Source organism: Alicycliphilus denitrificans K601 (assembly GCF_000204645.1).
In the GTDB taxonomy this organism is placed as follows: Bacteria; Pseudomonadota; Gammaproteobacteria; order Burkholderiales; family Burkholderiaceae_C; genus Alicycliphilus; species Alicycliphilus denitrificans.
Genome location: NC_015422.1, coordinates 1443027 through 1500000, shown reverse-complemented (window position 1 = coordinate 1500000; position 56974 = coordinate 1443027). Strand labels below are relative to the sequence as shown.

General features: G+C 69.2%; 49 protein-coding genes and 1 pseudogene (1 of these 50 running past the window's edge). 13 read left to right on the top strand and 37 right to left on the bottom strand.

The window, feature by feature from the left end:
- From ALIDE2_RS07095 to surE, 23 genes are all read right to left on the bottom strand, one after another.
- On the bottom strand, positions 1–513 hold the 5' portion of the coding sequence (locus ALIDE2_RS07095) for a phosphoribosyltransferase (protein ID WP_013519834.1). It extends 12 nt beyond the left edge of the window; the window shows 513 of its 525 coding nt (coding positions 1–513); the start codon lies at positions 511–513; the stop codon falls past the left edge of the window.
- Between the two features lie 71 nt (positions 514–584).
- Complete coding sequence (locus ALIDE2_RS07090) at positions 585–1961, bottom strand: adenylosuccinate synthase (RefSeq protein ID WP_013519835.1); 1377 nt, start codon at positions 1959–1961, stop codon at positions 585–587.
- Positions 1962–1988: 27 nt separating this feature from the next.
- Positions 1989–3137 (bottom strand): ATP phosphoribosyltransferase regulatory subunit, encoded by a 1149-nt coding sequence (locus ALIDE2_RS07085; RefSeq protein ID WP_013519836.1) that lies wholly within the window; start codon positions 3135–3137, stop codon positions 1989–1991.
- A gap of 74 nt (positions 3138–3211) precedes the next feature.
- Complete coding sequence (locus ALIDE2_RS07080; protein ID WP_013519837.1) at positions 3212–3400, bottom strand: DUF2065 domain-containing protein; 189 nt, start codon at positions 3398–3400, stop codon at positions 3212–3214.
- A 28-nt stretch (positions 3401–3428) separates the two neighbouring features.
- Entirely contained in the window at positions 3429–4343 is a 915-nt protein-coding gene (gene hflC, locus ALIDE2_RS07075) for a protease modulator HflC (protein WP_013519838.1), read from the bottom strand.
- Positions 4344–4352: 9 nt separating this feature from the next.
- Positions 4353–5729 (bottom strand): FtsH protease activity modulator HflK, encoded by a 1377-nt coding sequence (hflK, locus tag ALIDE2_RS07070; protein ID WP_013519839.1) that lies wholly within the window; start codon positions 5727–5729, stop codon positions 4353–4355.
- A gap of 52 nt (positions 5730–5781) precedes the next feature.
- Positions 5782–6960 (bottom strand): GTPase HflX, encoded by a 1179-nt coding sequence (gene hflX, locus ALIDE2_RS07065; RefSeq protein ID WP_013519840.1) that lies wholly within the window; start codon positions 6958–6960, stop codon positions 5782–5784.
- Between the two features lie 64 nt (positions 6961–7024).
- Entirely contained in the window at positions 7025–7273 is a 249-nt protein-coding gene (gene hfq / locus ALIDE2_RS07060) for an RNA chaperone Hfq (RefSeq protein ID WP_041701308.1), read from the bottom strand.
- Between the two features lie 77 nt (positions 7274–7350).
- Positions 7351–8694, bottom strand: a complete 1344-nt coding sequence (gene der, locus ALIDE2_RS07055; protein ID WP_013519842.1) for a ribosome biogenesis GTPase Der — start codon at positions 8692–8694, stop codon at positions 7351–7353.
- Positions 8695–8712: 18 nt separating this feature from the next.
- Positions 8713–9861, bottom strand: a complete 1149-nt coding sequence (gene bamB / locus ALIDE2_RS07050) for an outer membrane protein assembly factor BamB (RefSeq protein WP_013519843.1) — start codon at positions 9859–9861, stop codon at positions 8713–8715.
- Entirely contained in the window at positions 9858–10538 is a 681-nt protein-coding gene (locus ALIDE2_RS07045; protein ID WP_013519844.1) for a YfgM family protein, read from the bottom strand. Before ALIDE2_RS07045 ends, bamB begins: the two co-directional genes overlap by 4 nt.
- Positions 10539–10553: 15 nt before the next feature.
- Entirely contained in the window at positions 10554–11843 is a 1290-nt protein-coding gene (gene hisS / locus ALIDE2_RS07040) for a histidine--tRNA ligase (protein WP_013721681.1), read from the bottom strand.
- Positions 11844–11926: 83 nt separating this feature from the next.
- Positions 11927–13201, bottom strand: coding sequence for a flavodoxin-dependent (E)-4-hydroxy-3-methylbut-2-enyl-diphosphate synthase (ispG, locus tag ALIDE2_RS07035; protein WP_013519846.1), 1275 nt, complete (start codon positions 13199–13201; stop codon positions 11927–11929).
- Positions 13202–14098, bottom strand: a complete 897-nt coding sequence (locus tag ALIDE2_RS07030; protein ID WP_013721680.1) for a helix-turn-helix domain-containing protein — start codon at positions 14096–14098, stop codon at positions 13202–13204.
- Entirely contained in the window at positions 14091–14918 is an 828-nt protein-coding gene (pilW, locus tag ALIDE2_RS07025; RefSeq protein WP_013519848.1) for a type IV pilus biogenesis/stability protein PilW, read from the bottom strand. The genes ALIDE2_RS07030 and pilW overlap by 8 nt, the downstream gene beginning before the upstream one ends.
- 21 nt (positions 14919–14939) lie before the next feature.
- Positions 14940–16064, bottom strand: a complete 1125-nt coding sequence (rlmN, locus tag ALIDE2_RS07020; RefSeq protein ID WP_013721679.1) for a dual-specificity RNA methyltransferase RlmN — start codon at positions 16062–16064, stop codon at positions 14940–14942.
- Positions 16065–16151: 87 nt separating this feature from the next.
- On the bottom strand, positions 16152–16577 hold the full coding sequence (gene ndk / locus ALIDE2_RS07015; protein WP_013519850.1) for a nucleoside-diphosphate kinase: 426 nt from the start codon (positions 16575–16577) through the stop codon (positions 16152–16154).
- A 78-nt stretch (positions 16578–16655) separates the two neighbouring features.
- A complete protein-coding gene (locus ALIDE2_RS07010) occupies positions 16656–18011 on the bottom strand; it encodes a pseudouridine synthase (protein WP_013519851.1) in 1356 nt (451 codons plus the stop codon).
- Position 18012: 1 nt separating this feature from the next.
- A complete protein-coding gene (gene scpB / locus ALIDE2_RS07005) occupies positions 18013–18681 on the bottom strand; it encodes an SMC-Scp complex subunit ScpB (RefSeq protein WP_013519852.1) in 669 nt (222 codons plus the stop codon).
- Positions 18682–18849: 168 nt separating this feature from the next.
- Entirely contained in the window at positions 18850–19833 is a 984-nt protein-coding gene (locus ALIDE2_RS07000; protein ID WP_238530138.1) for an RluA family pseudouridine synthase, read from the bottom strand.
- Between the two features lie 23 nt (positions 19834–19856).
- Positions 19857–20759, bottom strand: a complete 903-nt coding sequence (locus tag ALIDE2_RS06995) for a peptidoglycan DD-metalloendopeptidase family protein (RefSeq protein ID WP_013519854.1) — start codon at positions 20757–20759, stop codon at positions 19857–19859.
- A gap of 11 nt (positions 20760–20770) precedes the next feature.
- Positions 20771–21544 carry a protein-L-isoaspartate(D-aspartate) O-methyltransferase gene (locus tag ALIDE2_RS06990; protein ID WP_013519855.1) on the bottom strand — a complete coding sequence of 258 codons (774 nt, stop codon included), beginning with the start codon at positions 21542–21544 and terminating at the stop codon, positions 20771–20773.
- Positions 21544–22326, bottom strand: a complete 783-nt coding sequence (surE, locus tag ALIDE2_RS06985) for a 5'/3'-nucleotidase SurE (RefSeq protein WP_174764518.1) — start codon at positions 22324–22326, stop codon at positions 21544–21546. The genes ALIDE2_RS06990 and surE overlap by 1 nt, the downstream gene beginning before the upstream one ends.
- A 104-nt stretch (positions 22327–22430) precedes the next feature.
- On the opposite strand from surE, the gene ALIDE2_RS06980 reads away from it, so the two are divergent.
- Positions 22431–24011: a GGDEF domain-containing protein gene (locus tag ALIDE2_RS06980; protein ID WP_013721677.1), complete on the top strand. Its 1581-nt coding sequence runs from the start codon at positions 22431–22433 to the stop codon at positions 24009–24011.
- 26 nt (positions 24012–24037) lie between these two features.
- Positions 24038–25618 (top strand): alkaline phosphatase D family protein, encoded by a 1581-nt coding sequence (locus tag ALIDE2_RS06975; protein WP_013721676.1) that lies wholly within the window; start codon positions 24038–24040, stop codon positions 25616–25618.
- 36 nt (positions 25619–25654) lie between these two features.
- Here ALIDE2_RS06975 and ALIDE2_RS06970 read toward each other — a convergent pair whose 3' ends face one another.
- Positions 25655–26569 (bottom strand): LysR family transcriptional regulator, encoded by a 915-nt coding sequence (locus tag ALIDE2_RS06970; RefSeq protein WP_013721675.1) that lies wholly within the window; start codon positions 26567–26569, stop codon positions 25655–25657.
- Between the two features lie 112 nt (positions 26570–26681).
- On the opposite strand from ALIDE2_RS06970, the gene ALIDE2_RS06965 reads away from it, so the two are divergent.
- Both ALIDE2_RS06965 and ALIDE2_RS06960 read left to right on the top strand, forming a co-directional pair.
- Positions 26682–27878 (top strand): alpha-hydroxy acid oxidase, encoded by a 1197-nt coding sequence (locus tag ALIDE2_RS06965; protein ID WP_013721674.1) that lies wholly within the window; start codon positions 26682–26684, stop codon positions 27876–27878.
- Between the two features lie 38 nt (positions 27879–27916).
- The gene (locus tag ALIDE2_RS06960) at positions 27917–28903 is read left to right on the top strand and encodes a tripartite tricarboxylate transporter substrate binding protein BugE (protein ID WP_013519861.1); all 987 of its coding nucleotides are present in this window, start codon (positions 27917–27919) and stop codon (positions 28901–28903) included.
- Positions 28904–28938: 35 nt separating this feature from the next.
- Here the strand turns inward: ALIDE2_RS06960 and ALIDE2_RS06955 are convergent, their stop codons facing one another.
- The 5 genes and pseudogenes from ALIDE2_RS06955 to ALIDE2_RS06945 all read right to left on the bottom strand — a co-directional run bounded on the left by ALIDE2_RS06955 (position 28939) and on the right by ALIDE2_RS06945 (position 31580).
- Positions 28939–29577, bottom strand: a complete 639-nt coding sequence (locus ALIDE2_RS06955) for an FAD-dependent monooxygenase (protein ID WP_041700743.1) — start codon at positions 29575–29577, stop codon at positions 28939–28941.
- A gap of 149 nt (positions 29578–29726) precedes the next feature.
- Entirely contained in the window at positions 29727–29948 is a 222-nt protein-coding gene (locus ALIDE2_RS25425; RefSeq protein WP_238530176.1) for a VOC family protein, read from the bottom strand.
- Between the two features lie 43 nt (positions 29949–29991).
- Positions 29992–30168, bottom strand: a pseudogene (locus tag ALIDE2_RS25420) (VOC family protein); the annotation flags it as partial.
- Between the two features lie 215 nt (positions 30169–30383).
- Positions 30384–30662 carry a VOC family protein gene (locus tag ALIDE2_RS25415; RefSeq protein ID WP_238530115.1) on the bottom strand — a complete coding sequence of 93 codons (279 nt, stop codon included), beginning with the start codon at positions 30660–30662 and terminating at the stop codon, positions 30384–30386.
- Between the two features lie 81 nt (positions 30663–30743).
- Entirely contained in the window at positions 30744–31580 is an 837-nt protein-coding gene (locus ALIDE2_RS06945; RefSeq protein WP_013519862.1) for a fumarylacetoacetate hydrolase family protein, read from the bottom strand.
- Between the two features lie 117 nt (positions 31581–31697).
- Here ALIDE2_RS06945 and ALIDE2_RS06940 point away from each other — a divergent pair, with 117 nt between their 5' ends.
- Entirely contained in the window at positions 31698–32372 is a 675-nt protein-coding gene (locus ALIDE2_RS06940) for a TetR/AcrR family transcriptional regulator (RefSeq protein WP_013519863.1), read from the top strand.
- Between the two features lie 322 nt (positions 32373–32694).
- Positions 32695–35307: a DNA mismatch repair protein MutS gene (gene mutS, locus ALIDE2_RS06935; protein ID WP_013721672.1), complete on the top strand. Its 2613-nt coding sequence runs from the start codon at positions 32695–32697 to the stop codon at positions 35305–35307.
- 12 nt (positions 35308–35319) lie between these two features.
- Here the strand turns inward: mutS and ALIDE2_RS06930 are convergent, their stop codons facing one another.
- The 4 genes from ALIDE2_RS06930 to ALIDE2_RS06915 form a co-directional block, all read right to left on the bottom strand.
- Positions 35320–36732 carry an efflux transporter outer membrane subunit gene (locus tag ALIDE2_RS06930; RefSeq protein WP_013721671.1) on the bottom strand — a complete coding sequence of 471 codons (1413 nt, stop codon included), beginning with the start codon at positions 36730–36732 and terminating at the stop codon, positions 35320–35322.
- A gap of 2 nt (positions 36733–36734) precedes the next feature.
- Complete coding sequence (locus ALIDE2_RS06925) at positions 36735–39860, bottom strand: efflux RND transporter permease subunit (protein WP_013721670.1); 3126 nt, start codon at positions 39858–39860, stop codon at positions 36735–36737.
- A 120-nt stretch (positions 39861–39980) separates the two neighbouring features.
- Positions 39981–43097 (bottom strand): MdtB/MuxB family multidrug efflux RND transporter permease subunit, encoded by a 3117-nt coding sequence (locus tag ALIDE2_RS06920; protein WP_013721669.1) that lies wholly within the window; start codon positions 43095–43097, stop codon positions 39981–39983.
- A gap of 36 nt (positions 43098–43133) precedes the next feature.
- On the bottom strand, positions 43134–44495 hold the full coding sequence (locus ALIDE2_RS06915) for an efflux RND transporter periplasmic adaptor subunit (protein WP_238530114.1): 1362 nt from the start codon (positions 44493–44495) through the stop codon (positions 43134–43136).
- Positions 44496–44869: 374 nt separating this feature from the next.
- Between ALIDE2_RS06915 and ALIDE2_RS06910 the strand changes: the two genes are divergently transcribed.
- The gene (locus ALIDE2_RS06910; protein ID WP_013519869.1) at positions 44870–45682 is read left to right on the top strand and encodes an alpha/beta fold hydrolase; all 813 of its coding nucleotides are present in this window, start codon (positions 44870–44872) and stop codon (positions 45680–45682) included.
- A gap of 15 nt (positions 45683–45697) precedes the next feature.
- Here the strand turns inward: ALIDE2_RS06910 and ALIDE2_RS06905 are convergent, their stop codons facing one another.
- Complete coding sequence (locus ALIDE2_RS06905) at positions 45698–46522, bottom strand: undecaprenyl-diphosphate phosphatase (protein ID WP_013519870.1); 825 nt, start codon at positions 46520–46522, stop codon at positions 45698–45700.
- 186 nt (positions 46523–46708) lie between these two features.
- Here ALIDE2_RS06905 and ALIDE2_RS06900 point away from each other — a divergent pair, with 186 nt between their 5' ends.
- The 6 genes from ALIDE2_RS06900 (at position 46709) to ALIDE2_RS06875 (ending at position 52129) form a co-directional block, all read left to right on the top strand.
- Positions 46709–47260 carry a DUF6622 family protein gene (locus tag ALIDE2_RS06900; RefSeq protein ID WP_013519871.1) on the top strand — a complete coding sequence of 184 codons (552 nt, stop codon included), beginning with the start codon at positions 46709–46711 and terminating at the stop codon, positions 47258–47260.
- Positions 47261–47271: 11 nt separating this feature from the next.
- On the top strand, positions 47272–47643 hold the full coding sequence (locus ALIDE2_RS06895) for a 2TM domain-containing protein (protein WP_013519872.1): 372 nt from the start codon (positions 47272–47274) through the stop codon (positions 47641–47643).
- Between the two features lie 9 nt (positions 47644–47652).
- Complete coding sequence (locus ALIDE2_RS06890; RefSeq protein ID WP_013721667.1) at positions 47653–48708, top strand: sensor histidine kinase; 1056 nt, start codon at positions 47653–47655, stop codon at positions 48706–48708.
- Entirely contained in the window at positions 48677–49483 is an 807-nt protein-coding gene (locus ALIDE2_RS06885; RefSeq protein ID WP_013721666.1) for a LytR/AlgR family response regulator transcription factor, read from the top strand. The genes ALIDE2_RS06890 and ALIDE2_RS06885 overlap by 32 nt, the downstream gene beginning before the upstream one ends.
- Positions 49484–49635: 152 nt before the next feature.
- A complete protein-coding gene (locus tag ALIDE2_RS06880) occupies positions 49636–50865 on the top strand; it encodes an MFS transporter (protein WP_373279412.1) in 1230 nt (409 codons plus the stop codon).
- Between the two features lie 25 nt (positions 50866–50890).
- A complete protein-coding gene (locus ALIDE2_RS06875; protein ID WP_013721665.1) occupies positions 50891–52129 on the top strand; it encodes an MFS transporter in 1239 nt (412 codons plus the stop codon).
- 51 nt (positions 52130–52180) lie between these two features.
- Here the strand turns inward: ALIDE2_RS06875 and ALIDE2_RS06870 are convergent, their stop codons facing one another.
- The 3 genes from ALIDE2_RS06870 to ALIDE2_RS06860 all read right to left on the bottom strand — a co-directional run bounded on the left by ALIDE2_RS06870 (position 52181) and on the right by ALIDE2_RS06860 (position 56899).
- Positions 52181–53401 carry an FAD-dependent monooxygenase gene (locus ALIDE2_RS06870; protein WP_013721664.1) on the bottom strand — a complete coding sequence of 407 codons (1221 nt, stop codon included), beginning with the start codon at positions 53399–53401 and terminating at the stop codon, positions 52181–52183.
- Between the two features lie 22 nt (positions 53402–53423).
- A complete protein-coding gene (locus tag ALIDE2_RS06865) occupies positions 53424–56330 on the bottom strand; it encodes an aconitate hydratase (protein ID WP_013519878.1) in 2907 nt (968 codons plus the stop codon).
- A gap of 272 nt (positions 56331–56602) precedes the next feature.
- The gene (locus tag ALIDE2_RS06860) at positions 56603–56899 is read right to left on the bottom strand and encodes an H-NS histone family protein (protein ID WP_013519879.1); all 297 of its coding nucleotides are present in this window, start codon (positions 56897–56899) and stop codon (positions 56603–56605) included.
- Positions 56900–56974: the final 75 nt, after the last annotated feature.

Genomic DNA, 56974 nt, shown 5'->3' with positions numbered 1-56974 from the left:
TTTCTCTACTAGCTTGTCCGGAGTCAGGCTGTCGTAGCCCTCGAAAGGCTGATGGATCCATGGGTTGGTCGGCAGAAACTCCACGGAATAGTCGGGAGTGAAAGCGGACATCCCCTTGGTCCAGATCACGGCGCTGCGCAGTTCGGTGATAGGCGTGTAGTTGGTCCTGAGCATGCGGACCACGGCGTTCAACGTGTGTCCCGAGTCCGCCAAGTCATCCACCAACAGCACCCGCCCGGCGATTTCCCCCTTGGGCGTGGTGATGAAGCGCGCGAGGTCCAGATGTCCCTGCACGGTGCCCGCCTCTGCCCTATAGGAGCTGGTGGACATGATGGCCAGGGGCTTGTCGAAGATGCGGCTCAGGATGTCGCCGGGACGCAAGCCTCCACGGGCCAGGCACAGGATGGTGTCGAACTCCCAGCCGGACTGGTGCACCTTCAACGCCAGTTTTTCAATGAGGCTGTGGTACTCGTCATAGCTCACGTAGAGATGCTTACCGTCTTCTGTCAGCATTCATCGCTCCTCAGTTGATAGCTACCGGCGCTTGATCCATACGCGCTATGACCATATTTCCCTGGATTCCCTTACGCGACCGCATAGGGGTTGTGCATCAGGATGGTGTGATCACGGTCGGGACTGGTCGAGACCATGGCGATCGGCACGCCCGTCACCTGCTCGATCCGCTCCAGATAGAGGCGGGCATTGGCCGGCAGGTCGTCATAGCGCGTCACCCCGACCGTGGACTGCGTCCATCCGCCCATCTTTTCGTAGATGGGCTGGCAGCGGGCAATCTCCTCGGCGCCCATGGGCAACAGGTCCAGCCGTTCGCCATCGAGTTCATAGCCCACGCACAGCAACAGTTCCGGCAGGCCATCGAGCACATCCAGCTTGGTGATGCACAGCCCCGACAGGCCGTTGACCTGGGCACTGCGCTTGAGCAGGGCCGCATCGAACCAGCCGCAGCGCCGGCTGCGACCCGTAGTCACGCCCTTTTCGGCACCCACGGTGCTCATATGGTAGCCCGGCGTGCCCGGCGTTTCCCAGTCCAGCTCCGTGGGGAACGGGCCGCCGCCGACGCGCGTGCAATAGGCCTTGGTAATGCCCAGGATGTAGTGCAGCTGGCCAGGGCCCACACCCGAGCCCGCGGCGGCATTGCCCGCCACGCAGTTGCTCGACGTCACATAGGGATAGGTGCCGTGGTCCACATCCAGCAGCGTGCCCTGGGCGCCTTCGAACAGCAGATTGGCGCCCACCGCGTGGGCTTCGTTGAGCTCGCGCGACACGTCGGCCATCATCGGCTTGAGCATCTCGGCATGGCGCATGGCTTCGGCAAAGACCGGCTCGAACTGCACCTGCCCATCCTTGATGTAGGGCTTGAGCGCATCGCTGAACTGGAAGCTACCCGAGCCCAGGAAGGTGGTCAGCACATGGTTGTGCAGTGCCAGCAGCTCACGCAGCTTGGCCGCGAAGCGCTCCGGGTACTTGAGGTCCTGCACGCGCAGCGCGCGGCGCGCGACCTTGTCCTCATAGGCCGGGCCGATGCCGCGCCCGGTGGTGCCGATCTTCTCGGCGCCGCCATGCTCGCGCGCGGCCTCGCGGGCCACGTCGAGCGCCGCATGGAAGGGCAGGATCAGGGGGCATGCCTCGGAAATGCGCAGGCGCGAGCGCACCTCGACGCCGGCCTTTTCCAGCCCCTCGATTTCCTCGAACAGCTTGGCTGCCGACAGCACAACGCCATTGCCGATGTAGCACTTCACGCCAGGACGCATGATGCCGCTGGGGATCAGGTGCAGTGCCGTCTTGACGCCGTTGATGACCAGCGTGTGGCCCGCGTTGTGCCCACCCTGGAAGCGCACGACGCCCTGAGCGCTTTCGGTCAGCCAGTCCACCAGTTTGCCCTTGCCCTCGTCGCCCCACTGGGTGCCGACCACGACAACATTGCGACCCTTGCTTGCTTTCATGTCAAACCCGATTTAAATGCAGAAAATTCAAAGAGCCCGGACGACCCAACGCCCCCCCACCTGGACCAATTCACGGTCACAGTGGAATTCATCGACCTCGCTGCCATGACCCGGCAGCATGCACACCACGGTCTCGCCCTGCTGGCGCAAGGCGGCGATCGCGGCATTGACGTCCGGCGCCTCGCCCCAGGGTGCCCGGATGGCCGCCTTGAGCGGACGCGGCGAGACCACGCCAACCAGTTGCTTGACGTCCAGGCTGAAGCCCGCCGCCGGACGGTTGCGCCCGAAAACCGCGCCCACCTCGTCATAGCGCCCGCCGCGCACGAGGGCATCGCTCGCCCCCTGGGCATAGACCGCAAAACGCGCGCCGCTGTAGTACGCATAGCCGCGCAGGTCGGCCAGGTCGAAAGTGACCCGCGCGCTTTGCACGCGTGCCGCAATGGCCCTCAAATCCGATAGCACCTGGCGCACGCCAGATATGGATTTAAGGGCAATTTCAGCCTCATCCAGCACGGAGGCATCGCCATACAGCTGCAACAGGGCGAGCAGCCCTTCGCGCGCGTTCGCGGGAAAGTCGCGTGCGAGGAAGGTCAGCTCGCTGGCGTCCTTGGCGGCCAGCGCAGCATGCACCCTGGCCAGCGTCTGCAGGCCCACCGGCAGACCAGCGAGCAGACTGCGCACGATGCGCACGTCGGCCAAGTCCACGCTGACGTCCTGCACGTTCGCGCTGCGCAGGCACTCCAGCGACAACAGAACGGCCTCGATATCGGCCTCGATACCCGGATGGCCGTAGATTTCCGCGCCGAACTGCAGCGGCTCGCGTGTCGCGTGGGGACGATCCGGCCGCGTGTGCAGCACGGGGCCGCAGTAGCACAGCCGCGTCACGCCGCGCCGGTTGAGCAGATGCGCGTCGATGCGCGCCACCTGCTGCGTAGTGTCCGCGCGCAGGCCCAGGGAACGGCCCGAGAGCTGATCCACCAGCTTGAAGGTCTGCAGGTCCAGCGCCTCGCCGGTGCCGGTCAGCAGCGAGTCCAGATGCTCCAGCAAGGGAGGCATGACCAGCTCATACCCGTAGCTGCGGGCCGTGTCCAACAGCCCGCGGCGAAGTTCTTCAATGTGCCGCGCCTCGGAGGGCAAGACATCGGCAATGTGATCCGGCAGGACCCAGGCAGACATGGGAAGGGGGAGGCTGTTAAAAAAGCGATTCTACCGGCTCGGACGATGCGCGCCCTTGCCGGAGCACATGACGGCTACAGGAGCAGCAGCACAAGGCCGCCCGCGACGATGCTCAGCAGAGCGCAGAAGCGGATCTGCCCGTCGCGCAGCTGCAGGATCTGCATGAACATGCGCCGCCAGCCCGCAGGGGATACGAAGGGGAAAAGCCCTTCGATCACCAGAACCAAGCCCAGGGCCGCCCAAAAGCTGGCTTCCCAATCCATATGGGTGCTTCCGCCCGGCCTAGCGCAATCAGGGCTTGCGCGGCGATGCAGGCGCAGCTGTTCCGACTCCCGCGCCGCGGAAGGCCTTGAAGAACTCGGTGGACGACGGATCGAGCACCACCAGGTCACCCTTGCGATTGAAGCTCGCCTTGTAGGCCTCGAGGCTGCGGTAGAACTGCGCGAACTGCGGATCGCGGCCGAAGGCCTGGGCATACAGCCGCGAGGTTTCGGCATCGCCTTCGCCCTTGACCTTCTGCGCATCGCGGTAGGCATTGGCGATGATGATTTCGCGCTGGCGGTCGGCATCGGCGCGGATCTTCTCCCCCTCGGCGGCACCGGTGGAGCGCAATTCATTGGCCACGCGCTTGCGCTCGGCCTCCATGCGGCGGTACACCGACTCGGTGATCGCCTCCACGTAGTCCACGCGGGTGATGCGCACATCCACCACGTCCACGCCCCAGGGCTTGGCGCCGCGCACGGCCTCCAGCACCTCGCGCTTGACGTCGGACATGAGCGCATCGCGCTTGACCGACAGCAATTCCTTGACGGTGCGGCGGTTGACCTCTTCCTGGAACGCGTTGCGCACCACGCGGTTGAGCTGCAGGGCGCCGGCGTTCTCGTCCAGCCCCACGTTGCGGATGTATTCCGACGGATCGCTGATGCGCCAGCGCACATACCAGTCGATCACCACGCGCTGCTTCTCCGCCGTCAGCATGGACTCGGTATCCGAGCTGTCCAGCGTCAGCAGGCGCTTGTCGATGTAGCGCACGTTCTGGAACGGGGGCGGCAGCTTGAAATACAGGCCCGGCTCGGTGAGCACATCCTTGATCTGGCCCAGGGCATACACCACGCCGAACTGCCGCTGGTCCACCACGAACATCATGGAGCTGGCCAGCGCCAGCAGCACGAGAAAGGTCGAGGCAATGAATCCGATTCTGTTCACACGGATCTCCTATCGGGACTCGCGCTCGCGCGAGCGGCTGGCGTCGCGCGAGCGGGTGTCGCCCTGGAATTGAGAAGACGATGCCGGCGGCACGCTGCCGGAGCCGGCGGCCGGCGGCGCTTCGTGCACCGCGGCGGGCGGCGTCTGCGACACACCCTGCATGATCTTGTCGAGCGGCAGATACAGCAGGTTCGACCCCTGGCGCGACTCCACCAGGACCTTGGTGACGTTGCTGTAGATCTGCTGCATGGTTTCGATATACATGCGGTCGCGGGTCACCTGCTGCGCCTTCTGGTACTCGGTCAGGATGTCGCTGAAACGCTGCGTATCGCCTTGCGCCTGTGCCACGACGCGGGCCTTGTAAGCGGCGGCCTCTTCCGCGAGCCGCGATGCCGTACCGGCCGCGCGTGGAACCACGTCGTTCGCATAGGCTTGCGCTTCGTTCTTGGCGCGTTCGCGCTCCTGGCCGGCCTTGAGCACGTCGTCGAATGCCGCCTGGACCTGCTCGGGCGGGCGCACGCCGCCCTGCTGCAGATTGATGCCGACCACCTCCACGCCGATCTTGTAGCGGTCCAGGATGGTCTGCATCAGATTGCGCACGCGCGGGGCAATCTGGTCGCGCTCCTCGGCAAGCGCCGTGTCCATCCGCATCTTGCCCACGACCTCGCGCACCGCCGTTTCGGCCACCTGCACCACGGCATCGGCCGGGTTGCGGCTCTCGAACAGCCAAGCGCGCGCATCATTCAGGCGGTACTGCACGGCGAACTTGATCTCGACAATGTTCTCGTCCTCCGTCAGCATGGCTGACTCGCGCAGCCCCGTGCTCTTGATGATGGTGTCACGCCCCACGTCCACCGAGCGGATCTGGGTCACGAACACCAGCTCGTGGCGCTGGATGGGATAAGGCAGGCGCCAGTTGAAGCCGGCATTGACCGTGCTTTTGTACTTGCCGAACTGGGTGATCACGGCCTGCTGGCCTTCCTGCACGATGAAGAAGCCCGTGCCCAGCCAGATCAGGACGGCGATGACGGCGATCAGGCCCACGCCCACGCCGGCATTCTTCATGTCGGGCTGGAAGCCGCCGCCATTGCCACCGCCCGGCGTCGGCCCGCGGCCACCGCCATTGCGCCCGCCGAAAAGGCCGCCCAGCTTGCGGTTCAGGTCCTGCCAGAGTTCGTCGAGATCGGGCGGCTGGCCCGCGGAGTTCTGCCCACGCCCCCGGCCACCACCCTGTGGCTGGTCCGTGGAAGGGCGCTCCGGCTCCGGGCGTTGCCCCCCCTCGCCCTTGTCGTCCCCACGGCCCCAGCGCGGGTCGTTGAGGTTGAACATCCCCCGGATGCGCTCGGGCAGCAATGCCCAGCGGGAGGCGCGATTATGAAGGTTCATGCGCAAGTTCTCTTGTTCTCTGTACACCTGTAACGTCCGGCATTGTGCCCAATCAGCCCGGAGGGCCCGGTAATTCAGCAGTCTCGCCAGGGGTCATGTCGCGCGCCGCGGCCTCCTGGACCATGTGGGCCAGCAGTTCGCGCAGTGCCGGGATTCCCTCACCCTGGCGGGCGCTCACGAAGATGCGCGGCACCTGGCGCCCGTCGAGCTCATACATGTCCTGCAGCCGCGCGGGCCTGGTCTCGGCGGGCATGGCATCGAACTTGTTGAACACGAGCAGCTGCGGAATCTCCGCCGCGCCGATCTCAGCCAGCACCAGTTGCACCTGCGCGATCTGCTCGGGATAGCCGGGGTTGGCCGCATCCACCACATGCAGCAGCAGATCGGCATCGACAGCCTCCTGCAGCGTGGCCTGGAAGGCGTCCACCAGGCCATGGGGCAGATCGCGGATGAAGCCCACCGTGTCGGACAGGGACACCGATCCGACGGCCTCGCCCAGGTAGAGCTGGCGCGTCGTGGTGTCGAGCGTGGCGAACAGCTGGTCGGCGGCATACGCCCGGGCCTTCACCAGGGCGTTGAACAGCGTGGACTTGCCGGCATTGGTATAGCCGACCAGCGATATGTTGAACGTGTCGCGCCGCTCACGCTGGCGGCGCTGCGTGGCCCGCTGGCGCTTGACCTTGACGAGCCGCTCGCGCGTGCGCTTGATGGCCTCGCCGATCATGCGGCGGTCGAGCTCGATCTGCGTCTCGCCCGGGCCGCCACGCGTGCCGATACCGCCGCGCTGGCGCTCCAGGTGTGACCAGCGCCGCACCAGCCGCGTGCTCAGGTACTGCAGCCGCGCCAGCTCCACCTGCAGCTTGCCTTCGTGGCTGCGGGCGCGCTGGGCAAAGATCTCCAGGATGAGCAGCGTCCGGTCGTTGACCGGCATCTGCAGATGGCGCTCAAGATTGCGCTGCTGCGCCGGGCTCAGGGCCTGGTCGAACAGCACCTCCTTGGCGCCATGCATTTGCGCCAGGGTCTGGATCTCGCCGGCCTTGCCGCTGCCCACGAACAGGGCGGCGTCGGGCGCCTTGCGCTTGCACGTCAGGCGCGCCACCGGCTTCAGGCCCGCCGTCTGGGCCAGCAGCCCCAGCTCCTGCAATTCGGCGTCGAAATGGGGAAGACCGAAATCCACGCCGACCAGGAGGACCGGCGTGAAATCGGTGTCGGATGATGGGTTGGAACTCAAGGCTGGCAGGCCCTTGCATGCGAAGCGCTTGCGCCCCGGCGCAGCCCCTGGCTGCGGTGTGGGTTTACTGGTTGTCCCCTTCGGCGGCTTCCGCCGTCGAGAAGTTGACGGCGCGGCCCGGAACGATCGTGGAGATGGCGTGCTTGTAGACCATCTGCGTCACCGTGTTGCGCAGCAGCACCACGTATTGATCGAAGGATTCGATCTGCCCCTGCAGCTTGATGCCGTTCACCAGATAGATGGACACCGGCACATGCTCGCGACGCAGCGCGTTCAGGAAGGGATCTTGAAGAAGCTGGCCTTTATTGCTCACGATATTCTCCGTGTTCAAGAATGTTGTTGTAAACCGGCACCTTACCACAGTCATGGTGCCGTACGCGGTTCAGGGGATCAGGATTCGTGCTTGTCGGCGTACGGGTTGCTGGAGCTCTTGAGCTCGATGCGCAGCGGCGTCCCGATAAGGTCGAACTCCTTGCGGAAGCGTCCTTCGAGAAAGCGCTTGTAGGCGTCCGTGACATGCTCCAGGGAGTTTCCGTGGATCACGATCACCGGAGGATTCATACCGCCCTGGTGCGCATAGCGCAGCTTGGGGCGGAACATGCCGGAGCGCTTGGGGCTCTGGAACTGCACGGCCTCCTGCAGCAGCCGGGTCAGCACCGGCGTGGGCATCTTGCGGTTGGCGGACTTGTAGGCCTGCACGATGGAGGCCCACAGCGGCCCTATGCCCTGGCGCTTCATGGCCGAGATGAAATGCAGCGGAGCGAACTTGAGGAAGGACAGGCGCGTCTCTATGGAGCGTTCGAGCTGCTGGCGGCCATAGTCGTCCACCGCATCCCATTTGTTCACGGCGATGACCACGGCGCGGCCGCTCTCCAGGATGTAGCCCGCGATGTGCGCGTCCTGGTCCGTCACGCCCTGGGTCGCATCGAGCAGCAGCAGCACCACGTTGGCCGACTCGATGGCCTGCAGGGTCTTGACGACGGAGAACTTCTCTATCGCCTCGAACACCTTGCCCTTGCGGCGCAGGCCCGCGGTGTCGATCAGCTCGAACTTCTGGCCATTGCGCTCGAAGGGCACCGAGATGGCGTCGCGCGTGGTGCCCGGCATGTCGAAGGCCACCAGGCGTTCTTCGCCGAGCCAGGTGTTGATCAGCGTGGACTTGCCCACGTTGGGGCGCCCCGCCACGGCAAGGCGTATGACGTTGGCCTCGGCGACGACGTCGCCCTCGCCCGCCTCGGGCAGGGCCAGGGACTTGAGCGCCAGTTCCACCAGGCTGCGCACGCCCTGGCCATGCGCGGCCGAGACGGGGTGCACCTCGCCCAGGCCCAGTTCGTAGAACTCGGCCAGGTGGGCGCTGTCCTGCATGCCCTCGGCCTTGTTGCCGGCCAGCACGCAGGGCTTGCCCAGGCGGCGCAGGTACTTGGCGATGTCGTGGTCCTGCGCCGAGAGGCCACCGCGCACGTCCACAACGAAGATCACCACGTCGGCCTCGGCCACCGCCTGCTGGGTCTGCTTGGCCATCTCGCGGTAGATGCCGCTGGATGCGTCGGGCTCGAAGCCTCCCGTGTCGATGACGATGAATTCGTGCTTGCCCTGGCGGCCGTTGCCGTAGTGGCGGTCGCGCGTGAGGCCGGCGAAGTCGGCCACGATGGCGTCGCGCGACTTGGTCAGGCGGTTGAACAGGGTGGATTTGCCCACGTTGGGCCGCCCCACCAGGGCGATGACCGGTTTCATCCCAGCGTCCTATAACGATCAGTCCGGGCGGAAGCCGTAGACACCGCCCTTGCGCGTCACCACTACCAGGGTGTCGCCGGCGGCCACGGGCGACGCCGCGATGGCCGAGCCATCCGTCGTCAGCCGGTTGAGCGGCGCGGCGTCCTCGCGCGACAGCAGATGCACCAGCCCCGAGTCGTCGCCGATGACCACCGAGCGGCCGAGCAGCAGAGGCGCCGTCAGCTTGCGGAACTGCAGCCTCTCGGACGTCCATGCACGCACGCCATCGGCGCGGCGCCAGGCGGCAACCGTGCCATTGCTCTCCGTGCCGAACAGCATGCTGCCGTCCCCGTCGATGCCCTCGCTGCCGCTGGCGGGCTGGGTCCACAGGACCGTGCCGCGCCCGGCATCGATGCAACCCACGGTGGCCTGGAAGGCCCGCGCGCAAACGCTGTCGCCGACACGGCTGGTGCGGCCCACGATCTCGACCAGGCGCTCCACGTCGTTGGTGCCGCGCGGGCTCGCCAGGGGGGCCTCCCAGCGCACCACGCCGTTGTCCGGATTGAAGCCGACCAGGCGCCCCGACAGGCCGGCCACCAGGGTGTCGCCCACCGCCATCAGGACGCCGCCCTCGCGCAGGATCAGCGGCTCGCCCGGGCGCTGCTGGCGCCACAGCTGGTAGCCGGTGGCCGCATCGAAGGCGGTGATGGAGCGGTCGGCGGCCAGCACGAACACGCGATGGCCCGCCACCAGCGGCGCCGTATAGGCCTGTGCCGGCAGGGACTTGCGCCAGATCTCGCGCGCGCCGTCGAGGACCACGACCTGAGCGTTCCTGGACACCACGGCGCTCCACCGGCCGTCGCTGCCCACGCCCGATGCCAGCTGCATGTTCAGCTGAGTGCGCCAGACGTCGCCGCCCGTGCGTGCGTCGATCGCGGCGACCTCGCCATTGGCGGACGCCAGCGTGACCACGTTGCCATTCACGTGGACGTCGAGCGCCACCCCCTCCACGGCGCCGATCCGGGCCGTCCAGGCCTGGCGCACGCCGAGCACGGGGACGTTGGGGCCGAGTTCGGCTGGCTTGGGCTTCGACGAGCCGCCCCACAGCGAACAGCCGCTCACGCCGAGCAGGCCCGCCAGCGCGAGCGCGCCCCACAGGGCCCTGCAGCTCCTGCGCGCCGCGCTCACTGCGCACCTCCCGCGGGTGCGGCCGAGGCCACCGCCTCGGCCTGCGCACCCAGGGCGTTGAGCTTGGCCTCCACCAGGCGCCGGTATTCGATGCCCGCATCGAGGGCCTGGTAGGCGCGCCGGTATTCGGCGATCGCCTCCTGCTTCTTGTCCTGCAGCGCGAGCACGTCGCCCTTGCGGTCGGCGACGGTGCCGGCGAACTCGGACGGGAAGCGCGCCGATAGCTGGGCCAGCGCCTCGTCGTAGGCCTTTTCCTCGATCAGCACCCCTGCCAGGCGCAGCCTGGCCAGGGCCATGTAGCCCTCGTCGGAGGCCTTTTCCGCCACCCAGGCCAGCACGCCCTTGGCGGCATCCCATTTGCCGGCATCGGCCAGGGCCTTGGCCGCCAGCAGACCCGCCTGGCCGGCCTGTATGGTGCCGCCGTAGCCGGACTTCAGGTCGCCAAAGGCCTGCTCCACGCGCGCCAGGTCGCCCGATTGCGCGGCCAGTTCCACGGCCTCCACCAGGGCCGTGGCCTGCTGGGCCTGGCGGCTCTGCCACAGCTGGTAGCCATTCCACGCGGCGAACCCGCCCAGAACGATGATCAGCACCCAGGTGATGGGCGTGCCCCAGGTGTTCCAGAAGTGCTTGAGCTCGTCGAGCTGTTCTTGTTCTTGAAGGTCGAAGTTGTTGGCCATGTTGGGGGTTTCCGTTCAGCGCGGCGATTGTAGGCTGGCGGCCCAGTCCGCCAGGGTGGCCAGCGGGCGCTCGACCTGCTCGCCGCCGTCGCGCAGGGGCTTGATGGTGACGGCGCCGCGCGCCATCTCGTCGGCGCCGAAGACCAGGGCGAAGCGGCTGCCGCTGGCGTCGGCCTTCTTGAACTGCGACTTCATGCTGCCCATGCCCTCGCCCGCCGCCGTGGGGCTGTGCATCTGCACCGACACGCCCAGCGCGCGCAGCCGCTGCAGGGCCGCCATGACCACGGGCAGCGCGGACGCGTCGGGCACGATGGCATAGGCATCGGCCACGGGCCGGGGCGCCTGCGCCTCCTGCTCCTTGATGAGCTCCAGCACGCGCTCCACGCCCAGGGCCCAGCCCACGGCGGGCGCCGGCTTGCCGCCGATCTGCTCAATCAGGTAGTCATAGCGGCCGCCGCCGCAGATCGTGCCCTGCGAGCCGAGCTGGTCGGTGACGAACTCGAACACCGTGAGGTTGTAGTAGTCCATGCCGCGCACCAGGCGCGGGTTGAGGCTCCAGGCCACGCCATTGGCGTCCAGGATGGCCTTGACGGTCTCGAAATGCTTCAGCGACGCCTCGCCCAAGAAGTCGATGAGCCGCGGCGCAGCCTCCACGACGGCCTGCATGGCGGGGTTCTTGGTGTCCAGGATGCGCAGCGGGTTGCTGTGCAGGCGCCGGCGCGCGTCCTCGTCGAGCTCGTCCTGGTGCTGCTCCAGGTGCGCGATCAGCGCCGCGCGGTGGGCTCGGCGCTCGTCCGGCTGGCCCAGGCTGTTGAGCTCCAGGCGCACGTCCTTCAGGCCCAGCTCGGCCCACAGCGCGTGGGCGAGCAGGATGATCTCGGCATCGGCCTCGGCACCCGGGAAGCCCAGGGCCTCGGCGCCGATCTGGTGGAACTGGCGGTAGCGCCCGCGCTGGGGCCGCTCGTGGCGGAACATGGGGCCCATGTAGTACAGGCGCTTGCCGCCGTCGTACAGCATCGAATGCTCGACCACGGCGCGCACCACGCCGGCCGTGGCCTCGGGGCGCAGCGTGAGCTGCTCGCCGTTGAGGCGGTCCTCGAAGGAGTACATCTCCTTCTCGACGATGTCGGTCACCTCGCCCAGGCCGCGCACGAACAGCGGCGTGGGCTCGACGATGGGGGTACGGATGTTGCGGTAGGCGTAGCGCGCCATCAGCGTGCGCACCGTGTCCTCCAGCCATTCCCAGCGCGCTGACTCGGGCGGCAGGATGTCGTTCATGCCCTTGATGGCAACCAGCTTCTGCATCTTGTGTAGATCTTCTATTTGAATGAAATTAGCCCCCAGCGCTTATCCAGCAAGCGTTAGCAGCTATTGTTTTTATTGCACCACTACGCGTCGGCGCCCGCCCCGAAGCGCTTGGCGATGTAGTCGTTGACGATGTCCTGGAACTCCCGGGCGATGTTGTCCCCACGCAGGGTCAGCGCCTTCTCGCCGTCGATGAACACGGGCGCCGCGGGCGCCTCGCCAGTGCCCGGCAGGCTGATGCCGATGTCGGCATGCTTGCTCTCGCCCGGGCCGTTGACGATGCAGCCCATGACCGCCACCTTGAGCCGCTCCACGCCGGGGTAGCGCAGGCGCCACACGGGCATTTGCGCGCGCAGGTAGTCGTCGATCTGCTTGGCCAGTTCCTGGAAGGTGGTGCTGGTGGTGCGCCCGCAGCCGGGGCAGGCGGTCACGCTGGGCACGAAGGCGCGCAGCCCCAGCGACTGCAGGATCTCGGCGGCCACGACCACCTCCTGGGTGCGCGCCTCGCCAGGCTGGGGCGTGAGAGACACGCGGATCGTGTCGCCTATGCCCTCCTGCAGCAGGATGGACAGCGCCGTGGTCGAGGCCACGATGCCCTTGGTGCCCATGCCGGCCTCGGTCAGGCCCAGGTGCAGCGCGTAGTCGCAGCGCCGGGCCAGTTCGCGGTACACGGCGATCAGGTCTTGCACGCCGCTGACCTTGCACGAGAGGATGATCTGCTCGCCCGCGAGGCCCATGGCCTCGGCGCGGCGCGCCGATTCGATGGCCGAGGTGATCAGAGCCTCGTACATGACCTGGCGCGCGTCCCAGGGCTCGGCCCGCTGGCTGTTGGCGTCCATCAGATCGGCCAGCAGCTCCTGGTCCAGGCTGCCCCAGTTGACACCTATGCGCACGGCCTTGTCCCACCGCATCGCCGCCTCGATCATCTGGCCGAACTGCTTGTCGCGCTTGTCGCCCTTGCCCACGTTGCCGGGGTTGATGCGGTACTTGGACAGCGCCTGCGCGCAGTCCGGGAACTCGGTCAGCAGGCGGTGGCCGTTGTAGTGGAAGTCGCCTACCAGGGGCACGCTCTCGCCCATGCGGTCGAGCTGCTCGCGGATGTAGGGCACGGCCGCGGCGGCCTCCGGCGTGTTCACCGTGATGCGCACGAACTCGGAGCCGGCCTGCGCCAACTCCTTGACCTGGATGGCCGTGCCGATCGCATCCACCGTGTCGGTATTGGTCATGGACTGCACGCGCACCGGCGCGTCGCCGCCCACCGTGACGACGCGGCTGCCCCAGACGATGCGCGCCTGGCGCGAGCGGCGCGCCAGGGGCGCCACCATGGCAATGGGTGCTGCTGTGTCAGGCATGTTCATTCACTTCACCTCGAAACGCGCCACGTTTTCGCGCGCGATGGCCTTCAGGTCCATGGGCTGGCCGCGCACGATGACGTCGGTCGCATCGGCCTTGCCGACCACCACGCTCCATGGCGATGGACCCTCGGCGGAATAGTTCTCGCCGGCGGCCATGGCCTTCTGCAGCACCACGCGGCCGGCGCCATTGCGCACCTGCACCCAGGACTCGGCGCGCGCACGGATGACGAGCACCCCCTCGGGCTCCGGTGCCTGGGCGGCGGGCGCATCGTCAGCGGAGGCCGCAGCGCGCGCGGGCCCGGGCACCGCCGGCGCCTGCGCGGCCGGCACCTCCTGCGTCGCGGCCGGGCCGGGCTGCCCGGCTGCCGCGTCCCCGGGCTCCCGGGCGTCCTGTGTCGGCGCCACCTGCTGCGGCGGCTGCGCGGCGGGCTCGGCCTCGCCGCTCTTGTCGCTCGTGCCGAGGGGCAGGAATGCCATGGCCAGGGCAGCGGCGAGCAGCACCAGCGCGGCAATGCCCACCAGGCGCGACCTGGGCTGCTCCAGGGAAACGCCCTTGCCGCCCCGGCGAATCGGGTCCTTGAACGAGGCATTGATGCCCTTGTCCGGCGGAAGCTGGGCGGGGCGGCCCTGGGGCAACAGCGCCAGGACGGGGGCGGCATCGACCTTCAAGGTCCGGCACACGCTCGATGCCAGCGCGCGCATGAAAACGACATCGGGAAATGCGTCCTGGTCGTCGGCCTCCAGCGCCTGGAGCTTGGCCACGGGCACCTTCAGGGCGGCAGCCAGCGCACCGATGTGCACGCCTGCGGATTCGCGCAATCGCCGCAGCAGGACGCCGGCCGACTCGCCGGCGGCCGGCGCCGAATGGTCTGCGTCATGTGTCGCCATCGACTCACTCATGGAATGCCCCTCTGTCGAATGCCGATGTTTCCTTGGCATCGGGGAAGCGCTTGTGCAGCTGATCGCCCAATTGCCGCATGGCCACCGAGTCGCCAAGCGCGCGCTCCACCTTGATGCCCAGCCAAAGAGACTGCGCATTGGCGAACTCGCCATTGTTGACGCGGCGGATGTAGAACTGCGCCCGCTTGGCCTCTGCGCGCGCCAGCATGATGGAGGCCAAGTGGTAGCCCACGACCGGGTTGCCGGCATCGATCTCGTACGCGCGCAGCAGGGTCTGCTCGGCGTCGGCCGCGCGGCCGGCGCGCTGGTAGCACAAGCCCTGGGACATCAGGGTCTTGCTGCGCGCGGCATAAGTGGGCGTGGCCAGGGCGCGCTCGAACAGCTGGTTGGCCTGCTCGTACTGCTGACGCTGGCACTGCAGCCAGCCGTAGTTGTGCATGATGTCCGGGTCGGCCGGCTTCATGGCCTGGGCGCGCTTGAGGCTGTCCTCGGCAAGCGCCAGGTCCCCCATGCTCATGTACACCAGCCCGCGCAAGTGGTAGGCATCGGCGTAGCCGGGGTCCGTGGCAAGCGCCTGGCGCACCTCGTCCAGCGCGACCGCCGTCTGCCCCATCTGCATGTAGTTGGCTGCCAGCTCCAGCCGGATGCGTGCGCGCCGCCGCACGTCCGTCTCGCCGCCGGAGCCCGCCACCGGCTCACTGGCCCCGGGGTCCGCCGCCCGATGGGCGCAACCCGCCAGAGCGGCCAGTACGGCCGCCGCAACACAGGCGGCCAACAGCCAACGCCCTGCCCGACCTCGATCCGTGCGCCACACCGTCATGAATTGCCTCTCTTCGTTGACTCAGGTAATCGGCTTGATCTCGATGGTCCGCAGCCTGGCCATGCGCTCGCCGACCCGCGTCCGGTCCTTGACGTCACCGGCCAGTTGGCCGCAGGCCGCATCGATATCGTCGCCACGCGTCTTGCGCACCGTGGTGACGATGCCGGCATCGGAGAGCAGCTTGGCAAACGCCGACACCGCCACCGCAGGAGAGCGGCGCAGGCCCGATGCGGGAAACGGGTTGAACGGAATCAGGTTGAACTTGCAGGACACGCCGCCGTCCGCCGCCTTGCGGCTCACGAGCGCTATCAGCTCGCGCGCATGCTCGGGCTGGTCGTTCACGCCGTCGAGCATGCAGTACTCGAAGGTGATGAAGTCACGCGGCGCGTGCTCCAGATAGCGCCGGCAGGCCGCCAGCAGCTCTTGCAACGGGTACTTGCGATTGAGCGGCACCAGGTTGTCGCGCAGCTCGTCATTGGGCGCATGCAGGGACACGGCCAGCGCCACAGGGCAGTCCCGGCCCAGGCGGTCCATCATGGGCACCACGCCCGAAGTGGACACGGTCACCCTGCGGCGCGACAGGCCGTAGCCATGGTCGTCGAGCATGATGCGCAGCGCCGGCACCAGGGCCGAGTAGTTCTGCAGCGGCTCACCCATGCCCATCATCACGACGTTGGAAATCACGCGCTCGCCATCGCCGCGGCGCTGACGCAGGACGTGCTCGGCATGCCAGAGCTGGGCAACGATCTCGCCCGTGGTCAGGTTGCGGCTGAACCCCTGGTGCCCCGTGGAGCAGAAGCGGCAGCCGACGGCACAACCCGCCTGCGAGGAGATGCACAGGGTGCCGCGGTCGTCCTCGGGGATGAAGACCGTCTCCACGGCATTGCCGCCGCCCACGTCGAACAGCCACTTCACCGTGCCATCCGCCGAGGCATGCTCGCTGATGGCCTGCAGGCCCGACACATGGGCGCAGCCCTTGAGCTTCTCGCGCAGGGACTTGGCCAGATCGCTCATCTGGTCGAAGTCGCTCGCGCCACGCTGGTGGATCCAGCGGAACAGTTGCGTGGCCCGGAAACGCTTCTCTCCCAGCCGCTCGCAGAAAGCGGCCATGGCGTCCAGGTCCAGGTCCAGAAGGTTCGTGGTCATAACGTCATCGCATGTCCACGCCCACATGGTGCGCCCCGCGCGCGGCAAGGCCGGCCATGGCCTCACCCTGCGCACGGAACCACTGCATCAGCGCGCGTAGACGTTCAGGCCAGGGAAGAAGAAGGCCACTTCGACCTGGGCGGTCTCCGCGGCGTCGGAGCCATGCACTGCGTTGGCGTCGATGCTGTCGGCGAAATCGGCGCGGATTGTGCCGGCCTCGGCCTTCTTGGGGTCCGTCGCGCCCATGAGCTCGCGGTTCTTCAGGATGGCGTTCTCGCCCTCCAGCACCTGCACCATCACGGGGCCGGAGATCATGAAGTCCACCAGATCCTTGAAGAAAGGGCGCTCCTTGTGCACGGCATAGAACTGCTCGGCCTCGGCGCGCGAGAGGTGGATCATGCGGGCAGCGGCGATCTTCAGGCCGGCAGCCTCGAAACGGGCGTAGATCTGGCCGATCACGTTCTTGGCGACTGCGTCGGGCTTGATGATGGAAAGGGTGCGTTCGATAGCCATTTGGTTTTCCTAGAGAGAGTGTTGCGGTATTTTTTGCCTCGCGGGCAAAACCGTTAATTTTAGCGTGCCGTCAAACCCCTAGCGCCCGCCGCGGCGCGAGCCCCCGCCGCGTTGCTGCTGCTGGCGATGGCGCGAGAAGCTGTCGGCGCCGATGTACCCCACCGAGGTCTTCATCGGATCGGGCTGTGAGCTGCCGGACGAGCGCCCTGCGCGCCCCGCGGCCTTGCCCCGCCCCTCCCCCTGCATCTTCGCGCCCATGGGCTTGCGCTCGCCGCGGCGGCCGTTCCTGCCTGCGCGCGCACCACCGCCCGCATCGGCCGGGACTCCCGCGGCCTGCATCAGGGCACGAATGTCATGCTCGTCTAGCTCCAGCCAGGCTCCGCGCTTGAGTCCGCGCGGCAGCATCATGGCGCCATAGCGAATGCGGATCAGCCGGCTCACCGCATGCCCCACGGCTTCGAACATGCGCCGCACCTCGCGGTTGCGTCCCTCGGAGATCGTGACCCGGTACCAGCAATTGGCGCCTTCGCCGCCACCGTCCTCGATGGAGCCGAAGGCTGCCATGCCGTCCTCCAGCGACACACCATCGAGCAGGCGCTGCCGCTCCTCGTCGCTCAGGGCGCCCAGGACGCGCACGGCGTACTCGCGCTCCAGGCCAAAGCGGGGGTGCATGAGCTTGTTGGCCAGTTCGCCGGAGCTGGTGAACAGCAGCAGGCCCTCGGTATTGAGGTCCAGGCGCCCGACCGATTGCCATTTGCCCTGCTGCAGCCGCGGCAGCTTGCGGAACACCGTGGGGCGGTTCTGCGGATCGTCGTGCGTCACGACCTCGCCGACCGGCTTGTGATAGGCGATCACCCGCGTGGGCGGGGGCGCGACCCGGAACCGGATCGGCTTGCCGTTGACCTTGATCTGGTCGCCGAACTGCACGCGCTGCCCGATGTGAGCCGGCTCGTTGTTGACGGAGATGCGCCCTTCGAGAATGAGCTGTTCCATTTCGAGCCGCGACCCCATGCCCGCCTGGGCCAGCACCTTGTGCAGCTTGGGGCTTTCCGGCTGGGGCAGCAGCACCCGCTTGTGCGGCACCACCTCGGTGTCGCCCTCGTCCTGGTCGAGCTGTCCCGACACCACGTCGGCGAAGCGGTAGCCGTCGCCGCGCGGCGCCGGCTTGCCGTCACGCCTGCCGTGCTTTCGCGCGGCATCGCGGTGCTCCGGCCGCTGCGGCCTGTCCGCTGCCTCCGCAGAAGCGGACGGCGCGTCGGCCTGCGCCTGCGGTTCCTGCTGCCGCGGCGCGTCCGCCCCGTGGTCTGCGGAGGCCGCTTTCCCGGCAGGCTTACGCGTGCGCGGCCTGCGCGCCTTGGGCGCCTCGGCGGAGGCGGGCACCTGCGCCTCAGCAGGCGCCTGGGCAGCCTCGAGGGCCTTGTTCGAATCGTTCATGTCAACTTCCTGCGACGCCGTCGCCGTCCTCATCCGTCACACCCGCCACCAGGGCGGGTGCGCCTGCAATCTCTTCGCCGCTCTGCACGGCCATCTCCTCGCCCGGCTGCTGCGTATCCGCCGCAGCCCCCAACGCATCCAGCACATTCGCCTGCACGCCGGGATCCTCCAGCATTGGCAATTGATCCAGCGACTGCAGCCCCAGGTCGTCCAGGAACTGCCGCGTGGTGGCCAGCAGGGCCGGCCGCCCTACCGTATCGCGGTGCCCGACCACCTCGATCCAACCCCGGTCCTCCAGCTGCTTGATGATCAGGCTGTTGACCGTTACGCCCCGGATATCCTCGATGTCGCCACGCGTCACCGGCTGACGGTAGGCGATGATGGCCAGGGTCTCTAGTGTGGCGCGCGTGTACCTGGGCGGCTTCTCAGGGTGCAGGCGGTCGAGGTACTCACGCATCTCGGGACGGCTCTGAAATCGCCACCCCGTCGCCACCTGCACCAGTTCCACGCCGCGCAGCGCCCAATCCTGCTGCAACTCCAGCAGCAGCGCCTTCACCGTATCCGAGCCCAGCGCATCATCGAACAGGGTACGCAGTTCGCGTACCGATACGGGCTGCGGCGCGCAGATCAGCGCAGTTTCGAGAACCCGTTTGGCTTCCACCGAATTCATGGTCCAACAGTTCCAAAAAGGGCGGCCACGCGCCATGGGCGGGGCATTTACCTGGGGTTGGAGAATGTGCGACGCCAAAGTGGCGGCGAATGGCGCCGTACCTGCACCGGGCCGGCATGGCATCAACGGCATGAGGCCACTGCGCCGGCGGCAGGGCCGCTGGTCCCGCTAATTGTAGCGTAAGCCCCAGAAATCAAGGGCCTGGCGCATATCCTCGGGCAGCGGGGCGTGGAACTCCATGGGCTTGCCGGTCACGGGGTGGGTGAACGCAAGGCGGAAGGCGTGCAGGGCCTGCCGCCGCATGGGGCCGCCCACGGCACCGCCATACAGGGCGTCGGCCACCAGGGGGTGGCGGATGGACGCCATGTGCACGCGTATCTGATGTGTCCTGCCCGTGTGCAGCGTGCACCGGACGAGGCATACCTCTTCGCCGGACGCGAGCAGGTCGAAATCGGTGCACGCCTCCTTGCCGGCATGCTGGCCGAGGTCCACCACCGCCATGCGCAGGCGGTTGCGCGGGTCGCGCCCTATCGGCGCCCGGATGCGGCGCTGCTCCGAGCCCGACCACGCGCCCCAGGCCAGCGCCAAGTACTGGCGGCTCACCTCGCGCGCCGCGATCATGCGCACCAGCGCATCCATGGCCGCGCGGTTGCGCGCCACCACCATGAGACCGCTCGTGTCCTTGTCCAGCCGGTGCACGATGCCGGCGCGCGGCACCTGCATGGCCTGCGCATCGCGCCCGAGCAGGGCGTTGAGGAGAGTCCCGCTCCAGTTGCCCGGCGCCGGATGCACCACCAGGCCCGCCGGCTTGTCGATGACGAGCAGATGCTCGTCCTCATGGACCACGTCCAGCGGCAGGCTCTCGGGCTTGAAGGCCTGGCTCTGCTGCGTGGGGCGCATCCGCACCGCCACCTGGTCTCCGGCCCTGACCTTGTGGGCGGGCTTGGCGGCGGGCTGGCCGTTGAGGCGCACGTCACCCTGCGCAAGCAGCTGCTGTAGATAGCTGCGAGAAAACTCCGGCACCAGTTCCGCCAGGGCCTTGTCCAGGCGCGCCTGGTGCTGCGCGGCGGGCACCATCACCTCGCGCAGCTCGGCGTCCGACTCCTCCTCGGCAGTGCGCTGCGGGTCGGACTCCTCGTCCGGCCACGGCAGCCCGTCGCCTGCCACCTGCTTGCTCAACGCGCGGGCAGGTAACGTGCGGGATCCACCGGCTTGCCCTGGCGGCGGATCTCGAAATGGAGCTTCACGCGATCGGCATCGGTGCTGCCCATTTCCGCGATCTTCTGGCCACGGCGCACGTTCTGGTCCTCCTTCACGAGCAGCGTCTGGTTGTGCGCATAGGCCGTGAGGAAGGTGTTGTTGTGCTTCAGGATCACCAGGTTGCCGTAGCCGCGCAGGCCCGCGCCGGCATACACCACGCGGCCGTCGGCGGCGGCCAGCACCGGGTCCCCGGCCTTGCCCGCGATGTCGTAGCCCTTGTTGCGCACCTCGTCGAAACCGGCCAGCAATGTCCCCGAGGAAGGCCAGATGAAGCGCATGTCGTCGGCGCCACCGGCCATAGCGGGTGCCGGCTCGGGGGCAGGTGCGGGGGCCGGCGCGGCCGCCGCAGAGGCCGGTGCGGTTGGCGCGGAAGCGGCCGATGCGGTGGGCTTGGGCACGCTCGCGGGCGATGCGGACGCCAGGGGCGACGAGACGACCGGCCGGGTCACGACACCCGTGTCGGATGCCACCGATGCCGCGGGCGGGACCACCCGCAGCACCTGCCCCACCTCGATCAGGTTGGCGTTCTCCAGGTTGTTCCAGCGCGCGATGTCCTTCCAGCTCTGCCCGTTTTCCAGGCCGATGCGAATCAGGGTGTCTCCGGGCTTGACGGTGTAATAACCCGGCTTTCCGGCGTTTTCGGCGCCCGGCAGCGGCTTGGCCTCGGGGGCAGTGCTCGCCGGGGTCGCGCCACCATTGGCAAAGGTGCCGCGATCCACCACCGGAGCCCTGTTCACGGGGGCGCTGCAGCCGGCCAGCAAACCGCCACCCGCCAGCACGAAAACCCCCAAAGCCACAAGACCACGCGATACGAACATAAGCAATTCCTTCAAACGACCCCCGATTTTAGGGGGACGAAATGCACGGCTTCGAGCACCGTCTGCTCCAGGCCTTTCGGCGTTTTGTCAACCACGAGCAACATCTGGCGCCCGTCCACCCCCGCCATGGGGGCCACGAGGCGCCCCCCCATGGCAAGCTGCTCACACCACTGCGGCGGGAGGCTGCCGCCGCCCGCCGCGGAAATGATGCCCGCATAGGGTGCGCCGCCGGCATAGCCCAGCATGCCGTCGCCCAGGATCAGATGGACGTTTGCCAAGCGCAAGGGGCGCAGGTTCTCGCGCGCCTTTTCATGCAACGCGCGCAGGCGCTCTATGGTGTACACCTCGCGCGCCAGCCGCGCCAGCACGGCCGCCTGGTAGCCGCAGCCGGTGCCGATCTCCAGCACCCGCCCCAGGCCGCCCGCGCGCGCGCACTGCGCGCCCAGCAGCAGCTCGGTCATGCGCGCCACCACGCTGGGCTTGGAGATGGTCTGGCCCAGCCCTATGGGCAGGCTGGTGTCCTCGTAGGCCTGGTTGACCAGGGCGGTATCGACGAAGCGGTGCCGCTCCACGTTCCCCATGGCCTGCAGCACCGGCACCGCGGTGATGCCCGCCGCCGCCAGCCGCTGCACCATGCGCGCCCGTACCGCGGCCGAATCCAGGCCCACGCCCTGGGGTGTGGGCGGCGGCGCCTCGCGCCGGACACGCGCCGGCGCGAGGGAGGCAGCCGGCGCCGCATCCTTCGTCCAATCGATGCGCGCGGGGAATCCGGGGCGGCGCTGCATCAGCCACCCCCGTCCTGCACGCGCTGCGGCACCAGGCGCGCGGCAGTCTGCGCCCAATAGCCCAGGCCGTCGTGGTCGGTCAAGTCCACCTTCAGGGGCGTCATGGACACATGGCCGTGCGCCGTGGCATGGAAGTCCGTGCCCTCGCTCGCGTCCTTGGCCGGCCCCGCTCCGCCAATCCAGTACATCAGCTCGCCGCGCGGGCTTTGCTGCTCGATGACGCGCTCGGCCGCGTGGCGCCGCCCCAGGCGGCACAGGCGCAGGGGGCGCAGCGCATCGAACGGCATGTTGGGGATATTGATGTTCAGCAGCCATGGCGCCCCGCCCACCAGCTTGTGCCGCTGCATCTGCTCCACGATCTCGCGCGCCTTGCGCGCCGCGGAGTCGAGCTCCCCCCACCCCTTGTCCACCTGGGAAAAGGCCATGGACGGGATGCCGAACAGGTAGCCTTCCATGGCCGCGCCCACGGTACCCGAGTAGATGGTGTCATCTCCCATGTTGGCGCCGTTGTTGATGCCCGAGACCACGAGGTCGGGCCGGTAGCCCAGGACGCCGGTCAGCGCGATGTGCACGCAGTCGGCCGGCGTGCCGTTCACGTAGCGGAAGCCATTGGCCGCGCGATGCACGTACAGCGGCGAATGCAGCGTCAAGGCATTGGATTTGGCACTGTTGTTGTGCTCGGGGGCCACGACCTCGACATCGGCGATGGCCTTGAGTGCGTCATGCAGGGCCACGATGCCCGGCGCCTGGTAGCCATCATCGTTGGAAATGAGGATTTTCATGGTCACGGTGACTGAATGCAACCCATTGTAGGAGGCCATGCCCGCGCCCGCCGGAGCCGACCCGCAGAAGCCACGCTGCGCGGCATGGGCACGCCAGCTATTCAATGAAGCTGCGCTCTGTCACACTTCGCACTCTTTGCATCTTCCTGCCCATCCTGCAGATGGACTCCGCCAAATCTCCTTCCGAAGTCGCGCGTGAAACCCTCAAGCTCCTGGCCGCGCGCCGCCTCTCCCCCACCCCCGACAATTACCAGGCCCTGTACGAAGAGGTGTCGGGCGTCCGCGCCGCGCCGAATTTTCCCACCGCACAGCTGCGCCATATTCTGCATGTGATGCCGGGGCAGACCCCCGGGCAGAAGCGCCTGCTGGGCCAGCTGGAGAACGCCGTCGCGCAGCAAGACTGGTCCATGCTGAAAAACGTGCTGGTGGGCTACGCCAACCTGGGCCTGTCGCCAGTCGCCACGCCGCCGCCCGCCAGCGTCAGCATCACCCAGCTGCCCACCACGCTGGCGCAGAACCTGGCACGCCTGGTGAGCAACACCCTGCCGGCCCTGGGCGAAGACGACCCCCGCGTGCACGAGCTGGCCGCGCAGCTGTGCGCCTTCCTGCGCGAGCCCGAGCGCCCCATCGCCACGGCCGAACTGATGCTGAGCGACTTCAGCTATCGCCTGTCCTTCGCCGCGGAGGACCAGGCCGCCATACGGCAGGGCCTGCTCGGGCTGCTGCGCCTGGTATTCGAGAACATTGCCGCGCTGAGCATCGACGAGCCATGGCTGCACGGCCAGGCCGAGGCGCTGCTGGCCGCATCCACGCCGCCGCTCACGCTGCGTCGGCTCGACGACGTGCACAAGCGCCTCAAGGACGTGATCTTCAAGCAGTCCGAGGCCAAGGACCGCACGGTCCAGGCACAGACGCAGATGCGCGAGCTGCTGGCCACCTTCATCGAGCGCCTGGCGCAGATGGACGAATCGAGCAGCACCTACAACGAAACCATGGAGCGCTGTGCCGAACGCATCGGCCGTGCGACGCAGCTGCAGGACATCATGCCGCTGCTCGAGGAAGTCATGGCCGCCACCCGCGCCATGGCGCTGAACAGCCACGTGACGCGCTCCGAGCTGCAGGACCTGCGCGAGCGCACCGAGGCCACGCATGCCGAGATCACCCAGCTGCGCCGCGACTTGGACCACGCGAGCGCCCAGGCCCGCCACGACCCGCTGACCGGAGCCCTGAACCGCAAGGGGCTGGACGAGGCCATGGAGCGCGAGATCGCGCGCGCGTTCCGCCTGGATACCCCGCTGTGCGTGGCCCTGCTCGACGTGGACAACTTCAAGGCCATCAACGACCGCCTGGGCCATGCCGCAGGCGACGAGGCGCTGATGCACTTGGTCCGGGTCACGCGCGAGGTCATGCGGCCCCAGGACCAGTTGGCGCGCCACGGCGGCGAGGAGTTCGTGCTCATCCTGCCCAACACCCAGCTCGCCGACGGCGTGAAAGCCATGGAGCGCCTGCAGCGCGAGCTGACCAAGCGCTACTTCCTGAAGGAACAGGAGCGCCTGCTCATCACCTTCAGCGCTGGCGTGGCGCAGGTGGAGGGCAAGAACGGCAGCGCCGATGCCATCCGCCGCGCCGACGAGGGCATGTACCTGGCCAAGCGCTCGGGCAAGAACCGCGTGGTGGCTGCGTAGCGCGGCACGGCATGGACACGCCTCCCATGCCCACGCTCGCAGCCATGCACCGCCGCCGGCTTCTGCAGCAGGCGGCCTGGGCCGCCATGGCCACGCAACTGCCGCGCTGGGCCTGGGCCCGGCAGACCCTGCGGCACGACCCCTTCGGCCTGGGCGTGGCCAGCGGCGAGCCCTTGCCCGACGGCGTGGTGCTCTGGACCCGCCTGCTGCCGCCGGACCCGGCCGATGCCGCCGCGCCCTGGGCCGGCCCGCTCACCGTGCGCTGGGAAGTCGCCGACGACGCACAGTTCCGTCGCATCGTGCAGCACGGCAGCGCCACCGCCCTGCCCGACCTGGCGCACAGCGTGCACGTGGAAGTGGCCGGCCTGCAGCCGGGCCGCTGGTACTACTACCGCTTCATGCTGGGCGATGCCGTCAGCGCCGTGGGCCGCACGCGCACGGCCCCGGCGCCGCATGCGCTGGAGCGGCGGCTGCGGATGGTCTATGCCTCATGCCAGCGCTGGGAGCACGGCTACTACGCGGCCTGGCGCCACGCCTGCGCCGACCAGCCCGACCTGGTGCTATTCCTGGGCGACTACATCTACGAATACGCCAGCCCCAAGGACGCGAATGGGCTGGCGCGCACGCACGGCCTGCGCCTGCCGCGCAGCCTGGCCGACTACCGCGAGCGCTACGCGCTGCACAAGAGCGACCCGGACTTGCAGGTTGCCCACGCCTGCGCGCCCTGGGTCGTGACCTGGGACGACCACGAGGTGCAGAACGACTACGCGGGCGACCACGGCCGGGGCGACGCCGCCGAATGGCTGCCCCTGCGCACGGCGGCATGGCAGGCCTTCTATGAGCACATGCCGCTGCGCGCATCGACGCTCAACTCGTCGGCCTTCCAGGGCCTGCAGCTCTACCGGCGCCTGCACTGGGGACGCCTGGCACGGCTGCACGTGCTCGACGCACGGCAATACCGCGACCTGCAGGCCTGCCGCAAGCCGGGCGGCGGCTCGGCCGGCGCGGTGCGCCCCGAGGCCTGCCCCGAGCTCACGGACCCGCAGCGCAGCTTTCTGGGCTGGCAGCAGGAGCAATGGCTGCAGGCCGGCCTGGCGCAGGACGCACGCGAGCGGGCCACGCACTGGAGCGTGCTGGCGCAGCAGACGCTGTTCGCGCCGCGCCACTACCCCTCGGGCCTGCAGTCCACCGACAGCTGGGACGGTTACCCCGCCGCACGCGAGCGCCTGTGCCACGCGCTGGCGCAGCAGACACCGCGCAACACCGTGCTGCTGGGCGGGGACATCCACCAGAACTACGTCTGCAACGTGCCGGCGCCCCCCGGGGCCGGCGGCGCGGCGCGCATCCTGGCCAGCGAGTTCTGCGGCACGTCGATCAGCTCGCGCGCCGGCACCACGCAGGACAAGGTGGACGCCATCCGCCGCCTCAACCCCCATGTGCTGCTGGCTCGCTGCGACGAGCGCGGCTACGGCCTGTGCGACATCACGCCCACGCTCTGGACGACCCGGCTACGCGCCATCCGCGACCCGCTGGACGCGGGTAGCGACGCGTACACCCTGGCCCGCTTCGTGGTGGAGGACGGCCGCCCCGGCCCCCGGCCGGCTTGAACGCACCCGGCTTCCATGAGGCGCCTGAAAGCCCTTTCATCGTTGGCTCACCACGCCGGTGAATACGGGGGACACTGAAAAATCCACCTGCGCCTGCGCCAATGGCCGCAGCGCCGCGATCAGCGCCCGCGCATCGCCACGCCGCCACTGAAAGGCGTAGTGCAGCGGCGCCAGCGGCATGCCTGCGCCCACGGCGCGCAGGCTCAGTGCATCCACCCAGTGTGCGGGCAGGAAGCCCACTCCCACACCCTGGCGCAACATGCCCGCCACGGCCCCCCAGCTGTTGCACACGATGCGCTCATGCGCCGCGGCATGGTTGGCCAGCAGCCAGTCGTCCAGCAGCCGGGTCGTGCCCGCGCCATGCGGCAGCGTGACCAGCGGGTGGCACCGCAGCAGCGCCGCCGCGTCCAGGCGGTCCGCGCCCGGCAGGCCGGGCGCGGCGGCCCAGGCGAAGTGCGCGGCCCCCACGGGTTGCGACAGCAGCGCGCTGCGCGAGGAGCGGCCCGCGATCACGGCGAAGTCCAGCTCGCCATCGGCCAGGCGGCGCTCCAGCACGCCACCCACGTCCACGAAGGGCTCCAGCTCCAGCTGCGGGTGCGCCCGCCGCACGGCAGCCACGAAGGCGGGCAGCCAGGTCAGTGCCGAGAGATCGCCCACGCCGAAGCGGCAGCGGCCCGCGAGCGCCGCGCGCGCATCGAGTGTCTGGCCCAGCGCCGCCATGGCATTGAGCACGTCGAGCGTGGCGGGCAGCAGGCGCTCGCCCGCCTCGGTGAGTACGGCGCGGTGGCCGCTGCGGTCGAACAGCGGCTGGCCCAGCGTGGCTTCGAGCTCGGCGATGCGCTTGGACAGCGACGACACCGACAGGTGCACGCGTTCGGCCGCCGTCGCGAAATTGGCGCAGGTGGCAGCCCACCAGAAGGCTTCGAGCTGCTTGATCGAGGGCTGGGACATGGCGACCACTATTTCTCAAAAGCGAACATATCCATTCTAAATATTTCGCTTTTCTTCAAAAACATGCTTACCTACAGTGCGGCCATTCCTTAGCCGCAACCCGCATCCCGCCATGGCTTCCTATGCCGAACCCTCACCCGTGACCGTGCCCGTCGCACTGCGCAACATGCTGTCGCTGCACGACTTCGAGGCCGCCGCGCGCCGGCGCCTGCCCCGGCCGATCTTCGGCTACATCGCCGGCGCGGCCGAGGACAACACGTCGCTGCGCGACAACCGCGAGGTGTTCGGCGAATACGGCTTTGCCACCCGCGTGCTGCGCGACGTGTCGCGGCGCTCGCAGGCGGTGGAGCTGTTCGGCCAGCGCTACAGCAGCCCCTTCGGCATCGCGCCCATGGGCATCAACGCGCTGTCCACCTACCGCGGAGACCTGGTGCTGGCGCGCGCTGCGCAGCAGGCGGGCATCGTGTCGATCATGAGCGGCACCTCGCTGATCCCCATGGAAGAGGTGGCGCGCGAGAGCCCGGCCACCTGGTTCCAGGCCTACATACCGGGCGACCAGGAACGCATCGACGCGCTGGTCGACCGCGTGGCGCGCGCGGGCTTCGGCACGCTGGTGGTGACGGTGGACATTCCCGTTTCGGCCAACCGCGAGAACAACATTCGCACCGGCTTTTCCACGCCGCTGCGCCCCAGCCTGCGCCTGGCCTGGGACGGCATGGTGCGGCCGCGCTGGGTGGCGGGCACCTTCCTGCACACGCTGCTGCGCCACGGCATGCCGCATTTCGAGAATTCGTTTGCCACGCGCGGCGCGCCCATCGTGTCGTCCTCAGTACTGCGCGATTTCTCGGCGCGCGACCACCTGAACTGGGGCCACATCGAAGCCATCCGCCGCCGCTGGAAAGGACCGCTGGTGGTCAAGGGCCTGCTCAGCGTGGAGGATGCACTGCAGGCCCGGCGCGTGGGCGCCGACGCCGTCGTGCTGTCCAACCACGGCGGCCGCCAGCTCGACGGCGCGATCTCGCCCCTGCGCGTGCTCGAAGCCGTTGTGGCCGCCGTGGGGCCCGATTACCCGGTGCTCATCGACAGCGGCTTCCGGCGCGGCTCGGACGTGCTCAAGGCCCTGGCCCTGGGCGCGCGCATGGTGCTGGTGGGCCGCCCCTTCAACTACGCCGCCGCCGTGGCGGGCGAGGCCGGCGTGGCGCATGCCATCGGGCTGCTGCAGGAAGAGGTGGACCGCAACATGGCCATGCTGGGCGTGACGGGCTGCGCAGAACTCGGGCCGCAGCACATCGTGCGCCGCCGCGCCTGAATTCTGTCTTTTACCAACCACCAAAGGAGATGACTCACATGCCCAGCTTTTCCCTGCGCCCCGGCGCACACGCACTGATCGGCGGCCTGGCACTCGCGGCAGGAACTGCTGCGCTGGCCCAGGCAGCCTACCCGAGCAAGCCCATACGCCTGATCGTGCCCTTTGCCGCCGGCGGCACCACCGACATCATCGCCCGCGTGGTGGCCGACCCGCTGGGGCGCGAGCTGGGCCAGCCGGTGGTGGTAGACAACAAGAGCGGCGCCGGCGGCACCATCGGCGCGACCGAGGCCATGCGCGCCAAGCCCGATGGCTACACGCTGAGCGTGGCCACCGTCTCCACCACGGCCACCAATCCAGCCATCACGCCCAAGTTCCCATACGACCCCGAGACGGATTTCGTGCCCATCATCAACATCGCCGCGACGCCCAACGTCATTGCGGTCAACCCCAGGTTCCCGGGGCACGACTACAAGGGCTTCGTCGAGGAGTTGAAAAAGAGCCCCGGCAAATACGCGTATGCGTCCACCGGCACCGGCAGCATCACCCACATGCTGATGGAGCTCTACAAGGGCATGGCGGGCGTGCAGATGACGCACATTCCCTACCGGGGCGCTGGCCCGGCGCTGAACGACGTGGTGGCCGGCCAGGTGAACATGAATCTGGACAACCTGCCCTCATCGCTGCCCTTCATCAGGGACGGCCGCCTGATCCCCATCGTGGTGGCGGCGCCGCAGCGCCTGGCGGTCCTGCCCAACGTGCCCACCTTCAAGGAGGTGGGGCTGGAGCCGGTGAACCGCATGGCCTATTACGGCATCGTCGGCCCCAAGGGCACACCCAGGGAGGTGGTCGACAGGATCAATGCCGCGCTCAAGAAGGTGCTGGCGGAGCCGGCGGTGAAAAAGCGCATCGACGACACCGGCTCGCTGGTGATCGCCAATACGCCCGAGCAGTTCGCCGAGCAGATCAGGAACGAATTCGCTATCTACAAGGACGTAGTGCGCAAGCAAAAGCTGACGCTGGAGTGAGCCCCAGGCCTCGGCGTTCTTCAGGCCGAACTTCCTCAAATCCGCCTCGCAATCCAGGAGCAAGGTCTGAGGATTCCCCCCGGAGCCAACCGCGCCATAGAGTCGGGCCGCACCAGCATGGTCTCTATGCCGTGCTGCTCCATGAACGGCAGGAACTTGCCATCCAGGTCTTCCCAGCCTTGCTGGCCGGCGTCCGCGCCGGCGGGGACGATGACGGCCGCCCTGGCGTTCAATTGCCGCAAGGCTGCAGCCACCGCTGCGCCCATGGCCGACAGTGCCCGATGGCTGCGGCTGATGAGCACGAAACCCGTGCCACCACGTCGTCGAAACGCCCTTGCACGCCTGCGCGCCCGACCCGGCCATGGGGGCTCAGCAGGCCTGCGGCCTTGTCCTGCGCGCCGCGCAGAATGCCGTCCGTCAGATGCGGGAAGGCGGGCGGCGGGGATGTCGAGCGTCACGCCTTCGTTGGGCAGCACATCGATGACCAGCCAGTCGGCCTCGAACCCCTTGTCTTCCCGGCCGCTGCCTATGGCTTCGCGCACGATGCTGTTGGCGCCGTCAGCGCCAATCAGGTACTGGCAGCGCACCGTGCGCTGCTGCCCGTTGCCCGTGCGGCGCACCACGAGCCGTGCGTATTCGGCGGTCTGGCCAACCTCCACGGCTTCCCAGCCCAAGCGGGTAGCGTTCTTCCCAGCGCTCGAAGATGGCGACGCTGCGCCCCTGACTTGCCAGGGCCAGCGCCATGATTTCGCTCACGGGGCCGTAGCCGACGATGGCTACGTCGAAGAAGTCGTGTTGCTCTTGCTGCATGGTTGTCTCCGGTTCAGGCGTTCAGTTCGTGGTTGGGGACGAAGTCCTTGGGCACCGCCGGCCCCCAGACGTACAGGGGGTCCTCGGGCGGGTAGTCGGCCGCGGGCCATTGCGCACCCGGCGCGACGAAGTCGATGTCGTACGAATACTCGGCATAGCTTCCCCAGGGGTCGCGCACGTAGCGGAAGTAGTTGGAGGCGGCCCACGCCCCAGCCATCGGGGTAGCCGGCCTCACTCATCTGCTCCATGCCGGGCTCCACGTCGTCGATGGAGGGCACGCACCAGCTGGCGTGGTGCAGGCCCGGGCCGCCCGACCTGGCCAGGGCGGTCAGGTGGTAGTCGCTGTCGTGCGGGCTGTGGAGGAAGGCGATGACGTCGCCCGAGGTGTCGGAGACGCGCAGACCGAGCACCTCGACGTAAAAGCGCGTGGCCCGGACCACGTCCGCGCTGAACATCAGCAGGTGCGAGAGATACAGCGGCCTGACCTGCTGCACCTTGCTGCGCGTGGGCGCGCGGCCGAAGTTGGCGCCGTGCTTCGGCTGCGCCTGCGGTGACGGAGCCGGCGGAGAGGACTTGGGCGCCACCTTCAGCTGCAAAGCCAGGCCATCGGGCCCGGCGATCCAGATGCCGCCGGCATCCGCGCCGGCCGGGGGCGCGATGCGCGCCATGTTCAGGCAGGCCAGATGCCGCTCGGATCGCTGCGCGTCTTCGGCATGAAGCCCATGCTGATCCACAGCAGGCGCTTACGCCCGCCCTCCTGCCGGATGCGCCCCCAGCGGTGCGGATGGCCGTGGGTATACAACGCCAGGCAGCCGTCCTCGCCGCGCACGTCCAGGCCGAAACTGGCGCAGAAGTGCCGGGCCTGCTCCAGATCGGGAACACTGAACGCGAACTCATCCACCGAATGCACGGCAAGCAACGGGGCGGCGGTTGACGTATTCGAACCCATGCCTGTCTCCATGATTTTTGGTGCAAAGCTCCGCCCCGCTGCCTGGCAAGGCAGCAAGCGCGAAACAAGAGTTGGAAAGGTTTAGACGACCTGCTGGCGCTGCGTGCCCAGGACGCCGCCATCCAGCGTCATGACATCGCCCCGCCGCAGGAAGACAGGGGGCTTCATGCCCAGGCCCACGCCCTGGGGCGTGCCCGTGATCACGAGATCGCCGGGCAGCAGGGTCATGAACCGGCTCAGGTAGGACACGATGTAGGCGACCGGGAAAATCATGTCCGAGGTGTTGCTCTTCTGCCGGACCTGGCCATTGACGGTCAGCGTGAGTGGCACGTTCTGCGGGTCGGCCAGCTCGTCGGTCGTCACCAGCCAGGGGCCTATGGGGCCAAAGCCGTCGAAACTCTTGCCCTTGCCCCATTGGCCATTGCGCTTGGCCTGCCATTCGCGCTCGGACACGTCATTGGCCAGCACATAGCCGGCCACATGCGACAGCGCTTCGGCCTCGCCCACCTTCTGCGCCTTGCTGCCGATGATGATGCCCAGCTCCACCTCCCAGTCGCCCTCCACGGAGTCGGGTGGCAGTTCAACCGTGTCGTTGGGGCCGGCAATGCAGGTAATGGCCTTGTTGAACACCACGGGCTCCCTGGGAATTTCCATGCCCGCTTCCATGGCGTGCTGGCGATAGTTCAGGCCGATCGCCACGAACTGGCGAATGCCGGCCAGCGGCGCGCCGATGCGCGTGCCCTCGGCGACCAGGGGCAGCTTGTCCAGGTCGATGGCCTGCAAGGCCTTCAGGCGCTCGGGAGCCATCCACTCGGGCGTCCAGTCGGGGATCAGCAACGACATATCCCTCATGCGGCCGCTGCGGTCCAGAGCACCCGGTTTTTCCTGACCTACGGCACCAAAACGGAACAATCTCATTTCGCCTCCAAGTAAAATTTGACAAGTGTCCAAAACGAGAATGGATTGTTTTTTATTTTGTTCATATCATCAATATGACAAATAGTTTAGACAACTAAGTGTTTACCCTTGTCACCCATGCAAACACAGGCCCCGCCAGAAGACCACCGCACCCGTGTCGGAGCGCAGCGCCGGGAGCGCACGCGCCTGCAGCTGCTGACCAGCGCCATCGGCGTGTTCAACGACAAGGGGGCCGATGCCACGGTGATCGACGACTTGATCGCGGCTGCGGGCGTGTCGCGCGGCACCTTCTACAACCACTTCAAGACCACCGGCGAGTTGCTGACGGAACTGGCTTCACGCATGAGCGATGAGGTCCTGGCCGTGGTCGATCCCCTGGTCCTGCGGTACCACGATCCCGTGGAGCGCTTCGCCATAGGCATGCGCCTGTACATGCGTATGACCTTGCGCTACCCGCAATGGGGCCGCTTCATAACCCAGGTGGGAACCCGCGTCGCGGCGCGGGGCCAGCTCATAGACAAATACGTGACGCGCGACCTGTGCACCGCCCAGGAGCGCAAATTGCTGAACGTGCCCGACGTGGCGGTGGCGCGCGACATGGCGCTGGGCGCCATCTTCTACGGCATAGAGACCATGCTGACCGAGCCCACGCGCAGCAACCACGCCGAAAATCTGATCCGGCATGTGCTGATCGGCCTGGGGCTTGGTGCCTCCGAGGCCGCACGGATTGTCGACATGCCTCTGCAAATGCCTGCCAGGGTGCAAGGGCCGGTTTTCGACAGCCTGGAATGATTCGGGATGGATGGCTTCGCTGCCCTTGCCTCCTTCCTCCCGTCGCCTGGCCATCTGCCCGCACGCGGGCCGGCTGGATCCCGCAGATCCATCAGAATGCGCCGTCCGGTTCGATCACGGAATGGCGGGTGCCAATCCCGCCGCACCTGCACCTGCCAGAGCCTGGCGGCCCGATGCAGCCCGGTCTTCCCACATCGGCAGCGCCATGCTGGCGAAGGCCCATGGTCGCCGGGCCGTATCCGGGAGGGCATGCGAAACATGGCAAGAATCACCCCAATTTGCCCGAAGGGCCGGCAGCGAGAAACGTAAGTCATTGATTCAAATGAACAAAGCAGATTTGACAGAACACACGCCGATGATGGCGCAGTACCTGGCCCTCAAAGCCCAGCACCCGGATACGCTGCTGCTGTACCGCATGGGCGACTTCTACGAGCTGTTCTACGCCGACGCGGAGAAGGCCGCGCGCCTGCTGGACATCACCCTGACGCAACGCGGCCAGTCGGCGGGCCAGCCCGTGACCATGGCGGGCGTGCCCTTCCATGCGCTGGAGAACTACCTGGGCCGGCTCATCCGGCTGGGCGAATCCGTGGCCATTGCCGAGCAGGTGGGCGAGGTGGGTGCGGCCAAGGGGCCGGTGGAGCGCAAGGTGGTGCGCGTGGTCACGCCCGGCACGCTGACCGACAGCGAGCTGCTGCCCGACAAGAGCGAGTCCGTGCTGTTGGCCGTGCACCAGGGCGCGCGCGCGCGCTGCGGCCTGGCCTGGCTGGCCGTGACGCAGGGCGTGGTGCAGCTGGCCGAATGCACGCAGGCCGAGCTGGGCGCCTGGCTCGCGCGCATCGCGCCCAGCGAGCTGATCCACAGCGCGGGCATCACGCAGCGCTTCGAGGAACAGCTCGCCGGACTGCGCCAGGGCGGCATGTTCGCCTGCCCCATGAGCCTGCGCCCCGACTGGCAGTTCGACGCCGCCCTGGGCCGGCGCAAGCTGCTCGAACACCTGGGCGCGGCCAGCCTGCAGGCCTGGAATGCCGAGGGCCTGCAGGACGCGCACGCCGCCGCCGCCGCGCTCCTGCAGTACGCCGAGCACACGCAGGGCCGCGCACTCAGCCACGTGCACGGCGTGCGCGTGCAGCAGAGCGACGAGCTGATCCACCTGCCGCTGGCCACGCGGCGCAACCTGGAGCTGGTCAAGACCCTGCGCGGCGAGGACGCGCCCACGCTGTTCTCGCTGCTGGACACCTGCATGACCGGCATGGGCAGCCGCCTGCTCAAGACCTGGCTGCTGGAGCCGCGGCGCGACCGCGGCGACGCGCGCCGGCGCTTGGCCGCCACCCAGGCCCTGCGCGGCACCGGCGGCGGCCAGGGCCCCTGGCAGCTGCTGCGCGGCGCGCTCAAGGGCGTGAGCGACGTGGAGCGCATCACCGCCCGCATCGCGCTGCGCCAGGTGCGCCCGCGCGAGCTGGTGGCGCTGTGCAGCACACTACAGAAATCAGAGCTGCTGGCGCAGTCCAGTCAAGCGCCAGAGGCCTTTTTGGCTCAAATATTCAACGACCTGCAGCCCCCGGCGGAATGCACGGCGCTGCTGCGCGCCGCCATCCTGGAGGAGCCCGCCGCCCTGGTGCGCGACGGCGGCGTGATCGCCCCGGGCTTCGACGCCGAGCTCGACGAGCTGCGCGCCATACAGAACAACTGCGACGGCTTCCTGCTCGACCTGGAGACGCGCGAGAAGGCGCGCACCGGCATTCCCAACCTGCGCGTGCAGTTCAACAAGGTGCACGGCTTCTACATCGAGGTCACCAGCAGCCACGTGGACAAGGTGCCGGGCGACTACCGCCGCCGCCAGACGCTCAAGAACGCCGAACGCTTCATCACGCCCGAGCTGAAGAGCTTCGAGGACAAGGCCCTGTCGGCGCAGGAGCGCGGCCTGGCGCGCGAGAAATGGCTGTACGAGCAGGTGCTGGACCAGCTCCAGCCCCACGTGCCGCGGCTCACGCGCCTGGCCCAGGCCCTGGCCGCGCTGGACGTGCTGTGCTGCCTGGCCGAGCGCTCGCTCACGCTCGACTGGTGCGCGCCGCAGTTCGTGGCCGAGCCCTGCATCGACATCGAGGCGGGCCGCCACCCGGTGGTGCAGGCGCGGCTGGCCGAAACGTCCAGCGGCGCCTTCATCCCCAACCACACGCGGCTGAACGCCAACACGCGCATGCAGATCATCACCGGCCCCAACATGGGCGGCAAATCGACCTACATGCGCCAAGTGGCGCTGATCGTGCTGCTGGCCAGCATGGGCAGCCACGTGCCGGCCACGGCCTGCCGCCTGGGGCCGATAGACGCCATCCACACGCGCATCGGCGCCGCCGACGACCTGGCGAATGCCCAGTCCACCTTCATGCTGGAGATGACCGAGGCGGCGCAGATCCTGCACGCGGCCACGCCGCACAGCCTGGTGCTGATGGACGAGATCGGCCGCGGCACCAGCACCTTCGACGGCCTGGCGCTGGCCAGCGGCATCGCCACGCACCTGCACGACCGCACCAAGGCGTTCACGCTGTTCGCCACGCACTACTTCGAGCTCACCGAACTCTCGGCGCGCCACCAGCACGCGGTGAACGTGCACGTGGGCGCTACCGAGTCGGGGCACGACATCGTCTTCCTGCACGAGATCCAGCCCGGCCCGGCCAGCCGCAGCTACGGCATCCAGGTGGCCAAGCTGGCCGGCGTGCCCGCCGCCGTGCTGCACCACGCGCGCCACACCCTCGCCGCGCTGGAAGAGCGCGCGGGCGAGGACGACCTGCAGGTGGACCTGTTCGCCCCGCCGCCCGCGCCCGAGGTGCAGGCGGCAAGCCCCGTGGAGGCGGCCCTGGCGCAGATCAACCCCGATGCGCTGAGCCCGCGCGAAGCGCTGGACGCGCTGTACCAGCTCAAGCGGCTGGCGCCGTAGCGGAAGCGGCCGCTACGGCGGGCCGTCCCACCGTCCCGCCACGTTCTTGAGCAGCGTGTTCACCGCAGCCAGCCGCCGGTTCTTCACGTCGATGAGCCCGCGCTGCGCGGACAGCACCGTGGTCTGGGCCGAGAGCACGTTGAGGTAGCCCACCGTGCCGGCCTTGTACTGGTTGGTGGCGATGGTGAGCGCCCTCTGCGCGGCGGCGACGGCCTCGGTCTGCACCTGTTCCTCTCGCGCCAGGGACGTAGCGGCAGCGAGGTTGTCCTCCACCTCCTGCAGCGCGGTGATGACGGCCTGGCGGTAGCCGGCCGCCGCCAGGTCGAGCGAGGCGCGGGCCGACTCCACGGCAGCCGAGCGCGCGCCACCGTCGAACAGCGTGAGCGCAAGCGCCGGGCCCAGCGACCAGAACAGGTTGGGCGCGCCGACCAGGTCGCCCAGCGACGCACCGCGCCAGCCCCCCGCCGCCGAGAGCGTGAGCGCGGGGAAGAACGCCGACTGCGCCACGCCCACCTGGGCGTTGGCGGCCGCCACGCGGCGCTCGGCGGCGGCGATGTCGGGGCGGCGTTCCAGCAGCCGCGACGGCAGCTCGGCCGGCACCTCGGGCGGCGCGGGCAGGCGGGCCGTGGCGTCCAGGCCGAAGGCGGCGGGCGGCAGGCCGATGAGCGCGGCGAGCGCGTGCTCGATCTGCGCGCGGCTGGTCTCGGCTTCGAGCAGCTGGGCCTGCGTGCTCTTGTACTGCGCCTCGGCCTGGGCCACGTCGGCGGGCGATGCGACGCCTGCGCGCTCGCGGTTGCGCGTGAGCTGCCAGCTTTGCTCGTAGGCGGCGAGCGTGTCCCGCAGCAGCGCGCCTTGCGCCTCTGCGGCGCGCAGCGCGAAGTAGGTCTGCGCGGCTGTGGCCTGCAGCGACAGGCGCGCGGCGGCCAGGTCCGCGCCGCTGGCCTGGGCGCTGGCCTCTGCGGCGCTGGCAGCGCCCGAGAGGCGGCCCCACAGGTCGATCTCCCAGCCCGCGTTCAGGCCCAGCGAGTAGCTGGTGGCGGGGCCGGCCGTGTTCGCGGTACTGGCGCCGCGCGCGCGCGTGGCGCTGCTGCTGGCGCCCAGCGTGGGCAGCAGCGCGGCGCGGCTGCCGGCCACGGCCGCCTGCGCCGCGCGCAGGCGCGCCACGGCCTGGGCGATGCCGGGGTTGGCAACGGCAGCGCGCTGCTGCAGGTCGTCGAGCACGGGATCGCCGTACAGGCGCCACCACTCTTCGGGCGGCGCTGCGTCCTGCGGCTGCGCGGGGCGCCAGATGCCGGCCTGCGCGGCGGCGGCCGTGGCCTCCTTGAACTGCGCGGGCAGCGCGATCGCGGGGCGCTGGTACGCGGGCTGCGTGGAGCAGCCGGCGGCGAGCAGCAAGGCGGTGGCGGCAAGGGCGGTATGCTTCATATTCAATAGCTGCCAGCGCTTGATGGACGGGCGCTAGAGCGGTTTTTCATTGAAAACCAGCGGTTCACGCGGCGGCGCAGCCGGTCGAGCTGCACGTAGACCACGGGCGTGGTGTAGAGCGTGAGCAGCTGGCTCACCAGCAGCCCGCCCACGATGGCCAGCCCCAGCGGCCGGCGCAGCTCGGCGCCTATGCCCTGGCCCAGGGCCAGCGGCAGCGCGCCCATGATGGCGGCCAGGCTGGTCATGAGGATGGGGCGCAGGCGCAGGTCGCAGGCGCGGTAGATGGCCTGGGCTGGCGTGGTGTGGCCGCCGCGTTCGCGCGACAGGGCGAAGTCGATCATCATGATGGCGTTCTTCTTGACGATGCCGATGAGCAGGATCACCCCGATGAAGGCGATCAGCGAGAACTCGGTCTTGAACAGCATCAGCGCAAGCAGCGCCCCCACCCCTGCCGAGGGCAGCGTGGACAGGATGGTCAGCGGGTGCACCAGATCCTCGTACAGCACGCCCAGCACCAAGTAGATGGTGAGGATGGCCGCCAGGATGAGGAGCGGCTGTCCCGCCAGCGACTGCTGGAAGGCCCCCGCCGTGCCGCTGAAACTGCCGCGCACCGACACCGGCACGCCCAGCCGCGCCACGGCGGCGCGGATGGCGTCATTGGCCTGCGACAGCGACACGCCCGGCGCCAGGCTGTAGCTGATGGTGCTGGCGGGCGTGCCGCCCTGGTGGCTCACGGCCAGCGGCGTGTTGGTGGTGGCGATGCGCGCGAACGCCGTGAGCGGCACCTGCTTGCCGCTGGCGTTGACGAAGAAGAAGCCGCGCAGCGTCTCGGGGCTTTGCAGGAAGCGCGGCGCCGCCTCCATCACCACGCGGTACTGGTTCAGCGGGTTGTAGATCACGCCCACCTGGCGCTGGCCGAAGGCGTCATTCAGGGTGGCGTCGATCTGCGCCATGGACAAGCCCAGGCGCTTGATCGCGTCGCGGTCTATGACCAGCGAGGTCTGCACGCCGTAGTCCTGCACGTCGCTGTTCACGTCCTCCAGCTCGGGCAGCTCGCTCATCACCTGGCGTATGCGCGGCTCCCAGGCGCGCAGCTCCTCCACGCCGTCGGACTGCAGCGTGTAGTCGAACGAGGCCATGCTCTGGCGCCCGCCGATGCGCACGTCGGTCTGCTTCATCATGAACAGGCGCGCGCCGGGCTCGTTCCTGAGCTTTTCGCGCAGCCGGTCGATGACCTCGTCGGACGACACCTTGCGCTCGGCCAGGGGCTTGAGCGTCATGAACATGTTGGCCGCGTTGATCTGCCCGCCGCCCGTGGAGCCCATCACGTACTCCACCGCCGGGTCCTGCTGCACGATGGCGAGGAAGCGCTGGATGCGCTGCTGCATGGCCTGGAAGGAACTGGCCTGGTCGGCGCGGATGAAGCCCATGATGCGGCCCGTGTCCTGCTCGGGCATGAAGCCCTTGTCGATGGCCATGTACAGGTGCACGTTCAACGCCACCACCGCCGCCAGCGACAGCAGCACCAGCGGCTGGTGGCGCAGGCCCCAGGCCAGCGTGCGGCGGTACAGGCGCCGGCTGGCGCGCTCGATCCGCCCCAGCCATGCCGCCACGCGCGCCCACGCCCTGCGCGGCGCCGCTTGCGCCTGCGGCGCGCGCAAGAGGTGCGCGCACATCATGGGCGTGGTGGTCAGCGACACCACCATGGACACCAGGATGGCCGAGGACATGACGACCGCGAACTCGCGGAAGAACCGCCCCACGATGCCGCCCATGAACAGGATGGGCACGAACACCGCGATCAGCGACAGGCTCATGGACACGACGGTGAAGCCGATCTCGCGCGTGCCGTCCAGCGCCGCCTGCAGCGCGCTCTTGCCGCGCTCCATGTGGCGCAGCACGTTCTCCAGCACCACGATGGCGTCGTCCACCACGAAGCCCGTCGCCACCGTGAGGGCCATGAGCGAGAGGTTGTCCAGCGTATAGCCCGCCAGGTACATCACGCCGAACGTGCCCGCCAGCGACGCGGGCACGGCCACGGCCGGCACCAGGGCGGCGCGGCCGTTGCGCAGGAACAGGAACACCACCAGGATCACCAGCGCCACGGCGAGCAGCAGGGTACGCTCGACCTCCTGCACCGAGGCGCGCAGCGTGGGCGTGCGGTCGGACACCACGGTCAGGTCGATGGCGGCGGGGATCGATGCCTTGAGCTGCGGCAGCAGGGCGCGCACCTTGTCCACCGCCTCCAGGATGTTGGCGCCCGGCTGCTTGTAGACCTGCAGCAGGATGGCCGGCTTGCCGTTGGCCACGCCGTAGTTGCGCACGTCCTGCACCGAGTCGAGCACGTCGGCCACGTCCGACAGGCGCACGGCCTGGCCGTTGTTCCAGCGCAGCACCAGCGGCGCGTACTCGGCCGCCACGCGCGCCTGGTCGTTGGTGGCCAGCTGCCAGTAATGGTCCTCGCGCTCCACGGCGCCCAGCGGCCGGTTGGCGTTGTTGCCGGTGATGGCGCTGCGCACCTGCTCCAGCGATATGCCGTTGGCCGCCAGGCGCAGCGGGTCGAGCTCCACGCGCACGGCGGGCAGCGCGCCGCCGCTCACCGCGGCCTGCCCCACGCCCTCGACCTGCGAGAGTTTCTGCGCGATGACCGTGGAGGCGGCGTCGTACATCTGCCCGCGCGTGAGGCTGCTGGACGTCAGCGCCAGAATCATGATGGGCGCGTCCGCCGGATTGATCTTGCGGTAGGTGGGGTTGCTGGGCATGCCCGAGGGCAGCAGCGTGCGCGCCGCGTTGATGGCGGCCTGCACGTCGTGCGCGGCGCTGTCAACGGTGCGCGAGAGGTCGAACTGCAGCGTGATGCGCGTATTGCCCAGCGTGGAGCGCGAAGTGATCTCGTTGACCCCGGCGATCGCCCCCAGCGAGCGCTCCAGCGGCGTGGCCACCGTGGCGGCCATGGTGTCGGGGCTGGCACCGGGCAAGCTGGCGGTGACGGAGATGGTGGGGTAGTCCACCTGCGGCAGCGGCGCCACGGGCAGCAGGAAGAACGACACGGCACCGGCCAGCGCCAGGCCGATGGTCAGGAGCATGGTGGCGACGGGGCGGTGGACGAAGAGCGCCGAGGGGCTCATGCCGCGCCTCCCCCTCTAACTGGGGTCGTAATTGGGGTCGGATTCCAATTAAGCCTTGAGCGCACATCCCAGCCAGCCACATCAAAAAGAAGAGCTGCCAGCGCCCGGAAACAAAAGGTTTTAGGCATTTTCAACCCCAACCCTGGCCCCACGCCACCTCTGCGCCCACCCCTCAAACGTGAGATAGATCACCGGCGTGGTGAACAGCGTGAGCAGCTGGCTCAGTATCAGCCCCCCCACCATGGTCACCCCCAGCGGATGGCGCAGCTCGCTGCCCACCCCCTGCCCCAGCATCAACGGCAGCGCCCCCAGCAGCGCCGCCAGCGTGGTCATGAGGATGGGGCGAAAGCGCAGCAGGCAGGCCTGGTAGATCGCCTCGCGCGCGGACAGCCCCTGCTCGCGCTGTGCATCGAGCGCGAAGTCGATCATCATGATGGCGTTCTTCTTCACGATACCGATCAGGAGCACGATGCCGATGACGGCGATGATGTCGATCTCCAGCCCCGCCATCCCCAGCGCCAGCAGCGCGCCCACCCCGGCCGAGGGCAGCGTGGACAGGATGGTCACGGGGTGGATGGTGCTCTCGTACAGCACCCCCAGCACGATGTACATGGTGATCACCGCCGCCAGGATCAGCAGCAGCGTGTTGGTCAGCGACGCCTGGAACGCCAGCGCCGCACCCTGGAAGGCCATGTCCACCGAGATGGGCATCTGCCCCTGGGCGCGCAGGTCGTCGCGCGCGCGCTCGATGGCCTTGACGGCCTGGCCCAGCGACACGCCCGGCGCCGTGTTGAACGAGATCGTGCTGGCCGGCAGCTGCCCCACGTGGTTGACGGCCAGCGCCATGCTGCGCTCCTCCACCCGCGCCAGCGAGGACAGGGGCACGGGCGTGCCGCCGCTCGACGGCACGTAGATGCTGGCCAGCGCCTCGGGGCCGATCTTGAACTGCGGCGCCACCTCCAGCACCACGCGGTACTGGTTGGACTGCGTGAAGATGGTGGAGATGAGCCGCTGGCCGAAGGCGTTGTAGAGCGCCGTGTCGACGGCCGCCACCGTCACGCCCAGGCGGCTGGCCTGGGCGCGGTCGATCGAGACGTAGGCCTGGCGGCCCTGGCCCTGCAGGTCGCTGGCCACATCCACCAGGCCGGGCGTGGCCAGCAGGCGCTCCAGCAGCGCCTGCGTGCTGCGCGTGAGCTGCTCCATGTCGGGCGAGGACAGCAGCAGCTGGTACTGCGTGCGCGCCACGCGGTCCTCGATGGTCAGGTCCTGCACGGGTTGCAGGTACAGGCGCATGCCGGGCATGCTGCCGGTATCGTCGCTCAGGCGGCGCAGCACCACGGCCAGGCTGTCGCGCTGGCCGTGGGGCTGCAGGTCGATCTGCATGCGCCCGCTGTTGAGCGTGGTGTTGCTGCCATCCACGCCGATGAAGGAGGACACGCTCTTGACGGCCGGGTCGCGCAGGATGCGCTCGGCCATCTGCTGCTGGCGTTCGGCCATGGCCGCGAAGGAGATGGACTGGTCGGCCACGGTGGTGGCCTGCAGCGTGCCCGTGTCCTGCACCGGAAAGAACCCCTTGGGCACCACCAGGTACAGCAGCGCGGTGAGCGCCAGCGTGGCCAGGAACACCAGCCAGACCAGCATGCGGTGCTCCAGCACCACGCCCAGCGTGCGCCCATAGAGCGCGATGGTGCGCTCGAAGAACCGCCCCGTGGCCTGGTACAGGCGGCTGTGGCTCTCCTCGGGCGTGTGGCGCAGCAGGCGCGCGCACAGCATGGGAGTGAAGGACAGCGAGATCACCGCCGAGATCAGTATCGACACCGCCATGGTGATGGCGAACTCGTGGAACAGCCGCCCCACCACGTCGCCCATGAACAGGAGCGGGATCAGCACTGCGATCAGCGAGATGGTCAGCGAGATGATGGTGAAGCCGATCTGCCTGGCGCCCTTGAGCGCGGCAGCGAGCGGCGGCTCGCCCGCCTCGACGTAGCGGGCGATGTTCTCGATCATGACGATGGCGTCGTCCACCACGAAGCCGGTCGAGATGGTGAGCGCCATCAGCGTCAGGTTGTTGATCGAAAAGCCCGCCAGGTACATCACCCCGAAGGTGCCGATGAGCGACAACGGCACGGCGAAGCTGGGAATCAGCGTGGCCGTGCCGCTCCTCAGAAACACGAAGATCACCGCCACCACCAGCGCCACGGCCAGCAGCAGCTCGTGCTGCATGTCGCGCACCGATGCGCGGATGGTGACGGTGCGGTCGGTGAGCACGTGGACCTGCAGCGACGCGGGCAGCGTCTCCTCCAGCTGCGGCAGCAGCGCCTTCACGCGGTCCACCGTCTCGATCACGTTGGCGCCGGGCTGGCGCTTGATGTTGAGGATCACGGCCGCCTTGGAGCCATCGTCCGGCGTGCCCGCCCAGGCCGCCAGGCGCGTGTTCTCGGCGTCGTCCACGGTATCCGCCACGGCGGACAGGCGCACGGGGTTGCCGTTGCGGTAGGCGATGATCAGGTCGCGGTATTCCTGCGCCGACTGCAGCTGGTCGTTGGCGTCTATGGTCGTGGCGCGCAGCGGCCCGTCGAAGCCGCCCTTGGGCTGCTTGACGTTGGCCGCGGCTATCGCGCCGCGCAGGTCCTCCAGCGACAGCCCCACCGACGCCAGTGCCTGCGGGTTGGCCTGGATGCGCACCGCCGGCCTGCGCCCCCCGGCGATCGCCACCAGACCCACGCCGCCGACCTGCGAGAGCTTGGGCGCGAGGCGGTTCTCCACCAGGTCGTTGATGCGGATCACGGGCAGGCTGGGCGAGGTGACGGCCAGCGTGAGGATGGGCGCGTCCGCCGGGTTGACCTTGCTGTACAGCGGCGGCATGGGCAGGTCACCCGGCAGCAGATTGGCGCCCGCGTTGATGGCCGCCTGCACCTGCTGCTCGGCCACGTCCAGGCCGTAGTCGAGCGCGAAGCGCAGCGTGATGACCGAGGCCCCGCCCGAGCTCGTGGAAGACATCTGCGCCAGGCCAGGCATCTGGCCGAACTGGCGCTCCAGCGGCGCGGTGACGTTGGAGGTCATCACGTCCGGGCTGGCGCCGGGGTAGAGCGTGGTGACCTGGATGGTGGGGTAGTCCACCTCGGGCAGCGCGGAGATCGGCAACAGCCGGTAGGCGAGCATGCCCGCGACCAGGATGGCCACCATCAGCAGCGAGGTGGCGATCGGGCGCAGGATGAAAAGGCGCGACAGGTTCATGGCGCTACGGCGGTGGATGGCGGCAACGGCCCGTCTTCAGCGCGCGGCGGGCGGCGGCGAAGCGGCCGGCGCCGGGGCCGATGCGGGGGCCGACGCTGTGGACGCGGCGCCCTCCCGCTGCGCACGCAGGCCGCGCAGGAACGCCCTGCGCTCGTCGGCCGTCATTTTGGAGAGCTTCTCGCGCTGCTCGGGCGTGAGGTTCCTGAGCATCTGCGCGCGCCTCTGCCCCGCGTCCTGCACGGCCTGGTCGGCCTTGGCGGCGGCCTGGGCATCGATCACCATGACCCTGGCGCCCTCGCGCAGGCGGTCCAGCCCGTCGGTGACGACCTGCGCGCCCTCGGGCAGGTCGCCCTCCACGCTCACGCGGTCGCCGTCGGCCACGCCCACGCGCAGGCGCCGCTGCGTGACCGTGCCGTCGTCCTGCACCAGGTACACGTAGTTGTTCTGCACGGCGGCCGCGGGCACGGTCAGCGTGTCCTTGAGCAGGTCCACCTGCAGCCTCACGTTCACGAACTGGTTGGGGAACAGCCTGCCGTCGGCATTGGCGAACGCCGCCTTGACCTTGAGGGTGTCGGTCGTGAGGTCAATGGCGTTGTCCAGCGCGCCCAGCCGCCCGCGCGCCAACAGCTGCCGCTGCTCCCGGTCCCACAGCTCCACGGGCAGCTCGGCGCCCCCCGCCTGGCGCTCGCGGATCCGGTCCAGCTGCGCCTGGGGCACGGAGAACACCGCGTCGATGGGGCGCAGCTGCGTGATGGTGACGATGCCGTTGGCGTCCGCCGGGTTGACCACGTTGCCCAGGTCCGCCTGGCGCAACCCAAGGCGCCCGGCGATGGGCGCCGTCACGCGCGTGTACGACAGCTGCAGCCGCGCGGCATCGACCTGCGCCTGGTCGGCCGCCACCGTGCCCTCGTACTGGCGCACCAGCGCCGCCTGGGTATCCACCTGCTGGCTGGCGATCGAGTCCTGCGACTTGAGCTCCTGGTAGCGCTGCAGGTCCAGCCGCGCGTTCCTGAGCAGGGCCTGGTCGCGCATCAGCGTGCCCTGTGCCTGGTCGAACGCGGCCTGGTAGCTGCGCGGGTCGATCTGGGCCAGCAGCTGCCCGGCCTTGACCTCGTCGCCCTCGTTGAAGTGCAGGGCCTTGAGCTCGCCGCTGACCTTGGTGCGCACCACGGCCGTGGCGCGCGACTGCAGCGTGCCGATGGCGCTGACCATCACGCGCATGTCGCGCCGCTCGACCCGCCCCACCGAGACCGGCTGCGCCTGGGCGCCTCCGCCCCCGAAACGCGGGCCGGCGGCCTGGCCCTGGGCCGGCGCCGCGCCGCGCTGCTGCCACCACCAGGCGCCGCCGGCCGCCAGCAGGGCGACGGCCGCCACGGCCGCGACCCATCCAAGCCGCATGCGCCCCTTGCAGGCATATCCATGGGGGGCCACGGGCCCTTTGCAAGACTGGGGGTTGGACACGAGAGCTTCTCCGCGATAGAAAGAACGTGTTCATGGCCTTTTCGTGATGCCCGTTGCCCCGCAGACGCTGTCTTTGCGGGGCAACCCTGCGGGCAAGGCAGCAGAAAGCCGCACTCGTCGTTGTCCGCCTTGCCCAGGCCGCCAGCATGGCCTGCGGCGTGCGCCTAGACTGCGGCTTTCTGCTGCCTTGCGAGCATCATGAAAAGGCCATGAACACGTTCTGAAGATCATAGCGGCCGGTGTCCCGATGGCGCGTGAAGAGCGGGTAAAGGTCGTGCGAAGATCGGCACCACGACACTGCCCCACGCGCCATGGCCTCCATCGTCTTTTCCCACGCCAACAGTTTTCCCGCCAGCACCTACCGCGTGCTGTTCGATGCGCTGCGCAAGCGGGGCTTCAAGGTCAGCGCCGTGGAGCGCTACGGCCACGACGAACGCTACCCCGTCAGCAACAACTGGCCGCACCTGGTGCAGCAGCTGGCGGACTTCGCCGCCGAGCAGCAGCGGCGCACGGGAGAGCAGGCCTTCCTCGTGGGCCACTCGCTCGGCGGCTTCCTGAGCGTGATGGCCGCAGCGCGCCACCCCGAGCTCGCGCGCGGAGTGGTGCTGATCGACTCGCCCCTGATCGGCGGCTGGCGCGCAGGTGCGCTGGGCATGGCCAAGCAGGCCCAGGTGGTGGGCGCCGTCTCGCCCGGGCGCATCAGCCGCGCGCGCAGGAACAGCTGGGCCAGCACCGAGGAGGCGCTGGAGCACTTCCGCCGCAAGAAGGCGTTCGCGCACTGGGATCCGCGCGTGCTGCAAGACTACGTGGCCCACGGGCTGCAGGACCAGGACGGCAAGCGCGTGCTGAGCTTCGACCGCGCGATCGAGACCCAGATCTACAACACCCTGCCGCACAACCTGGGGCGGCTCCTGCAGACGCACCCGCTCAAGTGCCCGGCCGCCTTCATCGGCGGGCGCGACTCGGCCGAGATGCGCCAGGTGGGCATGGCCATGACCCGGCGCATCACCCAGGGCCGCGTGATGATGCTGGACGGCAGCCACCTGTTCCCCATGGAGCAGCCCCTGGCAACGGCTGCGGCCATCGAGGCGTCGCTGCTCAACCTGGAGCGGCTGGCCGCCTGAAATTCAGTCAGTCAATCAATCGGCCCAGGTCACCACACCCATCCAGGCCGTGGCCAGCACCACCACCCCGAACACGATGCGGTAATAGGCGAACGGCACGAAGCTGTGCGTGCTGATGTAGCGCAGCAGCCAGCGCACGCACAGCCAGGCGCTGATGAAGGAGAACACCAGCCCCACGACGAACAGCGGCACGTCGGCCATCGAGAGCAGCGCCCGCTCCTTGTACAGGCTGTACGCGCCGGCGCCGATCAGCGTGGGGATGGCCAGGAAGAACGAATAGTCCGTCGCCGCCTTGCGCGAAAGGCCCAGCAGCATGCCGCCGATGATGGTGGCACCGCTGCGGCTCGTGCCCGGCACCATGGCCAGGCACTGCGCCAGGCCGACCTTGAGCGCGTCCCACGGCCCCATGTCGTCCACCGAATGGATGCGCACGGTCCCCTGCTGGCGCCGCTCGGCCCACAGGATGATGAAGCCGCCCACGATGAAGGTGGACGCCACCACCACGGGCGTGAACAGGTGCGCCTTGATGGCCTTGCCCAGCAGCAGCCCCAGCAGCACCGCCGGGAAGAAGCCGATCAGCACGTTGAGCGCGAAGCGCCGGGCCTGGCGCTGGCTGGGCAGCGCCACCAGCGTGTCGCGGATGCGCTGCCAGTACACGAGGATGACGGCGAATATGGCGCCCGTCTGGATGGCGATGTCGAAGACCTTGGCCTTGGCATCGTCGAAGCCCAGCAGCGAGCCCGCGAGGATCAGGTGGCCGGTGGATGAGATCGGAAGGAATTCGGTCAGCCCTTCGACCACGCCCATGATGGCGGCCTTGAGCAGCAAGAGAGAGTCCACGCAAGCGTCCTGACGAAAAAAGCAAAACGCGGATTATCCGCGCCGGACGCGGGCGCGCCGCCGCCATTCACGCCGCCGGCGCCGCATCTCGCGCCGCGGCGGCCGCCATCCGTCGCACGGCCATGGCGGGCGCGAGTGCCGGCGCGCACAGTGCTCTCCATCCCGTCACCGCACAAGGAGTCCGCCATGCTGATCCACATCGCCACGCACCAGCCGCAGATGCTGGCCTCCATCGTCCAGGGCACGCCCTCCTGGGTCTGGTACCTGCTCGCTACCCTGCTCTGGCTGGGCCTGTCGCAGACGCTGCCGCGCCAGGCCGGGCTGCGCCGCGTGCTGTTCATGCCGCTGGCGCTCGCCGCGTTCTCGGCCTGGGGCCTGCTGTCGGCCTTCGGCGCCGAGCCGGGCGGCGGCGCCCTCGCCGTCTGGCTGCTGGCCGCCGGCGCGGCCGCGCTGGCCAGCCTGGCCCTGCGCGGCACGCCGCCCGCGGGCGTGCGCTTCGACGCGCAAGCGCTGCGCTTTCACCTGCCCGGCAGCCCCGTGCCCCTGCTGCTCATCCTGGCGATCTTCCTGACCAAGTACCTCGTCGGCGTGGAGCTGGCGCTGCAGCCCGCGCTGGGCCACGACGGCGGCTTCGCCCTGCAGGTGGCCGCGCTCTACGGCCTGTTCAACGGCCTGCTGCTGGCGCGTGCCGCGCGCCTGTGGCACCTGGTGCGGCGCACGCGCCCGGCCTTTGCCTGAAGGAGCCCGCCATGCATACCGAAACCCCTGCCGCCATCGGCGGCGGCCCCGCCGAGCGCCTGGACGGCCGCCGCCCCCTCCCTAGAATGACCGACATGATCCCCGACGACGACATCGAACGGCTGGCGCGCAAGCGCGCGGGCGCCAAGCTCGGCTGGTACGCGCACGCGCTGGTCTACGTGGCGGTCAACCTGGCGCTGTTCGCCTTCTCGCGCTACGGCTGGGGCCAGCGGCCCTGGTCGGTGTTCCCGCTGCTGGGCTGGGGGCTGGGACTGGCGCTGCACGGCGTGTCGGTCTTCGTGCTGGGCACGGGCAGCGGCCTGCGCGAGCGCATGGTGCAACGCGAGCGCGAACGCCTGCAACGCGAGCGCCAGGAACGCTGAGGCACCCCCATGCCCATCGACTGGATCGATAAGCTGCGGCACCTGCTGCAGACCCTGGCCTTCTGCCTGGCGGTCGCGGCCATCCAGTACGCCTTCCGGCCCGAGCAGCCCTACGGCGTGCCGCTCGCGTACTCGCTGTGCATCGGCGTGCTGTGCTGGGCGTTCATCGACATCGGGCGCCACCTGCTCGCGTCGAGCGCCGGCACCGGCTGGCCCGCCGGCTGGCGCGGCATGGCGCTGCCCGCCTGCGGCATCGCCCTGGGCTTCGTGCTGGGCTCGCTGCTGGCCGACGCATGGACGGGCCATTCCACCTGGAGCGGCGCGCACCTGCGCACCTCCATCGGCATCACGCTGCTCGCGGGCACGGCGGCCACCTACTGGTTCCACACCCGGGGAAAGAGCGCCTGGCTGCAGGCGCGCATGGCCGATGCGCAAGGCCGGGCCGCCGAGGCGCGCCTGAAGCTGCTGGAAACGCAGCTGGAGCCGCACATGCTGTTCAACACGCTGGCCAACCTGCGCGTGCTCATCGCCAGCGACCCGGCGCGCGCCCAGGCCATGCTGGACCACCTGATCGCCTATCTGCGCGCCACGCTGGGCGCATCGCGCAGCGCGCTGCACCCGCTGTCGGAGGAGTTCGCGCGCCTGGCCGACTACCTCGCGCTGATCGCCGTGCGCATGGGGCCGCGCCTGCAGTACCGGCTGGACCTGCCGGATGCGCTGCGCGACGTGCCGGTGCCGCCGCTGCTGCTGCAACCGCTGGCGGAGAACGCCATCCGCCACGGGCTGGAGCCGCAGGTGGCGGGCGGCAGCGTGGCCGTGCAGGCCCGGCTGCTGAAGGACGGCGCGCGCCTGCAGCTGAGCGTGCACGACACGGGCGCCGGCCCCGGCGCAGAGGCAGGAAACGACGGCACCCGGTTCGGCCTGCAGCAGGTGCGCGAGCGCCTGGCCACGCTGTACGGTAGCGCGGCCACTCTTGAATTGATAGCTTCCAGCGCTGGTGGTACAAGCGCTATCGTCACTTTTCCCTTGAAACATGCAACCGACCGCCCTGATCGCCGAGGATGAGCCGCTGCTGGCCGCCGCGCTGCAGCAGGAACTGGCCCGCGCCTGGCCCGGGCTTGCCATCGCCGCCACGGTGGGCGACGGCCTGTCGGCCGTGCGCGAGGCGCTGCGCCTCATGCCCGACGTGATGTTCTTCGACATCCGCATGCCGGGCCAGAGCGGCCTGGACGCCGCCGTGGAGCTGGCTGACGCCTGGGACACCGGCGCGCGGCCCTTCCCCGCACTGGTCTTCGTCACCGCCTACGACCAGTACGCCGTGCAAGCTTTCGAGGCGCAGGCCGTGGACTACCTGCTCAAGCCCGTGCAGCCCGGGCGGCTGGACAGGACGGTGCACAAGCTGCGCCAGGCGCTGCAGCAGCGCGCATCGCCCGCGCTGGAGCAGACGCTGGCCCAGCTGCGCGAACTGGTGCAGGCGCCGGGCGTGGGGGGCGCCGCGCCCTCGCCCGCGGCCCCGCGCCTGGACGTGATCCAGGCCGGCAGCGGCGCGCAGATCCACTTCGTTCCCGTGGCCGAGGTGCTGTACTTCGAGGCCGCCGACAAGTACGTGCGCGTGCTCACCGCCGAGCACGAATACCTGATCCGCACCCCGCTCAAGGAACTGGCCGCGCAGCTCGACCCCGCCGCGTTCTGGCAGGTGCACCGCGGCACGCTGGTGCGTGCCGACGCCATCGCCGCCGCCGTGCGCGATGAGGCCGGCCGCCTGCACCTGCAGCTGCGGGGCCGGCCCGAGCGGCTGGCCGTGAGCCGGCTGTATGCGCACCGGTTCAAGGGAATGTAGGCCTGGCGCTTCCGATTCCATAGCTGCCAGCGCTCATCGGGTAAGCTGTGAAGCCCGAAAACACCCCGATCGGCGCTGGTCGTGGGAAACTCGCACCGGATACCGCCGCGCCCCTCGGCATGAGGGGCTTGCCAGAACCTCCATAAGAAAACATGACAAGCACCACCACCACGCCCATGGGCGACCTCTCCGCCGTGCTGCCCGAGAAGGTTCAGAGCAGCAACATCTGGCGCCTGTCCGTCGCCCAGGCGCTGGCGGGCGCGAACTCGGTGGTGGTCTACGCCACGGGCGCCATCGTCGGCAACATGCTGGCCCCCACGCCGATGCTGGCCACGCTGCCCGTCTCCATCTTCGTCGTGGGCATGGCCGCGTGCACCCTGCCCGTGGGCGCCATCGCCCGGCGGTTCGGGCGGCGCACCGCCTTCCTGGCGGGCACCGGCGCGGGCGTGCTCACAGGCCTGCTGGCCATGCTGGCCATCATCCAGGGCTGGTTCTGGCTGTTCTGCCTGGCGACCTTCTTCGGCGGCAGCTACGCGGCCGTGGTGCTGTCGTTCCGCTTCGCGGCGGCCGACGGCGTGGCGCCGGCCCGGCGGCCGCGGGCGCTGTCGCTCGTGATGGCCGGGGGCGTGGCCGCCGGCGTGGTGGGGCCGCAGCTGGTGACCTGGACCATGGACCTGTGGCCGCCCCACATGTTCGCGGCCACCTTCCTCGTGCAGGCGGCGGTGGCGGCGGTCTCGGCCCTCATCCTGCTGGGGGTGCACCTGCCGATGCCGACCGCGCAGGAGATCGCCGGCGGCCGGCCGCTGGCCGAGATCGCGCGCCAGCCGCGCTTCGTCGCCGCGGCCATCGGCGGCGCCGTGTCCTATCTGCTGATGAACTTCCTCATGACGTCCGCGCCGCTGGCGATGCGCATCTGCGGACATTCGCAGGAGTCCGCCAACCTGGGCCTGCAGTGGCACGTGATCGCGATGTACGCGCCCAGCTTCTTCACGGGCCACCTGATTGCGCGCTTCGGCGCGGGGCGCATGGCCATCGTGGGCCTGCTGCTGACCGGGCTTTCCGCCGCCGTCGGGCTGGGAGGCATCGACGTGGCGCATTTCTGGGCCACGCTGGTCCTGCTGGGGCTGGGCTGGAACTTCGGGTTCCTCGGCGCGTCCGCGCTGGTGCTGGAGTGCCACCGGCCCGAGGAAAGGACGCGCGTGCAGTCGCTCAACGACTTCATCGTGTTCGGCCTGATGGCCATCGGCTCGTTCCTGTCCGGCAGCCTGCTGTCGGCCTATGGCTGGAACGCGGTGCTCTGGGTCTCTTTCGTCCCGCTCGTCCTGGCCGTCGTGGCGCTGGCAGCGGCGATGGCGAGGAGCGCGGCCCAGGCCCGCGCGTGACCCGCGTTCAGGTAGTCTTGCGGGCATGACGTCCGCCCCCGATGCCCCCGTCCTTGCGCCGCGCGCGGCGCTGGCGATGCTGGTGGCGCTGACCTCGGGCTTCGCGCTCAGCTCGGCGTTCCGCACCGTGGCCGCCATCCTGGCGGCGCCGCTGCAGGCGGACTTCGCGCTCTCGCCCCAGGCGCTGGGGGTGTTCGCGGCGACCTTCCATTTCACCTTCGGGGCCATGCAGCTCTTCATGGGCATAGGCATAGACCTGTACGGCGTGCGCCGCACGATCCTGGCCGCGTTCCCGCTGTGCATCGCGGGCGCGCTGCTGTCGGCGCTGGCGCCGGGCCTGGGCCTGCTGGTGCTGGGGCAGGCGCTGATCGGCGTGGGCTGCGCGCCCGCCTTCCTGGTGTGCACGGTGTTCATCGCGCGGCATTTCGCGCCGCAGCGCTTCGCGGCCATGTCGGGCATGGCCATGGCGCTGGGCACGCTGGGCATGCTGTTCACGGGCACGCCGCTGGCGTGGCTGGTGCAGCAGTGGTCGTGGCGCGCGGGCTTCGCGGTGCTGGCGCTCATGGCGCTGTTGGCCTGGCTGTGGATGTGGCGCAGCGTGCGCGAGCCCGCGCGCAGCCCCGCGCACGACGCGCCGCGCGAATCCGTGCGCGAGGCGGTGCTGCGCTTCGCCGCGCTGTTCACGCTGGCGCACACCTGGGGCATCGTGGCGCTGGGCGCCGTGACCTATGCCGCCCTGATCTCCCTGCGCGGGCTCTGGCTGGGGCCCATGCTGATCGAGCGCCACGGCTTCTCGCTGGTGCAAAGCGGCAACGTGGCGCTGGCGCTCTCGGTGGTGGCGCTGTGCGGGCCCATGCTGTTCGGCCGCATAGACCCCGGCCCGGCCGTGCGGCGGCGCTGGATACTGACCTGCACGCTGCTGCTGGCGCTGCTCTTCGCGGCCATGGCGCTGCTGCACTCCGCCTGGGTGGACGTGGCGTGCATGCTGCTCACCGGCCTGCTGTCGGGCTTCATCGTGTTGCAGTACGCCGACGTGCGCGTGGCCTACCCGGCGGCGCTCACGGGCCGGGCCATGGCGGTGTTCACCATGGCCATGTTCCTGGGCGTGGCCGCCATGCAGTGGTTCACGGGGCTGGTGGCGTCGCTGGCCCAGGAGCGCGGCATGGACCCGTTCGTGGCGGTGCTGGGCTGCATCGCGGCGCTGCTGGTGCTGGGGGCGGGCGCGTTCTGGCTGTTGCCGAATCCCCCTTCGGATGGGGTTTGAAGCCATATTGGCTTCCAGCGCCCGTTTAGCAAGGGCTGCCAGCTATCGAAATCAAAGCAGGCTGGCGCTGGACCCGTCGCCGCGGTAGAGCCAGGGCACGTCCAGCAGGCGCTCGCCCAGCAGGCGCAGCGCCAGGTCGCGCCCCCAGCGCACGGGGCCCGTGGCGTGGAAGATGCGGCCGTTGCGGCGCGAGCGTTCCTGCACGCGCGCGTTGCGCTGCCAGCGGTTGAGCGCGTAGCGGGTGAGGCGCAGCGGCACCTCCAGGTCGTGCATGGCCAGGGCGCGCTGCAGCTCGGCCGCGTCCTCGATGGCCATGCCGGCGCCTTGCGCCAGGTAGGGCCGCATGGGGTGGGCCGCGTCGCCCAGCAGCGCGACCAGGCCGCGCGCCATCTCGTGCGGGCCGGCGACGGGCGCTCGGTCGAGCAGCGGCCACAGGCGCCAGCCGCCGCCGGCCTGGGGCACGGCGCGGATCAGGTCCTGCAGCGGCGCGCAGGTGCGGGCCAGCGCGGCCTCCAGGTCGGCGGCGTTGGCGCCGTGGTCCCAGGATTCGAGGTCGGCCGGCGGGCGGCCGTGGCGTATGGCCACCACGTTGAGCAGTTCGCCGCGGCGCAGCGGGTACTGCACCACGTGCAGGCGCGGGCCCAGCCAGGCCGTGACGTCGCCCGAGCGCAGCGCCTGGGGCAGCTGGTCCTGGCGCACCACGGCGCGGTAGGCCAGGTGGCCCGAGGCGCGCGTGGGCGCCTCGCCCAGCAGACGCGCGCGCGTGCCGCTGCGCAGCCCGTCGGCGCCTATCAGGGCGTCGCCCTCCACCTCGACGAGTCGGCCATCGACATGCGCCAGGCGCACGGTGACGGCGCCGCCCTCCTGCGCATGCTCCTGCACGGACAGCCCCAGGTTCAGGTGCACCCCGGGCAGATCGCGCACGGCGGCCAGCAGCAGGCCGTGCAGGTCGGCCCGGTGGATGGTGGCGTAGGCCGCGCCGTAGCGCTCTATGGCGCGCGCGCCCAAGGGCAGCGCGGCCAGCTCGGCACCGGTCAGCGCGCTGCGCACCCGCAGCCGCTCGGGGAAGGCCGCCACCGCCTGCAGCGCGCCCTGCAGGCCCCAGGCCTGCAGGCGCCGCACCACGTTGGGGCCGATCTGCACGCCCGCGCCGATCTCGGTGAACGCGCTTGCGCGCTCGAACAGCCGCACCTCCCAGCCCGCGCGCGCGCTGCCCAGCGCCGCGGCCAGGCCCCCGATGCCGCCGCCGGCAATCAAGACTTGTTTTTGCATGCCCCGATTGTCGGCCTCCTCGTCAAGCCAGGAGCTGGCGCAGCACGAAGGGCAGGATGCCGCCGGCGCGGTAGTAGTCCACCTCGATGGGGGTGTCGATGCGCAGCGTGGCCGCCACTTCCTGGCGCGAGCCGTCGGCGCGGTGGATCACGATCCGCGCCTCGCTCTGCGGCGCGAGGGCGGCGTCGGGCAGCACGTCGATGACCTCGTCGCCCCTGAGCCCCAGGCTCTCCCACGAGTCGCCCGCGCGCAGCTGCAGCGGCAGCACGCCCATGCCGACGAGGTTGGAGCGGTGGATGCGCTCGAAGCTCTTGGCCACCACGGCCTTGATGCCCAAGAGCTGCGTACCCTTGGCCGCCCAGTCGCGGCTGGAGCCGGTGCCGTATTCCTCGCCCGCGAAGATCACCGTGGGCGTCCCGCCCGCCATGTACTGCATGGCGGCGTCGAAGATGGGCATCTTGCTGCCGCGCTGCGGCCCCTCGCCCTGGTACAGGGTCAGGCCACCCTCCTCGCGCGAGCCATCGGCCAGCGGCGGAATCATCAGGTTCTTGATGCGCACGTTGGCGAAGGTGCCGCGCATCATCACCTCGTGGTTGCCGCGGCGCGCGCCGTAGCTGTTGAAGTCGGGCTTGGCCACGCCGTGCTGCAGCAGCCACTGGCCGGCGGGCGAGCTTTCCTTGATCGAGCCGGCGGGCGAGATGTGGTCCGTGGTGATCGAGTCGCCGAACAGGGCCATGATGCGCGCGCCGCGCACGGCCACATCGCCATTCTGGCCTGCAGCGCCTGCCCCTCCTGCGCCTGCAGCTCCCTTATCGAGAGCGAAATCGGCGAAGAACGGCGGCTCGGCGATGTAGGTGCTGGGCGGCCAGGCGTAGACGTTGCCGCTCACGCCGTGCACCTTATCCCACAGCGCGCCCGGCTCGGCCCTGACCTTGGCGTAGTTCTCGCGGAAGGCCTTGCCGTTCATGGCGTGCCGCATGAGGGCGTGGATCTCCTCGGCACTGGGCCAGATGTCGCCCAGGTACACGTCGCGCCCGCCCTTGCCCTTGCCCACGGGCTCGGTCATCAGGTCCGTGAGCACGGTGCCCGCGATGGCGTAGGCCACCACCAGCGGCGGGCTGGCCAGGAAGTTGGCCTTGATGTTGGGGTGGATGCGCGCCTCGAAGTTGCGGTTGCCCGAGAGCACGGCCGCGCACACCAGGTCGTTCTTCGTGATCGCCTCGTTGAGCTCGGCCGTCAGGTCGCCCGCGTTGCCGATGCAGGTGGTGCAGCCGTAGCCGGCGACGGCGAAGCCGAGCTTCTCCAGGTAGGGCAGCAGGCCCGTTTCGGTGAGGTATTCGGTCACGATGCGCGAGCCCGGCGCGAGCGATGTCTTGATGTGCGGCTGCACCTTCAGCCCCGCCTCGACGGCCTTTTTGGCCAGCAGGCCCGCGGCCAGCAGCACGCTGGGGTTGGAGGTGTTGGTGCAACTCGTGATGGCCGCGATCAGCACGTCGCCGCTGCCCACCGTGGGGCTTTCGCCATCGGGCGCGTGGTGCATGGGCGCGTCCACGTGCTGGACCGCGAGCCGCGGCTTGTTGTGCACCATCTCGGCCTCGAAGCGCGGCGTGCCTTCGGGCGCCGGGGGCTCATCGGGAACGGCCTGGTCGGCGCGGCGCGGCAGGGCGTGGCGCTCGTGCAGGCGCCCGGCCGGCAGGTTGAAGCCCGACTCCGACACGGGCTTGGAGAACAGGCTGGTGAACTGCTGCTTGACCTTGCCCAGGTCGATGCGGTCCTGCGGGCGCTTGGGGCCGGCCAGGCTGGGCGTGACGTCGCCCAGGTCCAGGCGCACGACCTGCGAGTAGTCGATCTCGCCCGCGCGCGGGATGCCGAACAGGCCCTGCGCCTTGAAGTACGCCTCCAGGGCCTCGATCTCGGCCTCGCTGCGCCCCGTGCCGCGCAGGTAGTCGATGGTCTTCTCATCGACCGTGAAGAAGCCCATGGTGGCGCCGTACTCGGGCGCCATGTTGCCGATGGTGGCGCGGTCGGGCACCGACAGCGTGCGCGTGCCCTCGCCGAAGAACTCCACGAACTTGCCCACCACCTTGGCCTTGCGCAGCAGCTCGGTCACGGTGAGCACCAGGTCGGTGGCCGTCACGCCCTCGCGCAGCCGGCCCGTGAGCTCCAGCCCCACCACGTCCGGCGTGAGGAAGTACACCGGCTGGCCCAGCATCGCCGCCTCGGCCTCGATGCCGCCCACGCCCCAGCCCACCACGCCGATGCCGTTGATCATGGTCGTGTGGCTGTCGGTGCCCACCAGCGTGTCGGGGTAGTACACGCCGTCCGCCCCCTGGTGCACGCCGCGCGCCAAGTACTCCAGGTTCACCTGGTGCACGATGCCGAAGCCCGGCGGCACGACGCCGAAGGTGCGATAAGCCTGCATGCCCCATTTCATGAACTCGTAGCGCTCGCGGTTGCGCTGGAATTCGAGCTTCATGTTGAGTTGAAGCGCCTGCTTGCTGCCGTAGTAGTCCACCATGATGGAGTGGTCCACCACCAGGTCCACGGGCACCAGGGGCTCGACCTTCTTCGGGTCGCGGCCCAGGCGCTCGGCCACGCTGCGCATGGCGGCCAGGTCGGCCAGCAGCGGCACACCCGTGAAATCCTGCAGCACCACGCGCGCGACCACGAATGGAATCTCGTCCTTGCGCGGCGCCGTGGCGCCCCAGTTGGCCAGCTGCGCCACATGCTCGGCCGTGACCTTGCGCCCGTCGCAGTTGCGCAGCACGGATTCGAGCACGATACGAATGGACACCGGCAGACGACCCACCCCCGGGTACTTGCGCGCCAGCGCCGGCAGCGAATAGAACTTGCCCTTTTTGCCCGAGGCCATGGTGAAGGTCTTGAGCGTGGAAGCAAAGGCATGAACTCTGGTGGTGGAAGCGGTCATACAGTGACTCCAGTGAGTGGGGCGACAAAGGCCCATTCTGGCAGTCCCTCCGCGATAACGCCAATGCCCGGGCAATACCTTCCACCCGTGCCGAGGTCATCGCGGGTTCACCCGCCCGCCGTTCAAGGGATATTGCGGCGCACGCCATACCCGCCCACCCATTCGCCACGGTTTGCAGCGGCCAGCAAAAAGCCCGCCGAAGCGGGCCTTGCGTGATCTGGGCGATCACTGCGCTCTATACCGGCCGCGGCGCGGGCCGATAATAGCGCCATTCAAATAGCGAACTTCTCGCGGTCCTCGTTTTGAATCCACTTGGGCGCCTTGCCACGGCCCGTCCACGTCTGGCCCGTCACGGGATCACGGTATTTGGGCGCCACCTTCACGCCGCTGGTAGCAGACGTGCGGCCGGTGCGCCCCGTGGGGAATACGTCCTGCTGCGTCAAACCATACTCGGCCACCAGTTCGCGCACCTGCGCAACGGCCGTCGCCAGTTCGCGGCGGCGGGCCTCGTTAATCTGCTGTTCAAGGGCCTCGCGTTGCTTCAGCAATTCTTTGTAGCTTGCGTTCATAGCGGTATATCGGGTGGTTGAAAATTAATGAGCAGGGCGATTATAAGGAAACAATCGAATCACCGTTAAAGTCCA

Excerpts from the sequence above, each read along its gene's own strand:
- ALIDE2_RS07090 (WP_013519835.1), bottom strand. The coding sequence starts at position 1,961 with ATGAAAGCAAGCAAGGGTCGCAATGTTGTCGTGGTCGGCACCCAGTGG.
- ALIDE2_RS07085 (WP_013519836.1), bottom strand. The coding sequence starts at position 3,137 with ATGTCTGCCTGGGTCCTGCCGGATCACATTGCCGATGTCTTGCCCTCC.
- ALIDE2_RS07080 (WP_013519837.1), bottom strand. The coding sequence starts at position 3,400 with ATGGATTGGGAAGCCAGCTTTTGGGCGGCCCTGGGCTTGGTTCTGGTG.
- hflK (WP_013519839.1), bottom strand. The coding sequence starts at position 5,729 with ATGAACCTTCATAATCGCGCCTCCCGCTGGGCATTGCTGCCCGAGCGC.
- der (WP_013519842.1), bottom strand. The coding sequence starts at position 8,694 with ATGAAACCGGTCATCGCCCTGGTGGGGCGGCCCAACGTGGGCAAATCC.
- ALIDE2_RS07045 (WP_013519844.1), bottom strand. The coding sequence starts at position 10,538 with ATGGCCAACAACTTCGACCTTCAAGAACAAGAACAGCTCGACGAGCTC.
- hisS (WP_013721681.1), bottom strand. The coding sequence starts at position 11,843 with ATGCAGAAGCTGGTTGCCATCAAGGGCATGAACGACATCCTGCCGCCC.
- ispG (WP_013519846.1), bottom strand. The coding sequence starts at position 13,201 with ATGAACATGCCTGACACAGCAGCACCCATTGCCATGGTGGCGCCCCTG.
- ALIDE2_RS07030 (WP_013721680.1), bottom strand. The coding sequence starts at position 14,098 with ATGAGTGAGTCGATGGCGACACATGACGCAGACCATTCGGCGCCGGCC.
- pilW (WP_013519848.1), bottom strand. The coding sequence starts at position 14,918 with ATGACGGTGTGGCGCACGGATCGAGGTCGGGCAGGGCGTTGGCTGTTG.
- rlmN (WP_013721679.1), bottom strand. The coding sequence starts at position 16,064 with ATGACCACGAACCTTCTGGACCTGGACCTGGACGCCATGGCCGCTTTC.
- ndk (WP_013519850.1), bottom strand. The coding sequence starts at position 16,577 with ATGGCTATCGAACGCACCCTTTCCATCATCAAGCCCGACGCAGTCGCC.
- ALIDE2_RS07010 (WP_013519851.1), bottom strand. The coding sequence starts at position 18,011 with ATGAACGATTCGAACAAGGCCCTCGAGGCTGCCCAGGCGCCTGCTGAG.
- scpB (WP_013519852.1), bottom strand. The coding sequence starts at position 18,681 with ATGAATTCGGTGGAAGCCAAACGGGTTCTCGAAACTGCGCTGATCTGC.
- ALIDE2_RS06995 (WP_013519854.1), bottom strand. The coding sequence starts at position 20,759 with ATGTTCGTATCGCGTGGTCTTGTGGCTTTGGGGGTTTTCGTGCTGGCG.
- ALIDE2_RS06990 (WP_013519855.1), bottom strand. The coding sequence starts at position 21,544 with ATGCAGCGCCGCCCCGGATTCCCCGCGCGCATCGATTGGACGAAGGAT.
- surE (WP_174764518.1), bottom strand. The coding sequence starts at position 22,326 with ATGAAAATCCTCATTTCCAACGATGATGGCTACCAGGCGCCGGGCATC.
- ALIDE2_RS06980 (WP_013721677.1), top strand. The coding sequence starts at position 22,431 with ATGAAGCTGCGCTCTGTCACACTTCGCACTCTTTGCATCTTCCTGCCC.
- ALIDE2_RS06975 (WP_013721676.1), top strand. The coding sequence starts at position 24,038 with ATGCCCACGCTCGCAGCCATGCACCGCCGCCGGCTTCTGCAGCAGGCG.
- ALIDE2_RS06970 (WP_013721675.1), bottom strand. The coding sequence starts at position 26,569 with ATGTCCCAGCCCTCGATCAAGCAGCTCGAAGCCTTCTGGTGGGCTGCC.
- ALIDE2_RS06965 (WP_013721674.1), top strand. The coding sequence starts at position 26,682 with ATGGCTTCCTATGCCGAACCCTCACCCGTGACCGTGCCCGTCGCACTG.
- ALIDE2_RS06960 (WP_013519861.1), top strand. The coding sequence starts at position 27,917 with ATGCCCAGCTTTTCCCTGCGCCCCGGCGCACACGCACTGATCGGCGGC.
- ALIDE2_RS25415 (WP_238530115.1), bottom strand. The coding sequence starts at position 30,662 with ATGGGTTCGAATACGTCAACCGCCGCCCCGTTGCTTGCCGTGCATTCG.
- ALIDE2_RS06945 (WP_013519862.1), bottom strand. The coding sequence starts at position 31,580 with ATGAGATTGTTCCGTTTTGGTGCCGTAGGTCAGGAAAAACCGGGTGCT.
- ALIDE2_RS06940 (WP_013519863.1), top strand. The coding sequence starts at position 31,698 with ATGCAAACACAGGCCCCGCCAGAAGACCACCGCACCCGTGTCGGAGCG.
- mutS (WP_013721672.1), top strand. The coding sequence starts at position 32,695 with ATGAACAAAGCAGATTTGACAGAACACACGCCGATGATGGCGCAGTAC.
- ALIDE2_RS06930 (WP_013721671.1), bottom strand. The coding sequence starts at position 36,732 with ATGAAGCATACCGCCCTTGCCGCCACCGCCTTGCTGCTCGCCGCCGGC.
- ALIDE2_RS06925 (WP_013721670.1), bottom strand. The coding sequence starts at position 39,860 with ATGAGCCCCTCGGCGCTCTTCGTCCACCGCCCCGTCGCCACCATGCTC.
- ALIDE2_RS06920 (WP_013721669.1), bottom strand. The coding sequence starts at position 43,097 with ATGAACCTGTCGCGCCTTTTCATCCTGCGCCCGATCGCCACCTCGCTG.
- ALIDE2_RS06915 (WP_238530114.1), bottom strand. The coding sequence starts at position 44,495 with ATGCGGCTTGGATGGGTCGCGGCCGTGGCGGCCGTCGCCCTGCTGGCG.
- ALIDE2_RS06910 (WP_013519869.1), top strand. The coding sequence starts at position 44,870 with ATGGCCTCCATCGTCTTTTCCCACGCCAACAGTTTTCCCGCCAGCACC.
- ALIDE2_RS06900 (WP_013519871.1), top strand. The coding sequence starts at position 46,709 with ATGCTGATCCACATCGCCACGCACCAGCCGCAGATGCTGGCCTCCATC.
- ALIDE2_RS06895 (WP_013519872.1), top strand. The coding sequence starts at position 47,272 with ATGCATACCGAAACCCCTGCCGCCATCGGCGGCGGCCCCGCCGAGCGC.
- ALIDE2_RS06890 (WP_013721667.1), top strand. The coding sequence starts at position 47,653 with ATGCCCATCGACTGGATCGATAAGCTGCGGCACCTGCTGCAGACCCTG.
- ALIDE2_RS06885 (WP_013721666.1), top strand. The coding sequence starts at position 48,677 with ATGCAACCGACCGCCCTGATCGCCGAGGATGAGCCGCTGCTGGCCGCC.
- ALIDE2_RS06880 (WP_373279412.1), top strand. The coding sequence starts at position 49,636 with ATGACAAGCACCACCACCACGCCCATGGGCGACCTCTCCGCCGTGCTG.
- ALIDE2_RS06875 (WP_013721665.1), top strand. The coding sequence starts at position 50,891 with ATGACGTCCGCCCCCGATGCCCCCGTCCTTGCGCCGCGCGCGGCGCTG.
- ALIDE2_RS06870 (WP_013721664.1), bottom strand. The coding sequence starts at position 53,401 with ATGCAAAAACAAGTCTTGATTGCCGGCGGCGGCATCGGGGGCCTGGCC.
- ALIDE2_RS06865 (WP_013519878.1), bottom strand. The coding sequence starts at position 56,330 with ATGACCGCTTCCACCACCAGAGTTCATGCCTTTGCTTCCACGCTCAAG.
- ALIDE2_RS06860 (WP_013519879.1), bottom strand. The coding sequence starts at position 56,899 with ATGAACGCAAGCTACAAAGAATTGCTGAAGCAACGCGAGGCCCTTGAA.